Source organism: Paracoccus sp. J55, assembly GCF_000513975.1.
Classification (GTDB): domain Bacteria; phylum Pseudomonadota; class Alphaproteobacteria; order Rhodobacterales; family Rhodobacteraceae; genus Paracoccus.
In genome coordinates, this window is record NZ_AZVA01000015.1 from 1 (window position 1) to 57,671 (window position 57,671).

The following is a 57,671-nucleotide window of genomic DNA, read 5'->3' on the forward strand; positions in this document are numbered from 1 at the left end:
CCGACTGACCCACCACGTCAACATCATCGAGATGAACGGCGAAAGCTATCGCCTCGCCAACAGCACAGCCCGTAAACAGCGCTGATCACCATAAAATATCTACCCACGATTGGCCCTAAGGGGCCAGTGCGCCATGGCTCGCGCCAGCTATGTGGCCAGCGCGCGCGCCATGGCGCACCCCCCAACTGGCCGGACTTTACGCCGCCGCCCCGGCCGACTTTTGCTCCGCCGTTGACATCTATGAGCCGGCCTTCTATTCGACCGTCGTGCAGGACTGGGGCACCAGCCTGATGACCGCGCAGGAGCTGGGTCCGCAGGCGCAATGCCTGGTGGACCTGGGCCATCACGCCCCGAACGTCAATATCGAGATGATCGTGGCCCGGCTGGTGCGGGCCGGCAAGCTGGGCGGCTTCCATTTCAACGACAGCAAATATGGCGACGACGACCTGGACAGCGGCACCATCGAGCCCTTCCGCCTGTTCCTGGTCTTCAACGAACTGGTCGAGCTGGAGGACACGCCCGGCCTCGACCTGGCCCATATGATCGACCAGAGCCACAATGTCACCGATCCGATCGAAAGCCTGATCGTCTCGGCCGGCGAGATCCAGCGCGCCTTCGTGCAGGCTTCGCTGGTCGACCGCGCGGCGCTGGAGGGCTTCCGGGCGGAAAACGATGCGCTGATGGCGGCGGCGACGCTGCGCGCGGCCTTCCGCACCGATGTCGAGCCGATCCTGCAAATGGCACGGCTGCGCGCCGGCGCGGCCATCGATCCGGTCGCGACCTTCCGCGCCTCGCGCTATCGCGCCCGCGTCGCCGCCCAGAGACCCAAGGCCGTGTCCGGGGGCGGAGGCATCGTCTGACTTCACCTCGATCCGCCCACAAAGGACGAACGCGAGACCTCCCCCCAGGCTCAGCCAATAGACTGCCAGTATTCCGATATTCGGAACATCTGTTCACCGAAGCAGCTGTATATGCTTGCTTATTCCTCCAAACATTCGGGTAGCTGGGCCCGTCGCCGCCCTGTGGCAGGGTCCGGTGATTTTGGCGAACCTTCCGGCCTCGTTCTGCGCCGGCGCACCGGCGACCAGCAGGGCGCCGAGGATCAGCGCGACTGGTATGGTCCTGCGGATCGGACATCCCCCGCCCGACTCTGGCGCGAATCATCCGGCTCCGCGCGGCGGCGGAGACCCGGTTTCCATATAGCCGCGGGCTGTTTCCGCCATTCGTCCTCCCTGTATCCGTGTGTTTCCGGAAAAACCGAATTTGTAACGAAGCATTTCTCGTCGCCTTTCAGAAACAATTCCTTACAAAACTCTGCGTGCGTCCGGACGATTGATGGGCATCATGGTTTCGGGTGGCGGCAGGACGCCGCCCAAAGACAGGTGACAGGACGCGAAGATGGCCAGCAAGACCCTAGCCGAAGCCCGGCGGCGCATGACGCCTTGCGCGCCGCGCGGCGACGCGCAGGCCGATGCCGGCGCGGCGCGGATGGTGTCGTCCAGCCTGATCGGGTTCGGCGGCGAAAGCCTGGTCTTTCGGCTGGGCCATGTTCGCGGCGGCCTGCTGGACCTAGTGCCGAATCCGGCCGTCGCCGACGCCCTTTGCGACGGCCTTCCACTGGCCGGCGCGTCTCGGGAAGGGCGGGCCGGATGACGCTGGGCCACGACCACGACTGGCCGACAAGGCTGTTCGGCGCGCTCATCTGGTTCGCCATGACGCTGGCGCTCAGCGTCGAACTCGGCGCCCTTGTCGGCTGGGCCTTCGGCCATGCCGGGCGCGGCGCCGCCATCGGCGGGCTGCTGAACGGGCTGTTCTGGCTCTGGGTGCTCTGGGACAGCGCGGAGAACCGGCGATGAAACCGCCCCCTCCCGCCCCGGCGCAACCTGTGGCAGGCTGAACCGAACCAATCCGTTTTCGACCAGGGATTATCCGCATGAACTTTCGCTCGTTTCTTCTGGGCCTCGTCCTGGCCGCCCTTTCCGTTGCGGGGCAGGCCGAAGCCCAGCAGCCGCCGGCATCCGGCCCGAAGGAAGTCGGCGTCGTCGCGGTCAAGGCCGAATCCGTGCCGCTGGTCAGCACCCTGCCCGGCCGGGCCGTGGCGCGCGACGCGGTGGATATCCGCCCGCGGGTGGACGGTTTCGTGACCGAGGTGCTTTACAATCCCGGCCAGCCGATCAAGGCGGGCGATCCGATGTTCCGGATCGACCCGACCACCTACGAGGCCGCGGTCGAGGAGGCGCGCGCCAATCTCGCTTCCGCCAAGGCGGCCGTGCCGCAGGCCGAGGCCGCCTATGAACGGGCGCGCAGGCTGCAGGGCTCGGGCTCGACCCAGGCGGCGCTGGAACAGGCCCAGGCCACGATGGAGCAGGCGCAGGCCGCTGCCACTGCGGCCGAGGCCGCGCTGAAGCTGGCCGAAACGCAGCTGTCCTGGACCACGATCGCCAGCCCGCTGGACGGGCTGCCCTCGGTCGCCGCGGTCTCACCGGGCGACCTGGTGACCTCGGGGCAAAGCGACGCGCTGGCGACGGTGACACAGCTCGACCCGATCGACGTGGACATGTACGAACCCTCGGCCCGGCTGCAGCGCATCCGCGACCGCATCGAGTCGGGCCAGATCAAGATGAGCCAGACGCTGAAGGCGCAGCTGACGCTGGAGAACGGCGCGACCTATGCCGCCACCGGCGAGATGGTGGCGCCGGGCTATACCGTCTCGACCTCGACCGGGGCCATCGACTTCCGCTTCCGCTTCGACAACCCCGAGCGCCGCATCCTGCCCGGCATGTTCGTGCGCGGGACCATCGAGATCGGCCGGATCCAGGCGATTCTGGTGCCGCAGATGGCCGCGACGCGCAGCCGCGACGGCACGCTGTCGGCCTGGGTGGCCGAGGATGGCAAGGCCGCGAAGCGCGTGCTGACCGAGGAGGGCGTGCATCAGAACAGCTGGATCGTCACCGCCGGGCTGCAAGCCGGCGACGCGCTGATCGTGAACGGCATCACCGGCCTGGCCGAGGGCGCCGAGATCGCCGCCACCCCGGTCGAGATCGACGAGAACGGCGTGGTCCGCGACCTGCCGGCGACGCAGGCGGAGTAATCCGATGGCCCGTTTCTTCATCCACCGGCCGGTCTTTGCCTGGGTTCTGGCCATCATCACCATGCTGGCCGGCGTCTATGGCCTGTCCAGCCTGCCCATCGCGCAATATCCCGACATCGCGCCGACCACCGTGCGCATCAGCGCCACCTATACCGGCGCCTCGCCCGACATCGTCGAGAACTCGGTGACCTCGATCATCGAGGACGGCATGACCGGCCTTGACGGCTTGACCTACATGACCTCGACCTCGTCGCAGGGGTCGAGCTCGATCCAGCTGACCTTCGACGACAGCGTGGACCCGGACATCGCCCAGGTGCAGGTGCAGAACAAGCTGCAGCTGGTGACCTCGCAACTGCCCGACGCCGTGCAGAGCCGGGGGGTCTCGGTCACGCGCTCGACCTCGTCGATCCTGCTGGTGGGGGCGCTGACCTCGACCGACGGCAGCATGACCTCGCTGGAACTGGGCGATCTGGTCGCGCAGGTCATCGAGGACCCGGTCAAGCGCACCGCCGGCGTCGGCTCGATCAACAGCTTCGGCTCGGGCTATGCGATGCGGATCTGGCTCGATCCCGACCGGATGCTGCAATACCAGGTCACGCCCTCGGACGTGGTCTCGGCGGTCAGCGAACAAAACACCAACGTCACCGTGGGCAGCCTCGGCAGCCAGCCGACGATCAAGGGCCAGCAGCTGAACGTGCCGCTTTCGGCGCAGTCGCAGCTGACCTCGGTGCGCGAGTTCGAGCGCATCCTGCTGCGCACCGACAGCGACGGCGCCACGGTGTTCCTGGGCGACGTGGCCGATATCGAGATCGGGCAGGAGGATTACGGCTCGTCCTCGCGCTACAACGGCATGCCGGCGGCGGGGTTCGGCGTGAACCTGGCCACGGGCGCGAACGCCGTCGATACGGCCGCCGCCGTGCGCAACGTGCTGGACGGGCTGCAAGCCTCGCTGCCGGCCGGGGTGCAGATCGTCTATCCCTACGACACCTCGCCCTTCGTCGAGGAATCCATCAACCAAGTCTATCACACGCTGATCGAGGCGGTGGTGCTGGTCTTCCTGGTGATCCTGGTCTTCCTGCAAAGCTGGCGCGCGACGCTGATCCCGACGCTGGCGATCCCGGTGGTGCTGCTGGGCACCTTCGGGGTGCTGTCCTTCTTCGGCATGTCGATCAACACCCTGACCATGTTCGCCATGGTGCTGGCCATCGGCCTTCTGGTCGACGACGCCATCGTCGTGGTCGAGAATGTCGAGCGGGTGATGGAGGAGGAAGGCATCGGCCCGGTCGAGGCGACCGAGAAGAGCATGGACGAGATTTCCTCGGCGCTGATCGGCATCGTGCTGGTGCTGTCGGCGGTGTTCCTGCCGATGGCCTTCATGTCCGGCTCGACCGGGGTGATCTATCGGCAGTTCTCGGTCACGATCATCTCGGCCATGGTGCTGTCGCTGGGCGTCGCGCTGATCCTGACCCCGGCCATGTGCGCCACGCTGCTGAAGCCGCGCGGCCATGGCGGCGGCATCGCGCCCGCGCGCTGGTTCAACCGCAGCCTGGACCGCGCCACGAACGGCTATGCCGGGGTGGTGGGCGCCTTCGTGCGCCGGCCCTTCCGCTTCCTGGTCGTGCTGCTGGCCTTCGGCGCCGGGGCATACATGCTCTATCAGAAGCTGCCCGGCTCGTTCCTGCCGTCCGAGGACCAGGGCGTGCTGATGGTCATGGTCGAGACCCCCGAGGGCTCGACCGCCGAGCGCACAAGGGCGCTGGTCGAGGAGGTCGAGCAATATGTGCTGGGCGAGGAAAGCGACACCGCCGAAAGCGTCTTCGCGGCGCTCGGCTTCGGCTTCGGCGGCTCGGGCGCGCGCAACGCGATGATCTTCATCAAGCTCAGGGATTTCGACCAGCGCGAGGGTTTCGACGCCGCCTCGATGGCGACGCGGGGCAACATGAAGTTCATGTCGAACAAGAACGGACAGGTGTTCTTCATGCAGCCGCCGGCCATCCAGGGCATGGGCAATACCGCCGGCTTCACCATGCAACTGATCGACCAGGCGGGCAACGGGCAGGAGGCGCTGGCCGCGGCCGCCGACGAACTGGTCCGGCAGGCGACGCAGGACGGCCGCGTCACCAGCCTGCAGGGCAATGACGCGCCCTTCGAGACCTCGCGTCGCATCGACATCGACCAGCAGAAGGCCGCGGCCTATGGCCTGTCGATCTCGGACCTGAACACCACGCTGTCGGTGATCTTCGCCAGTGCGAACGTCAACGATTTCTCGCTGGGGGCCGAGCTGCGCCCGGTGATCGTCCAGGGCGCGGCGGGGGCGCGGATGCAGTCCGACGACATCGAGAAATGGTATGTCAGGAACAGCGACGGCGACATGGTGTCCTTCGCCGCCTTCACCGCGCAGGAATGGGACCAGCAGGCGCAGAGCCTGGCGCGCTATGGCGGCACCCGTTCGATGGAGATTTCCGGCGCCGCGGCGCAGGGCGTCTCCTCGGGCACCGCGATGGAGGTGATGGAGGAACTGGTCGCCGGCATGGATGGCGGCTACGGCACCGCCTGGACCGGGCTGTCCTATCAGGAGCGGCTGTCGGGCAACCAGGCGCCCATGCTGTTCGCGCTGTCGGCCCTGGTGGTGTTCCTTGCGCTGGCGGCGCTTTACGAAAGCTGGTCGGTGCCGCTTTCGGTGATGATGACCGTGCCCATCGGCATCGTCGGCGCCATGGCGGCGGCGCTGGCCTTCGGCCAGTCGAACGACGTCTATTTCAAGGTCGGCCTGCTGACCACCATCGGGCTTGCGGCGCGCAACGCCATCCTGATCGTGGAATTCGCCGAGATGCTGCACCGGCAGGGCAAGCCGCTGCTGGAGGCCGCGGTCGAGGCATCGCGCATGCGGCTGCGTCCGATCCTGATGACCACGCTGGCCTTCATGCTGGGCGTCCTGCCCCTGGCGCTGGCCAGCGGCGCGGGCGCGGCGGCGCAGCACTCCATCGGCATCGGCGTGCTGGGCGGGATCGCGGCCTCGGCGGTGATAGGCATCTTCCTCGTCGCCGTCTTCTACGTCGCGGTCCTCAGGACCGTGCAGCATTTCACCAGCAAGAGAGCCAAGACGTGATTTCCCCTTCCCGATTCCTCGGCCCGGCGCTGCTGCTTCTGGCGGCGGGCTGCACGGCCGTCGGCCCCGATCCCAACGACCGACCCGCAATCCCCGTGCCCGCGACCTTCGCCGAAGGCGCGACCGCATCCGCCGGCAAGGTCGCCAACCGCGCCTTCTGGGCCGAATATCGCGACCCGGTGCTGAACGAGCTGATCGCGCGCGGGCTGAAGCAGAACCTGGACGAGGCCGCCGCGCGCGAGCGCATCCGCGCCGCCGCCGCCGACCTGCGCGGCACCGGGGTGCTGGCGGCGCAGACATCCGGCTCGGCCGATGCGTCGCGCGAACGCGGCTCCACGGCGGGCGCGGCGGTGCAGAACGTTACCACCTCCAGCCTCGGCGCGAATTTCGTCTTCGACCTGTTCGGCGGCGCCCGGCGCCAAAGGCAGGGCGCGGCGGCCAGCCTCGAGGCCGCCAAGGCGGATCTGGGCACCGCCCGGCTGGCCTGGATCGCCGAGCTGATCGATGCCTATAGCGACGCGCGCTATTACCAGCAGGCCCTGGCGCTGACGCGGCAGACGGTTTCGAGCCGCGAGGAAACCGTCCGCATCACCCGCGAGCAGCGCGAATTCGGCGTGGTCAGCGAGTTCGACATGGCCCAGGCCGAGGCGCTGCTGGCTGCCGCGCGGGCCGAGATCCCCGGCTATCAGGCGCAGTTCGACGCGCAGGTGTTCAGCATCGCGACGCTGCTCAACGAACCGGCCAGCTCGGTTCAGGCGCAGATGCAGCGCGGCTCGGGCCAACTCCGCATTCCCGGCAGCGCCCACGCCGGCGTGCCGGCAGACCTCTTGCGCAACCGGCCCGATGTGCGCTCGGCCGAATACGACCTGGCCGCGGCGCTGGCGGCGGTGGGGGTGGCGACGGCCGACCTGCTGCCCTCGCTGACGCTGACGGGTTCGGTCAGCGAAAGCGGCGGGGCGAAGACCTGGGGCTTCGGCCCGGCGATCTCGTTTCCGGTGCTGAACCAGGGCGCGCTGCAGGCCACCCGCGCGCGGCGCATCGCCGAGGGGCGCGAGGCCGAGATCGCCTGGCGGGCCAGCGTGTCGCAGGCGGTCGAGGACGTGCAGGTCGCGCAATCGAACCTGCGCCGCTATCGCCAGCAGGCCGCGGCGCTGGAAGGCGCGGCAGCGGCCTATGACCGGGCCTATCGGCTGGCCCGGACCAGCTTTGCCGAGGGCGGGCTGGCGCTTCTGGACCTGCTCGATTCCGACCGCTCGACGGCCAGCGCCCGGCTCTCGGCCGCCTCGGCCCGCAACCAGGCCGCCAAGGAATGGGCGGCGCTGCAGATCGCCACGGGCGCCGGTGCCGGCGAGGTGGTGCTGGTCAGGCGCTAGCGCCGCCGCCGAATGGTGAGTTGATCTGCGCGTGATGCCATCGCTTTGCGAGTCTTCCGGACTGCGCTGCGCAAATGGCCTGATGGGATGCACGGTGCAGGTCTGCTGAACCCGCCGCCTGGGGCCCGGAGTCTGTTCGGTGACGGCCCTGGACAGCAGCCAGATGGCCACGGCCCGCCGGCGGAATGCCGGCGGAACGACCGCAAATGCCCGGCGCGACGGGCCCAAGCCGCCCTCTGATGGTCCTGACGCAGCTGAACCTGGCCGCGACCCCCGCCATGGCGGGACCCGCCGGGCGCTGCGGGCAGGCCGACCGGCGCTGTGCGGTCAAGACCGAGGCGGTGGGGCAGCCCGCCGTCCCCGACAGCAGTGAACAGACCCGCGAAGGCCCCAAGGTCGGCAATGTCGTGACGGCGGCCCGCACTGAAGGGTGCCAAGGCGCGCAAGCTGGCAAGGCCGGCGACCGGAGCGCCCGGTCGCCGCCTGTTTCGTTCAGCGCCCGGAATAGCGGGCCGGGACGGTCGAGAGGACGCGCCCCCGAGCCACCACCAGCAGGAAGGCGCCGGTTGCAGCTCCCTATGCTCGTCCGCCTCGGGTCTGGGCAGCGCGTGGTTGCGGTGGTCGACCACACCGCCACGCGCCGCGGGCTCGACAACCACCGGTGCCGTGCGCCGGGATAGCGGTCGATATGCGGACGGCACGATTGCTAGGCCAGCTGATAAGCTGTCTTCACCACCGTGTAGAACTCGGCAGCATAGCGGCCCTGTTCCCGCGGACCGAAGGACGAGCCCTTACGCCCTCCGAAGGGCACATGATAATCGACGCCTGCGGTCGGAAGATTCACCATGACCATCCCCGCCTCGACCCTGCGGCGGAATTCCGAGGCGTGTTTCAGGCTGCCCGTGCAGATGCCGGCCGAAAGGCCGAATTCCGTGTCGTTGGCCGCGGCCAGGGCCTCGTCGAAATCCTCGACCTTGATGACGGAAGCGCAGGGGCCGAAGATTTCCTCGCGGTTGATGCGGGCGCCGTTCGTCGTGTTCAGGAACAGGGCCGGGGCCTGGTAGAAGCCGGGCTTGTCCAGCTCCAGCCGCTCGCCGCCAAGTACCTCGGCGGCTTCGCTTCGGGCCAGGTCCACATAGGCAAGGTTGGAATCAAGCTGGCGCTGATCGACCACCGGCCCGATCTGGGTATCCGGCTGCAAGGCATCCCCGACGCGCAGGGCCCGCATTTCGCGGCCAAGCCTCTCGACAAAGGCATCGTGGATGCCTTTCTGCACGATCAGCCGCGAAGACGCCGTGCAACGCTGCCCGGTCGAGAAGAAGGCGCCATTCAGGCAGGCCTGAACCGCGGTCTGCAGATCGGCGTCGTCCATCACGACCATCGGATTCTTGCCGCCCATCTCAAGCTGGACCTTCCGGCGCAGGGTGCCGCATGTCGCGGCGATGCGCGAGCCGGTCGCCACCGAACCCGTGAAGGACACCGCATCGATTCCCGGATGCGACACCAGGGCATCGCCCAAGACCGATCCCTGCCCCATCACCAGGTTGAAGACGCCGGCCGGGCAGCCATGCTTGTGCAGAAGCTGCGCGATCACATGGGCGCAGCCCGGCGTCAGTTCGGCGGGCTTCAGCACCACGCAATTGCCATAGGCAAGCGCGGGCGCGATCTTCCAGGCCGGGATGGCGATTGGAAAGTTCCAGGGCGTGATCAGGGCGATGACGCCCAAAGGCTCTCTGGTGACGGCGACGTCGATGCCGGGGCGGACCGACTGCTGGGCATCGCCGGCAACGCGCAGCGCCTCTCCGGCAAAGAACTTGAAGACCTGGCCCGCGCGGACGGTCTCGCCCATCGCCTCGGGCAGGGTCTTGCCTTCTTCCCGTGCAAGAAGGTGCCCGATCTCTTCCTTGCGCGCCAGCAATTCGGTGCCGACGGCATCAAGCAGGTCGTGCCGGACCTGCGGACCGGCCGCCGCCCAAGCCGGAAAGGCCGACCGGGCAGCGTGGACGGCCTGATCGACCGCGGCGCGGTCCGCAGAGGCAAAGAACCCGATGATGTCGCGGGTATCGGAAGGGTTCACATCGGGGCGGCAGTCGCCGTCCGGCAGCCATTCGCCGCCGATCAGGTTGCCCTGGATTTCGTTCCTGTCTTTCATGATCTTCTCCTGCTGGGTTCAGGCTGCGACGCGCTCGGACGCCAGCCGATCCAGCGATGCGATGGCGGACGCGCCAAGGGCCGTGAAGGGCGGCAGCACGTTCTGCCATTCGGGGTTGGCGGTGCGGCGGGCCACCAGATACTTGACCGCGGGGATCAGAGGGCAGGCCGATATGGCGGCCCGCAACTCGGCCAAGCGGGGCGCCAGCCCCGTCTCTCCCCGCCAGAGGCGCGCGCAGATCGGGGCTGTGTGGTTCGCCGTGGCCGAGATGCAGCCTGCGAAGCCGTCCCTTCGTCCCTCGGCCAGCGTGGTTTCCGAACTGGGAAAGACCTTCAGGCCGGGGAGCCGGGAGACCAGGCCGCGGCAATAGGAAAGGTCGCCGGAACTGTCCTTGATGCCATCGAACCGCTGCGGCGCCACGGCGTGCAGATGCGCGATCACCGCCTCGGGGATCACGAAGCCGGTCATCTGCGGAAAATTGTAGAACCAGACCCGGATCGGCCGGTCGCCCAGCGCCGCGTGAAGCGCCAGGTACCAGGCGATCAGCCCCTCCTCGGACGGGGGCGTATAGTAATAGGGCGGCAGAACCAGGGCCACGGGATAGCCCAGGTCGTCGGCATGGCGGGTCAGGCCGATGGTTTCGTCAATCGACGGCGTGCCGGTCCCGACCATCAGGCGGCGGCGGTCCAGCGCCTCGGCGGCGTGGGTCATGACCATGCGGCGCGTCCCGGCGTCGAGGGAATTCGCCTCGCCGGTGGATCCCAGGACGTTCAATCCGTCGCAGCCGTTGGCCAGGGCCCAGCGCGCATGTTCCACAAAGGCGGCCCCGAGGAAGCGGCCCTGTGCATCGATCGGTGTCGGCACCGCAGCGACGATCCCTTTCATCCTGTTCTCCTTCAGATTGCCTGCATGACGGGACGGGGGCGGACCGGCAGATCCGGATGATCCGGCCGGGGCGCCATGCCACGGGACCAGCCGCCGGGTTCCTCCATCTCGCCGGCCTCGTTGACGAAGACCTCGCGGTTGATGCGTGCGAAGATGGCATTTTCGGGGTCCAGCTCGTCCTCGTATCGGATCGCATCGACGGGGCAGATGCTTTCGCACATGCCGCATTCGATGCATTCGGTCGGGTGGATGTAGAACATCCGCTCGCCCTCGTAGATGCAATCGACGGGACAGGAGGTGGTGCAGATCCCGTCCTTGACGTCGATGCAGCGGCCCTGGATGACAAGCGCCATGGCATTTACCGGCCGCGCCAGACGGGCGCGCGCTTCTCGCGGAATGCGGCGACGCCTTCGATCGAATCCTCGGATTTCAGGGCAGCGATCAGGGCCGGGCGGCGCAGGTCGCGCGCTTCATGCGGATTCAGATGGGCCGTCGAACGGATCGTGTCCTTGATCGCGGCCACCGACAAGGGCGCGCAGGACAGGATGTCCGCGACCCAGGCATCGACTTCGGCATCCAGCCGGTCGGGCGGCACGACCGCGTTGACCAGCCCGAACCGCGCGGCCTCTTGCGCGGACAGCATCCGGCCCGTCATCATCAGCCCGGCCGCGATGTTGCGGGGGATCAGGCGTTGCAGGGCGACCATGCCGCCGTCCAGGGGCAGGCGGCCGACCCGTGCCTCTGGCAGCCCGAACCGGGCCTCGGTCGAGGCGATGACGATATCGGCGCCCAGCACCATCTCGAACCCGCCGCCAAGGGCAAGGCCGTTGACCCGGGCGATGACGGGCACGGTCAGGCTTTGCCGCAGGGCGATGCCGCCGAAGCCGTTCGGATTGGCGGCGCCCCAGTATTCCAGCCCGCTGAGCCCGTTCGCGGCCTTCATGTCCGCGCCCGCGCTGAAGGCCCGGTCCCCCGCCCCGGTCAGGACCACGCAGCGGATATCGCTGCGCGTCTCGATTTCCGACCAGATGCGGTCAAGCCTGGCATCGGTCGCAGCATCGACGGCATTCATCCGGTCGGGACGGTCGATGGTGACGCGCGCGACCTGATCGACGACTTCGAAGCGGACGGTCATACCGCCTCCTTCCGCGCGACGGCGTTCAGGTTGAATTCGCGGATGATCTCGTCGGTATGCTCCCCCAGCCGCGGCGGCGCATGGCGGATCACCAGAGGGGCCTCGCTGAGATGAACGGGCGACCCGACCAGGGTGATCTTTCCCAGGATCGGGTGGTCCAGGTCCAGCAACATGCCATTGACCGCGGTCTGGGCGTCATCCAGCGCCTCGCCCAGGGAACGGACGGGGGCGCAGAGCAGGTCCTGATCCTCAAGCCGCTTGATCCAGTGGGCGGTCGTGTTGGTCGCAAAGGCGTCGCGGAATCGTCCCTGCAGATAGGGCTTGTTGGCCCGCTGCGACGCAAGGTTCGGATAATCGGCCGACAGATCCTCGATCTGCAAGGCCGCGCAGATGTCGCGCAGCGGATGCGGCTTGAAGGCACCGACCACCACCACCGCCCCGTCAGTCGTGTCGAAGACGCCGGTCAGCGGCATCGCGGCCCAGTTCAGCACCTCGCGGTGCTTCGACCATTGCGCGGCCTCTTGCATCTGCATGGCGATCATCGAGTCATAAAGCGAGACGCCGACCTTCTGCCCGCGCCCGGTCCTGGCCCGCGCCAGAAGCGCCGCAAGGATCCCCTGCACAAGATGCATCCCGGCCGTGTAGTCGCAAAGCGTGGTCGGATAGATCGACTTCGGAACCGCCGGGTCCTGGGTCTTTTCCATGACCCCGGTCATGGCCTGGGCCAGCACGTCCTGGCCGCCCTTGTGGGCATAGGGGCCGACCTCTCCGAAGCCGGTGCCCGAGGCGCAGATGATGGCGGGGTTGAGCTTCGACAGCGTGTCATAATCGAAGCCCAGGCGCCGCATCACCCCGGCGCGGAAATTGTCCACGACCACGTCCGACTGGGCGACCAGCTCATAGATCATCCGGCGGCCGGCCTCGGACTTGGTGTCGATCTCCACCGACCGCTTGTTGCGGTTGAGCGAGGCGAAGACCGCGTTGTTCATCGCCTCCTCGCTCGGCTCTCCGAAGAAGTTGCGCGACAGGTCGCCCTCGCCGGGGCGTTCGACCTTGATCACGTCCGCACCGAAATCGGCCAGCATCTGCGTGGCGCAGGGACCCATCATCACCTGGGTAAAGTCGAGGACGCGGATGCCCTCCAGCGGAAGGTGCTGTTTCGTCATGGTGGTTCCCTTTCTCAGGCGGCGGCGATTGGTTCGATCAGCGCATTGGCCGAGGGCACGTCGCCCGGATCGGCGCCCTGCGCCCGCATCTGCTTCTGGATGGCCCTGACATCGACGTCGCGCAGCGCGCAATTGGCCTGAAGCGCCTTGGCCACGGCCACGCCGGCAGCCTCGCCCTGGGCCATGCAGGGAGGGATTTCACGCGATTGCTTCTGCGCCTCGCTTTCGACCGAATAGTGCCGGCCGGCGACGATCAGGTTGTCGATCCCCCGGGGCAGCAGCGCCCGATAGGGGGTATAGTAGTCCCTGCCCCGGCAGACCGAGTCCGCGAAATGGCGCCGCTTCTTCACGTCGTCCTTGGTGACGATGTATTCGCCCTGCAACAGCCGCGTCTGCCGGATGCCCATCTGTTCCGCCGCTCCCAGCATCCTGGCATTCTCGAAGCCCGGCAGGTTGGCGCGGGCGAAGTCCAGCAGCGCCATCATCCGGCGGCGGCCTTCATATTCGGCCTCGACCATGTGTTCGGGCGACAGGCCGTCATAGCCCGGCATGTGCGGGCAGTTGCACCAGACCACGCCGGGCAGCGGCGTCTTCAGCCACCACATCCCCCAGGCCCCGCCGATGACGCGCCTGGCCTGGCGGTCGAGGGCCTTGAAGGCTTCGGGGTTTTCGTATTCGAACGCTTCCGCCCTGGTGGTGTCCACGTCCATCAGGCGGAAGACGGTCGTGACGATGAACTGCCCGGTCGCGAAGGACGCGCCCGCCGAGGCCGCCACGTCCAGGTCGCCCGAGGCATCCACCACCATCCGCGCACGGATCGCCTGCCGGCCCAGCTTGGTCTGCACGATCACGCCGGTGACACGGCCGTTCTCGACGATGGCTTCGGAAAACCAGCTATGGGTGCGCAGCTCGATCCCGGCCTCGGCGACCAGATCCAGGCTGACGCGCTTCCAGGCATCGGGGTCGAAGGCGACCGCGTGGATGATCGGCTGCGGCATGCCCTGCTTGTGAAAGTCGATGCAGCCCCAGCGCGCCCATTTCCGCCACATCTCCCAATTGGTCTGGCAATCTTCGGGCGGGGGAAAGACGGCGCCGTCCTGGCGCTGCATCCGGTCCACGAATTCGCTGACGATGCCGGTGGTGACGATCTCGGTTCCCTCGTTCACCATGTCGTCCAGCACGAGGACCATGCCGCCCGACGCCATGCCGCCCAGGTGGTGATAGCGTTCCACCAGCGTCACCCGCGCCCCGTTGCGGGCGGCCGACACGGCGGCGGACAGACCTGCCGGGCCCGCCCCGATCACCACCACGTCGGTGTTGCTGACGACCGGCACCTGCTCGGCCCTGGTGGTGAGAAAATCCCTGATGCGATCGGTCATTTTGGACAAGCTCCTCCTGTCACGCCGGGGCGGGTCAGGACCGCGGCGTCGATTTTCCGGTTGTTTCGAATGGTCTCAGGTTACCAGCGCACGATCCGGCGTTCGGCCAGCGTGACCAGGGCGAACATCAGCACCGACAGCCCCGAGGACATGAGCACCGTGGCGTAAAGCAGCGGCGAGTTGAAATTGAAGGTCGCGTCGATGATGAGCGCACCCAGGCCCAGATCCGCACCGACCCATTCGCCGACGATGGCACCGATGACCGAGGTGGTGGCCGAGATCTTCAGCGCCGAGAACAGGAACGGCAGCGACGACGGCAAGCGCATCTTCCAGAAGACCTCGGCCTTCGACGCCGACAGGATCCGCGCCAGTTCCAGCGTCTGCGGGCTGACCGACTGCAGGCCGCGCACCATGTTGACCAGCGTCGGGAAGAAGCAGATCAGCGCGGCGATCACCACCTTTGCCGTCATGCCCGGCCCGAAGATCAGCACAAGGATCGGCGCGATGGCCAGGATCGGGATGGTGTTGACGAAGACGGCGATGGGGAAGAACGCCCGCTCGACATTGCGGGAATGGACGAAGGCCACCGCGATCAGGATGGCGGCAAGATTGCCCACCACGAAGCCCGCCACGCTTTCAAAGAAGGTGGGCCAGAAGTTCTGCATCAGCAGGGGAAACTTCTCGACTAGGGTGACGGCGACGTCCGACGGCGCGGGGGCGATATAGGTCGGGACGCCCAGGGCCCTGACCCCCAGCTGCCACAACCCGACCAGCGCGACGGCTGTCCCGATGGGCACGATGGTCGAGACCAGCCTTTCCCTGCGCGCCGCGCTTCGGGCAAGGGCCTGGGGATCGGCGATGCCAAGGTTTTCGATGACGGCCATCAGCAGGTCTCCAGAAGTTCGCGCAGATAGCTGCAATAGCGGTTGAATTCGGGCGTATCGCGCAGCTTCATCTGCCGCGGCTCGGGCAGGTCGATATCGACGATTTCGCGCAGGCGTCCGGGATTGGCGCGCAGCATGATCACCTTCTGCCCCAGGAAAACCGCCTCGGAAATGGAGTGTGTCACGAACAGGATCGTCGTCCCCGTCTCCCGCCAGATGTCCAGCAGCTGAAGGTTCAGCCGGTCGCGGGTCATCTCGTCCAGCGCGCCAAAGGGCTCGTCCATCAGCAGCAGCTTGGGCTGGCACAGCAGCGCGCGCGCAATGGCGACCCGTTGGCGCATCCCGCCCGACAGTTCATGCGGAAGGGCGTTTTCGCGGCCCTTCAGGCCGACCAGCTCTAGCAATTCGCGGGGGCTGCGCGGCCCGGTCGGGATCACGGCCCCGCGCTTGCGCCCGATTTCCAGCGGCAGCTCGACATTCTTCAGGGCCGACCGCCACGGCAGCAGGGCGGCATCCTGAAAGACGAAGGCGAATTCCCGCGCCAGCCGTGCCTCTTCGGTCGTCTTGCCGAAGATCGAGACATCGCCCCCCGCGGCGGGGATCAGGTCCGAGACCAGCCGCAGCAGCGTGGACTTGCCGCATCCCGACGGGCCGAGGATGGTGTAGAACGCGCCGGCCTCGATCCGGAGGTCAAGCTTGTCGATGGCGGTATAGGATCCGAAGCGGACCGTTGCCGCGTCCAGCGTGGCCGCCGGAGCCTTCACCCGCGTCGTGTCAACCGGCTGCCCCACAAGGGTTTCCATGGGTTCCATCATGTCGTTCAACCGTATACCGGCCGCACCGCGGCGATTTCATCCAGCACCGAAAGGGTCATGACGTCGTCGACCGCAGGCGCCCCGCCTTCGAACTGGCCGAGGCGGTCGTAGATGTCGATCTGCGCCTGCCAGTTTTCGCGCGTCATCGTGCCCCAGCCGCGTTCGCGCGTCGCCTCGTCGAAGCTGTATTCGACGACAGCACCCACCGCCGCGAGTTCGGCATCCCGGTCAAGGTTGGGATAACGCGACACGAGGATGTCCACGGCGGCTTCGGGATTGTCATGCACCCAGCCCCAGCCGCGTGCGATCGCGCGCAGCATCCCGCGGACCTGCTCGGGGTTTTCGTTCAGCGACCTGTCGGTGACGTAATAGGGATTGGCGTAAAGCCTGATGCCCGCATCCCACAGGGTCATGTCGACCCGCTCCGGCCCCAGCACCGACAAGGCGCTGACATTGGTTTTCCAGCCGGTCACCACATCGGCCTGCCCGGTCAGCAGCGGCGACATGTCCGCGCCCATCACCCGCACCTCGACCTGATCCTCGGGGATGCCGTTGGCGGCCAGCAGCGCCTGCAACAGAATCCGCGCGGTGCCGTTGGTGGCCACGGTCTTGCCGATCAGATCCTTCGGCTCGCGCACCGGGTTCTTTTCGAGCGAGAAATAGGTGAAGGGATGCTGCTGATACCCTGCCGCGATGCACTTGACCGGCAGCCCCTGCGAGCGCGCCAGCATCAGCGACGGGCTGGAGCTGATCGAGCCGATCTCGGCCCGCCCCGACGCGACCGAGGCCACACCGTCCACGTTCGGACCTCCGGCGACGACTTCCAGCGCCAGCCCTTCCTCGGCGAAATAGCCGTTCTCATCGGCGGCCAGTTCCCCCAGGATGCCGTTCCCCGCCAGCCACCCGAGCTGCAGCTTGATCGTATGGATATCAGCGGCCCAGGCCCGTTCGATACCGATCCGGGTTCCGACAAAGGCGGCCCCAAGGGCCGTCATGCCCTGCAACAGACTGCGCCGGTCGAGCTTTGTTCTGTGTCGCATCTTTCCATCTCTCTGTTGGTGGTGGGGCGGCCCTTGTTTCGACCTTGTTGCACTGACTTTAGCGTTGCGGATGCAGTGCAGATAGAAGAAAGTTTTACCAACAGCGGTGCAGAAAACGCATCACCCCCCTGGCGTCGAGGCAGCATGCATACCAGCTTCCTGAAGTATTTCGACGAGGTCGCCCGGCAGCGGTCGATCCGCAAGGCGGCGCAGCTTCTCAACGTTTCGTCCACCTCGGTGAACCGCAAGATCCTCAACGTCGAGCAGCGGCTGGGCGTCTCGATCTTCGACCGCACCCCGGAGGGCGTGGAGCTGACGGCCGTGGGCGCGATCCTTCTGGAGCATTGCCGTACGGTGCTTCACGATTTCGAGCGCACCAAGATCCTGATCGACGACATGCGCGATCTGCGCACGGGGCATATCAACATCTGCACGATCGATTCGATTGCGATGGGCTGCCTGCCCCGGGCGATGAACGAATTCGGAAAGATCTATCCCGACATCTCGATCTCCGTCACGACCGCCCAACCCGAGGACGCAGTGCAGGCCGTGGCCAGCGGCGCGGCCGAGATCGGCATCGCCTTCACGTTCTCGGATCATCCCGGCGTCAGGCTGCTATCCGAAAAATCCGCGCCCTTTGGCGTTATCGTTCGTCCCGACCATCCGCTTGCCGGCCGGACCAGCGTCACACTCGACGACATTGCCGCCTACAGGCTGGTGCGCACCATCGATGCCCGCGGCGGGAACTCGATCATTGATCAGGCGATCACGACATTGGTCACGCCGCTGTCGACACATATCTTCACGAACACGTTGTTTCTTGCGAAGCAGATGATCCTGGGCGGTCATGGTATCGGGCTTTATACCAAGATTGGCTTCTACGACGACATCGAAGACGGCCAGCTCCGCTTCGTGCCGTTGATCCAGGAGATGCTTGCCAACATCCGGGTGGGGATCTTCGTCTCCACCTCAAGCCCCATCGACCCGGCCAAGCACCTGATGTGCAACGCGCTCGCAAGGGAAATGGCAGGCATGCGTCTGGATTCCTGAAGGGGTTGCTGCGCAAGCACGGCCGGAGGCGGCGGCCTTCCTGTCCTGCCATGGGTCCTTCATCCCGCGCGGGCAGGCCGGCTTGCGGGTATCTGAAGCTCACCTTCACAAACTGTAAAGAAAACATACAAGACTACGGGCCTGATTCGGCGCAAGCTTGCTCTCACGGCCCAAGCCGATGGGAGGAATTCATGACAGATCAAAGCCGCGTATCTGCGGCGTCCAACGTTTCGTTGGCGCTGCGGGCATGGAATATTCGCCGCAAGGCCCTGCTGATGGGCGAGGTGCAGGGACAGGGCTATATCGGCCAGGCGCTTGGCGTGGCCGATGTGCTGGCCGCATCCTATTTCCACGCCCTGAACTACGACCCCAGAAACCCGGAATGGGAAGGCCGCGACCGCTTCCTGCTGTCGATCGGGCATTACGCCATCGCGCTTTACGCCGTGCTGATGGAGGCCGGCATCCTGCCCGAGGAAGAGCTTGAGACCTACGGCATGGATGATTCCCGCATGCCGATGTCGGGCATGGCCTCCTATACTCCGGGGATGGAGATCACCGGCGGTTCGCTGGGTCATGGCCTCGGCATCGCCGTCGGCATGGCGATGGGGCTGAAGCGCAAGAACAGCCCGGCCTTCGTCTACAACCTGATGTCGGACGGCGAATTGGGCGAGGGATCGACCTGGGAAGCCGTGATGTCCGGCGTCCAGCACCGGCTGGACAACCTGATCTGCCTTGTCGATTTCAACGACCAGCAGGCCGACGGCAAATCGACCGCCGCGCTGGCCCAGGGCGACGAGCGTGCCAAATGGCAGGCCTTCGGCTGGCACGCGCAACGGGTCGACGGCAACGACCTTGCGGCCGTCGTCGCGGCGCTGGACGCCGCACGCGAAACCGACCACCGCGGTCCCCGCGTCATCATCTTCGACACCACCATGTGCAAGGGCGTCGATTTCCTGGAGAAACGCGAAATCACGCATTTCGTCCGCGTCGAGGCGGATGAATGGGCCAAGGCCCTGGCCGTCCTGGAGGAGGGGAAACCGCAATGACGCTGGCATCGATGAAGCGCAAATACGAACCGCGCAAGCTGCCCGAGGGGCCGCGCGTGGCGACCACGGCGATGATCGCCTCGCTAGCGGCCGAGGGCTATGACACCGTGGCTGCACCCTTCGGCCATGCGCTGGTCGAGGCGGCGCAGAAGGACGACAGGATCGTCGGCCTGTCCGCTGACCTGGCCAAATACACCGACCTGCACATCTTCGCGCAGGCGATGCCCGACCGTTTCTACCAGATGGGCATGGCCGAGCAGTTGCTGATGTCCGCCGCCGCCGGGCTGGCGCGCGAGGGCTTCAACCCGTTCGCGACGACCTATGCGGTCTTTGCCAGCCGCCGCGCCTATGACTTCATCGCCATGGCCATCGCCGAGGAAAACCTGCCGGTCAAGATCGTCTGCGCCCTGCCGGGCCTGACCACCGGCTACGGCCCCAGCCATCAGGCGACCGAGGATCTGGCGATCTTCCGCGGCCTGCCGAACATGACCGTGATCGATCCCTGCGACGCCGACGACATCATCGGCATGGTGCCGCAGATCGCCGCCCATGACGGCCCGGTCTACAGCCGCCTGCCGCGCGGCAAGGTGCCATCGGTGCTGACCCGCCACAAGCCGGATTACAGGTTCCAGCTGGGCAAGGCGCAGGTGATCCGCGAGGGCCGGGACGTGCTGATCGTCTCGACCGGGTTCATGACCATGCGTGCGCTGGACGCCGCCGAGGCGCTGGCCCGGGACGGGGTCGATGCGGCGGTGCTGCATGTGCCGACGATCAAGCCCCTGGATACCGAGACGATCCTGGCCGAGGCGCGCAAGGGCGGGCGGCTGGTGGTCACGGCCGAGAACCATACCGTCGTCGGCGGCCTGGGCGAGGCCGTCGCCACCACGTTGTTACGCAATGGCGTCACGCCGACATTCCGCATGATCGGCCTGCCGGACCAGTTCCTGGAGGCCGGAGCCCTGCCGACCCTGCACGAGATGTATGGGCTGACGGTGGGCAAGATCACCGAACGCATCAAGGGCTGGCTGTAAGCCGGCCCCCCAATTCAGACAATCAGGAGGAGAAGGCCATGGGCCTGCTGGACGGAAAATTCGCGGTGGTGACCGGCGCGGCCTCGCCGCGCGGCCTGGGCAAGGCCACGGCGCAACTCTTTGCCGAACATGGCGCCACCGTCGCCATTCTGGACCTCGACGCCGATCAGGCCAAGGCGGCTGCAGCGGATCTGGGCGAAGGCCATGTCGGGCTGGCCTGCGACGTGACCGACCTGGACGCCTGCAGACGCGCGGCGGACGCGTTGCTGCAACGCTGGGGCCGCATCGACGTGCTGGTCAACAATGCCGGCATCACGCAACCGCTGAAGGTGATGGATATCGCGCCCGGAAACTATGACGCGGTTCTGGACGTGAACCTGCGCGGCACGCTCTACATGAGCCAGGCGGTCATCCCCGCCATGCGCGAACGAAACGCGGGCAGCATCGTCAACCTGTCCTCGGTCTCGGCGCAGCGCGGGGGCGGAATCTTCGGCGGGCCGCATTATTCGGCGGCCAAGGCCGGCGTGCTGGGCCTGACCAAGGCCATGGCGCGCGAACTGGCGCCGCAGAACATCCGCGTGAACGCGGTCTGCCCCGGCTTCATCGCCACCGACATCACCGCCGGCAAGCTGACGCCCGAGATGATGGACGGCATTCTTGCCGGCATCCCGATGGGCCGCGCCGGCGAGGCGCGCGACGTGGCCGGCTGCTGCCTGTTCCTGGCCTCGGATCTGGCGTCCTATTGCACGGGAACCGAGGTCGACGTGAACGGCGGCTCGCTCATTCACTGAAAAAAGGCCTGCCGCGAGGAGGCGGCAGGCCCCATCATCTGCTCATTGGGAGGAAACACCATGAACCGCACCATCCTTGGGGCAATCCTGTCCGGCACCGTCTTTGCCGGTGCCGCCGCCGCCGATACCATCATCCTGGCCCATGCGCAGCCGCCGGGCAATCCGCGCTCGCTGGCGGCCGAGTTCTTCGCCGAAAAGCTGTCGGCCTGCACCCAGGGCCGCATCACCGTCAACGTGGCGGGCGCCGCGACGATGGGCGACGATGTCGAGGCGCTGACCTCGACCTCGGCCAATGTGATCCAGATCACCGCCAACAGCCAGGGCGCCACGGCGCAGATCGTCCCGGAACTGAACGTGATCGGCCTGCCCTTCCTGTTCGCGGATGCGCCGAGCGCCTGGAAGGCGATCGACGGCGAGATCAAGGCGCAGATCGACGAAAGGGCGCAGAATGCCGGGCTGAAGCTGCTGGGCTTCTGGGACAACGGCATCCGCCATGTCAGCCACCTGTCCCGGTCGATCACCACGCCGGCCGACCTCAAGGGCGTCAAGATCCGCACGCCGCCCGACGACATGACCATCGCGATCTTCAAGGCGCTTGGCGGCAACCCGGCGCCGCTGACCTTCGCGGAACTGCCGACCGCGCTGCAATCGGGGGTCTTCGAGGCGCAGGAGAACCCCCTGACGAACATCTATTCGTCCAAGCTGCACGAGATCACCAAGCATATCTCGCTGACCGGCCATAAATACGAGACCTCGCCGCTGCTGGCCAGCATGGCCTGGTGGGCGTCGCTGTCGCCCGAGGATCAGGCCTGCGTCCAGACCTCCGCCGACGAGGCGACGGCGTTCCAGAGGCAGACTGCCGAAGAGCAGGAGGTGGAGGTCCGCCAGAAGCTGGAGGCCGAGGGCGCCATCGTCACCGAGCTCGAAGATCGTCAGGCTTTCGTCGACGCGACGGCGGGGGTCTATGACGAATATCGCGCCCGCTTCCCGGAACTGGTCGATGCGATCATCGCCGAGGCCGCAAAATGACCGGCGCGCTTCATCCCGACACCGCCGGAAAGGAGGGGCGCCCGGCGCCCTCCGTCCTGCGCGGCATCGTCGCGGCGCTGGACATGTCGGGACGGCTGGTCTGCGTCGCGACCCTGATCGTGCTTTTCGTGGGGCTGATGGCCAATGTCGTCCTGCGCTATGTCTATGGCCAGGGGCTGGACTGGGCCTATGAGATCCATGCCATCCTGCTGCCCTGGATGATCGCCGGCGGGGTGGTGATCGCCACCGTCCACAGCCGCAACATCGCCATCACCATCCTGCCGGACCTGCTGTCCGACAGCGGCCGCAGGGTGCTGTTCATCCTCGTCTCGGTGCTGACGCTGCTGATCTCGGTCTTCGTGGTCTGGTCCGCGTTCCCGATCATCCGCGCGGCGCAATACCAGCGTCTCAGCGCCCTGGGCGGGATCAGCCAGCTTTGGGGCTATGCCAGCCTCGTCTACGGCTTCGGCGGCATCGCCGTGATCTGCGCCTGCGACCTGATCGCCGCGCTGATGGGCCGGACGCTGCGCAATGTCGAAACCGCTTCGAGCCTGAGCTGAGGAGGACCCGGAATGACCCCGATTCTCGTGATCGCATTCTTCGGCCTGATGGCGCTGTCCGTGCCGGTGGCCCATGCCATGCTGGGCGGCACCGCGCTGGCGCTGCTGGCAGACGGCAAGCCGCTGGCGGTGATCGCCCAGCGCCTCTATGCGCCGACGCAGGCATTCCCAATGCTGGCGATCCCCTATTTCATCCTGGCCGGCTCGCTGATGATGCACGGCAAGTTCGGCGAATACCTGGTCAATATCGCGCGGCTGATCGTCGGGCGCTATCGCGGCGGGCTGGGGCAGGTCAGCATCCTCGGCTCGGTGATGTTCGGCGGCGTCTCGGGCTCGGCGGTGGCCGATGCCTCGGCCATGGGCAATGCGCTGATCCCGGTGCAGGTGCGCGACGGCTATCCCGCGCCTTTCGCGGCGGCGATCAACGCCTCGTCCTCGACCATCTCGGTGCTGATCCCGCCCTCGATCCCGCTGATCCTCTACGGGCTGGTGGCGAATGTCTCGATCGTGGACCTGTTCGTCGCCGGCATCCTGCCGGGCCTGCTGCTGGCGGCCGGCCTGATGACCACGGTCTGGTTCGTCGCCAGGCGCCGCGGCCTGCCCGCCGCACCGCTGCCCGGCGGCTTCCGCGCCTTCAGAAGCCAGATCGTCTTCGCGCTGCCGGCGCTCTTGATGCCGATCTTCATCATCGGCACCCTGCGCTTCGGCATCGCCACGCCCACCGAGGTCAGCGTGCTGGCCGTCGCCTATGCGCTGCTGATCGGCATCTTCTTCTATCGCGACGTGACGCCGCGGCTGATCTGGAATGCCCTGGTCGATACCGGCATGATGACCGGCGCGGTGATGCTGATCATCATGGCCTCGGGCACGATCCAGTGGATCCTGACCGCCGAGCAGGTGCCGCAGAACCTGGCCGGCTTCGTCTCGACCCACCTGACGCAACCGTGGATGGTGCTGATCGCGCTGAACCTGGTGATGCTGGTCGTCGGCATGTTCCTGGACCTGCCCGCCGCGGTCCTGCTGCTGGCGCCGCTGTTCGTGACCATCGGCAACACGATCGGGCTCGATCCGGTGCAGCTGGGGCTGATGATGGTGATCAACCTCTCGATAGGGCTTTACACGCCGCCGGTCGGGACGACGCTGTTCATCTCGATGGCCATCGCGCGGACGGGGATCGGCCAGACCACCAAGGCGCTGCTGCCCTTCTATCTGGTGGCCCTGATACTGCTGCTGGCCTTCACCTTCATCCCGGCCCTGACGATCTACTGAGCGGCCGGAAACCGGGAATGCCGGGCGTCATCGCCCGGCATTCCTTCATCGCTCTTCGGACGTGACGAAGGCCGCCCGGCGCTCGAAGCGGGTCCGGTGCCCGCGTTCCTCCAGCCAGGCCCGCGCCTCGCGCATATGCTGCCGGCCCCTGTCCTTGACCCAGTCCGAGAACAGCCGCACCGCCCGGCGTCCCACATGGCGATGCGGGCAGACGATCCAGTATCCCGGAAACTCGATCACCTCGAACGCGGTCGAGAAGGGCACCAGATCGCCGCGCCGCAATTCCTCGAAGGCCAGCGTCATGCTGTCCAGGATCACGCCGCCACCGTCCATCGCCATCTGCACCGACATGCTCGACCGGTCGAAGCGGCAGGGATAGGACATCGAGGTGCCCTGCACGCCGTTGCGGGGCAGCCAGTAATCCCAGCGGTAATAGGCCTTGACGCTGTCGATCAGCCTTGCATGGCGCAGCTGCTCGCGCGGGTCGTCCGAGATCCTGCGCAACTCCTCGCGATAGGCGGGCGAGCACATGGGAAAGACGAAATCATGCACGACGCAATCGGTATGCAGCCCCTCCCAGTCGCCCTCGCCATAGCGCAGGTCCATGTCCACGACCTCGGTGTCGAATTCGGTGAAATTGGGCGTCGCATCGACCCGGACATCCCATTCCGGATGCCTGCGGCAGAAATCCGCAAGTCGAGGCGCCAGCCAGCGCACCCCGAAGGACGGGCTGACCCGGATCGACAGATTATGCGTTTCGCGCTGGCGGATGATGGCGGCGCGGACCTCGCGGATGGACTGGAAGGCCTGCGAGGTGGTCTGGAACAGCCGCTCGCCGTCGATGGTCAGGCGCAAATGGCGCTTTTCGCGATGGAACAGCTTCACGCCCAGGTTCTGCTCCAGCAGCTTGATCTGCTGGCTGACCGCCGAGGCCGAGACCTGCAATTCCTCGGCGGCGCGCATGACCCCGCCCAGCCGGGCGACGGCCTCGAAATGCGCCATGGACAGAAGATTGAGGTCGCGGGCCACAGCTTTGCTCTTCAGGTGGAATGCACAGACAGGTAAGTCTGGCTTATCTGCGGCCTGCAGCAAAGGGGTTTGCGCGGCCAGCGGACGCATGGACGCCCCGGGCCCGGATTTTCAGGCAGCCCCCGGCACCGGTAGCTGAAAAGCGCGCCGGAGGGGCCAGGGAAGCAGAAGACCGTCCCATCCGGCGCCTCGGCAGGAGCGAGGCGCCTTCCCGTTCAGAAGGCCAGCGGCGCGTTCATGGTCACTCGGCCGCCATGCGGCTGGGGGCGAGGCTGCGTTCCATCCATGCGGCATACCAGTCGATGAACTGGATCACGCCGCTTTCCCAGTCGGGCGAATAGGGGCCGGGAACATAGGCGGGCGAGAAGATGCCTTCCTGGTTGGTCTCGACGATCTCGCGATCCTCGTCATTGGTGGCGATCCAGACTTCGGTCAGGCGCTGAAGGTCGTAATCCACGCCCTCGACCGCATCCTTGTGTACGAGCCAGGTCGTCGTCACCTCGGTCTCGGTCGGGCTGATCGGGGTGACGCGGAAGGTCAGCGAGTGATCCGGCAGGAAATGGTTCCAGGTCGAGGGATAGTGAAAGACCAGCAGCGAGCCGGCGTCAGACTTGGCGACGCGGCCCAGCTGGCGCGCCACCGCCGCCTTGCCATCCATCGTATAGCTGACGGCGGTTTCCTGCAGCGGCATCCGCGCCAGCCGGAACTGGCCGCCGCCGCCCAGCAGGAACTGCGCCGGGGCGCCGGCCGCGGCACAGGCGTCGAAATGCGCCTGCAGCCGGGCCGAGATCGAGCCGTCGGCCGAAACCCCCGCCACCTCGGGGTCCAGCGGAAAGGACCGGCACAGCGCCGGATGGTTGCCGCTGCAATGATAGCATTCGCGGTTGTTTTCCCAGACCAGCTTCCAGTTGCCCTTCTCGATGATCGAGGAGCTGTAGGCAACCTTGGCGTCGGTCAGGTCGTGGACCGCCAGATAGGGCTCGGCAGCGCGGGCGAAAGCCTCGAAATCCGGCGGGTTGTCGGCCAGGCAGATATAGATCAGCCCCTTGAGGTTGCGCAGCGCCACCCCGCGCAGCCCGTGCTGGGTCGGGTCGAAATCGGGGCCCATGCTGTTGGCCCAGATCAGCTTGCCGTCCAGGTCGTAGGTCCATTGGTGATAGGGACAGACCAGCTTGGCCACCTGACCCTCGCGCGCCTTGCAGACGATCGAGCCGCGATGCCGGCAGGAATTGTGGAAGGCACGGATTTCCCCGTCGCGGCCCTTGACGATGACGATGTTGTAGGCGCCGACCCGCAGCGTCGCGTAGCTGCCGGGCTTGACCAGATGGCAGGCCGGGATGGCATAGAGCCATTCGCGGTAGAAGATATGCTCCAGATCCTGCTGATAGATCTCGGGCGAGGTATAGAAGGGCTGTTCCAGCGCGTGTCCGGGAATCCGGCGGGCAAGCAGGTCATGCAGATTCGTGTTGGTGGCGGACATGTTCGGCTTCCAGGGGATGAGGGTGAATCTGTCCTGACGTTCCCCCGGATGCGCCGCCTTGACAACGGCATTAAAATTCACCTTGGATTATTTCAGCTAATCCAAAAACGCAGGAGGCGCATGGCTCGGCCCTACGACTTCGCTTCGATGACCGCGCTGATCTGCTTCGAGGCCGCGGCGCGCAACGGCGGTTTCAAGGCGGCGGCGCGCGAGATGAACGTGACCCCCGCCGCCATCAGCCACCAGATCAAGGCGTTGGAGCAGGATCTGGGCTGCGCGCTGTTCCTCCGCCGGCATCGCGGGGTCGAGCTGACCGAGAAGGGCGCCTTCCTGCTGGTCGCCCTGCAGCGCGGCTTCGAGACGATCTCGGACACGGTCGGCCAGTTGCGGGCCCGCCCCGATGCGGTCGATGTCACCATCCGCGCCACGACCGCGGTCAGCGCCCTGTGGCTGACCCCGAAGATCACCGCGTTCTGGAAGGCCTATCCCGCGATCACCGTCTCGCAGATCGTCAGCGACGTGCCGCGGGCGGCCAGCCGGCACGACATCGGCATCGGCTATGTCCGGCCGGGCCAGGACGGCGGCGAGCGGCGCGAGATCTTCCGCGACCGCATCCGCGCCTATGGCACGCCGCGCTTTGCCGAAAACCACCGCATCGCCGGAATCGGCGACCTGCTGCGCGCCCCGCTGATCCACCTGAACGACGACGACAATGCCTGGCCCGGCTGGGCGGAATGGTTTTCCGAACTCGGCCAGCCGGCCCCGTCCGGCCGCAGCCTGTTCGTCAACAACCACATGATCGCCCTGCAGGCCGCCCAGGACGATGTCGGCGCGGTGCTGGGCTGGGAGGGGCTGATGGCCAGGCTGCTGGCCGAGGGGCGGCTGGTCGAACTGGTGCCGGAAAGCGTGCCCGCGCCGGCAGGGTTTTCCCTTGCCATCAGCCCCCGCGCCTCGGCCAAGGCCCGGCTGTTCGCCGACTGGCTGGTGCGGAACGCCTGAGGCAAGGGCGGCAAGGCCAACAAGTGGCAGGCGACGCGCGCCCCGGCATGGCGCAACTCCCCCGCCGCCGGGCCTCTGACCGGCCCCGCGCGACGCGCCGCCCTACAGCCCCGCATCGCGAGACCCGCGCCGCGCCGGAGCCCCCGCACCGGGCTCGACTCGGCGGGCTCGACTCGGCGGGGAAAATCCTGTATCAAGCGATTGATTGAATGCAGCGCGAGATCGGCATGGACCCGCATCCCACCCGCATGTCGCTGATCCGGGCCGCCCTGCAGCAATTCGGGCGCGGCGGATTCGAGGCCGCCTCGACGCGCGCCATCGCCGCGCAGGCCGGGACGAACATCTCGTCGATCGCTTATCACTTCGGCGGCAAGGACGGGCTGCGCATCGCCTGCGCCGACGCGGTGGCCGAGCAGGTGGCGCAGGTCGCCCGGCCCCTGCCCGGCTTGCAGGACCGGCCGGATCCCCGCCAGGCCCGGATGATCCTGCGGCGGCTGGTGCGCCGCATCGTCACCTTCATGATCGTCAGCCCCGGCGCCAGCGATGCCGTGGCCTTCGTCCTGCGCGAGCTGGCCGAGCCGGGCAGCCCGGTGCTGGACCGGCTTTATGCCACGCTGGTCGAGCCCCGGCACCGGGCGCTTTGCGCGCTGTGGTCCGCCGCGACCGGCGCGCCGGCAGAATCCGAAGAAGTGAAGCTGGCCGTGTTCTCGCTTGTCGGGCAGGCGGTCTATTTTCGCGTCGCCGCGCCCATCGTCCAGCGCCGCATGGGCTGGCGGCACTATGCGCGGCCCGAGGCGCGGGCGATCACGCGGCGGATGCTGACCAATCTGGACCGGATGACCGGGGGCGGGGATGGCTGATCTCATCTGCTCGCTTGCCTTTCTGGCGGCGCTGTTTGCGCAATGCGGCCCGCCGCCGCCCCTCGGCACCGGCTATGTCGAGGGCGAGTATGTGCAGATCGCCCCGGTGGCGACGGCGCGGGTCGAAACGCTGGCCGTGCAGCGCGGCGACCGCGTCCAGGCCGGGCAGGCCGTGGCAATGCTGGAGAGCCGCGACGCCGCGCTGGCGCTGGCCGCGGCAAGGGCCGCCGAGGCCCGCGCCGCCAGCGAGCTGGCCAATCTGGAAAAGGGCGGGCGCCAGCCCGAGATCGCCGCCGTCGAGGCGACGCTCGCCTCGGCCCGCGCCCAGGCCGAGCGCGCGGCGCGCGAGGCGGCGCGGCAGGAACGGCTGCTGGCGCAGCGCGTCAGCTCGCCCGCGCAGCGGGACGAGGCCCGCGCTGCCGCCGACATGGCCGAGGCGGCGGTGCGCGAGGCCGAGGCGCGGCTGGCCGTCGCCCGCCTGCCCGCCCGCCCCGATGCCATCGCCGCCGCCCGCGCCGCGCTGGCCCGGGCCCGGGCCGACCGGCAGGCGATGGAATGGCAGCTGCAGCAGCGCCGCCTGACCGCGCCCGCCTCCGGCACCGTCACCGACATCCTGCGGCATCGGGGCGAGCTTGCCGGGCCGTCGGCCCCGGTCCTGACCTTCCTGCCCGAGGGCGCAGTCACCCTGCGCTTCTATGTGGCCGAGGCCGATCTTGCCGCGCTGTCGCCGGGCACGCGGCTGCGGGTCGGCTGCGACGGCTGCACGTCCGGCAGCGCCACGGTTTCCTTCATCGCCGACCAGGCCGAGTTCACCCCGCCGGTCATCTATGCCCGCGACGCCCGGCAGAAGCTGGTCTATCTGGTCGAGGCCCGCCCCGATCCCGGCAGCGCGCTGAAGCCCGGCCAGATCGTCGATGTCTGGAAGGCGCCATGACCGGGGCGACGGCCATCGACGTGACCGGGCTGACGAAATCCTTCGGCGGCAGGCGGGTGGTGGACGACGTCGCGCTGCGGGTGGCCGAGGGCGAGATCGCCGGCTTCCTGGGGCCGAACGGCTCGGGCAAGACCACCTGCATCCGCATGATCTGCGGCCTGCTGACGCCCGATGCGGGCAGCGGCACCGTGCTGGGCCTGGACGTGCGCCGCCAGCAGCGCGCGATCCGGCGGCAGGTCGGCTACATGACGCAGAAATTCTCGTTCTACGAAGACCTGTCCATCCAGGAGAACCTGGCCTTCGTCGTCGGGCTCTACGGCCTGCCGCGGCAGGCGGTGCGCGACACGCTTGAGGATCTGGGCCTGACCTCGCGCAGGACGCAGCTGGCCGGCAGCCTCTCGGGCGGCTGGAAGCAGCGGCTGGCGCTGGCCGCCTGCATCATGCACCAGCCGCGCCTTCTGCTGCTGGACGAGCCGACCGCCGGCGTCGATCCCAAAGCCCGCCGCCAGTTCTGGGACGAGATCCACGCCCGGGCGCTGGGGGGCATGACGGTGCTGGTCTCGACCCATTACATGGACGAGGCGGAACGCTGCCACCGCATCAACTACATCGCCTATGGCCGGCTGGTGGTCTCGGGCACGGTGGCCGAGGTGATCGCGGGGGCGCGGCTGGTGACGCTGACCGTGCGATCGGCGCGGCCGGGCGAACTGGCCGAGCGCCTGCGCCGGGCCCCGGGCGTCGGGCAGATCGAGCCCTTCGGCACCGCGCTGCATGTGACCGGCACCGACCGCAAGCAGCTTGAAGCCGCGCTGGCCGCCGAAGGCGTGACGGGCCGGCCGGCCGAGACCAGCCTCGAGGACGTGTTCATCCGTCTGATGGAGCTCTCCGAGGACAACATGCGATGAGCTTTTCCCCGACACGGCTGCGGGCGCTTCTGCGCAAGGAGTTCATCCAGATGCGCCGCGACCGCGTGACCTTCGCCATGATGCTGGGCGTGCCGATCATGCAGCTTTTGCTGTTCGGCTATGCGATCAACAGCGACCCGCGGGACATGCCCGCGGCGCTGGTCGCCCCGGCGCAGGACCGCTTCGGCCGCAGCTTCGCCGCAGCGCTGGAGAACAGCGGCTATTACCGCATCACCCATCCCGCGGCCTCGGCCGGGGAAGCCGAGCGGCTGATCACCCGGGGCGAGGTTTCCTTTGTCGTGACGGTGCCCGCCGATTTCGGCCGGCGCATGCAGCAGGGCGACCGGCCGCAGATCCTGGTCGAGGCGGACGGCTCGGACCCTTCGGCGACCAGCGGCGCCATCGCCGCGCTGCCGCGCCTTGCGGACAGCGCCTTTCGCCGCGACCGGCCGGCCGAACCGGTCCAGGGCACGCCCGAAATCGTCGCGCCTCGCGCGCCGGAGATCATCGTGCATCGCCGCTACAACCCCGAGGGCGTCACGCAATACAATATCGTCCCCGGCCTGCTGGGGGTGATCCTGCAGATGACCATGGTGATGATGACCGCCATGGCGCTGACCCGCGAGATCGAGCGCGGCACCATGGAGAACCTGCTGGCCATGCCCGCCACCCCGGCCGAGATCATGCTGGGCAAGATCACCCCCTTCCTGGCCGTCGGCGCGGTGCAGGTCCTTGTCATCCTGGGCGCGGCCTGGGCGGTCTTCGACGTGCCTTTCGTCGGCTCGCTGGGGCTGCTGCTGGCGGGGGTGATGGTCTTCGTGCTGGCGCTGGTGCTGCTGGGCTATCTGATCTCGACCGTGGCGCGCACGCAGATGCAGGCGATGCAGGTCGCGATCTTCGTCTTCCTGCCCTCGGTCCTGCTGTCGGGCTTCATGTTCCCGTTCCGGGGCATGCCCGGCTGGGCGCAGGCCCTGGGCGAGGTGCTGCCGGTGACGCATCTGCTGCGGCTGGTGCGCGCCGTCATGCTGAAGGGCGCGGGCTTCGCCGATGTCGCGCCGCAATTCGCGGCGCTGGCGGCCATGGTGGCGGTGCTGGGGCTGCTGGCCCTGCTGCGGTTCCGCCGGACGCTGGACTGAGCGCCCGCCGGCACAAGAACCGGGGCGCCCGATCCCGCGGCCGCCGCAAGGACCCTTTCCACCCCGTGCGGTCCCGGCGGCGGGCGGCCGGAACCGGCAGGCCTGCTCAGGCGGCCAGGATCACCTTCATCGCCTTTTCCCGCGCGGCATTGCCGAAGACCTCATAGGCCTGCAGGATCTCGTCCAGCCGGAAGCGATGCGAGACCAGCTGCCCCGGATCGACCCGGCCCGATTGCAGGGTGCGAAGCAGCATCGGCGTGGTATTGGTGCAGACCAGCCCGGTCGAGATGGTGATGTTCTTGATCCAGAGCTCTTCCAGATGCAGCTCGACCGGCTGGCCATGCACGCCGACATTGGCGATGTTGCCGCCGGCCGAGACGATCTTCTGGCAGATGTCGAAGGTCGCGGGCACGCCCACCGCCTCGATCGCCACGTCGACGCCCTGCCCTTCGGTCAGCTCCATGATCCGGGCCACGGCGTCCTCGGCCCCGACCTGGATGGTGTCGGTGGCGCCGAAACGGCGCGCAAGCTCCAGCCGCGCGGGATCGGTGTCCAGCATGACGATCCGCCCCGGCGCGTAGAATTGCGCCGTCAGCAGCACCGACATGCCGACCGGCCCGGCACCCACCACGGCGACGGTATCGCCCGGCTTGACCCGGCCGGCCTGCACGCCGATCTCCAGCCCGGTCGGCATGATGTCCGACAGCATCACCAGCGCCTCTTCGTCCGCGCCGGCGGGGATCGGATAAAGCGAATTGTCGGCATGCGGGATGCGGACATATTCCGCCTGGGTGCCGTCGATCAGATGGCCGAGAATCCAGCCGCCATCCGCGCAATGTGCGTAAAGCTGGCGCTTGCAGTTCGGACAGGCCCCGCAAGAGGTGATGCAGGAGATCAGCACCGCGTCGCCGGGCCGGAAATTGCGCACGGCCTCGCCGACCTCCTCGACCACGCCGACGCCCTCATGGCCCAGGGTCCGCCCCGGCGTCACCGTGGGCACGTCGCCCTTCAGGATGTGCAGGTCGGTGCCGCAGATCGTCGTCCTGGTGATCCTGACGATCACGTCGGTCGGCTTCCGGATCGCCGGCCGGTTCTTTTCCACCCAGTCCTTCTGGCCCGGACCGTTATAGACCAATGCCTTCATGGCCTTTTCCTCCATTGGCATCCGCGCGTCCCTGCCGACTCTACCCTGCCGCGGCGGCCAAGGCCCGTCCGAATTTCGGACAAATCCGCGCATGGGCAAGGGCGGCCGGGGACGGCCGCCCAAGGCGCGGCGCGCTCAGGCGCGCTCGGGGACGGGCAGGTCCAGCCAGTCCTTGTAGAAGGTCTCGATATCCGGCTCGAAGTCGTGAATGACCGGATACCAGGGCGTCGGCGCCTCGACGTCCAGCAGATCGCCGGAAAGCGGGCAGAAATATTCGCGGATCACCTGCCATTCCGGCGAGGGCGCCATCAGGCGGGGATAAAGCTCCTCCATCTTTTCGGCGGTCTCGCGCACGCGGATGCGGGCGTGCAGCTTCCAGTTCTGGTCCCATTCGCAGAAATCGTGGCCGGCCTGGCTGCGGATCATCCATTTCCGGTCCGACTTGCGCTGCACGATGTAAAGCTTGGGTCCCAGCGGCAGGATGATCGGGTCGTCCCAGTCCACCTGTTCCTGCAGGATCTCCAGGTAGATCTGGAAGCGTTCGCGGTCCTTGGGCGTGGACAGCATGGTGTGCAGCGTGTCGCGGTCGATCTTGCCGTCCACCAGGTCTTTAATCTTGGCTTTGGTATAGGCCATCTTTTCCTCCATTGGATGGGCCTGAAAGAACGGCTGCGCCCGAGGGGGCGGGCGCAGCCCCGGGCGTCATTCCTCGACGAATTGCACGGTCCGGACGTCCGGCAGTTCCGAGATGTCCATCGAGTATTCGCGCCCGTAGGACGGGATCGGCAGGTCGGCCTCCATCAGCCGCCAGTCGACCGGCAGGTCCCAGAAGCTGCGGAACTGCTGTTCGAAGCGCGGGCCGAGCTTGAAGGAGGCGGCATACATCTGCTGGACATGCACGCCGGCCTCCTTGGCCAGGATGCGCTGGCGTTCACCCGCCATCCATTCCTGCGTCGGCACCGATTCCTCCAGCCGCTGCTTGCGGATGGCGCGGCGCCGGGCCTCGGTCGCGGCGGCGTCCACGCCCTTCATGCCGTCGCCGGCGCCCTTCAGCACCACGCCATAGACGCTGTCAGCAAAGCGGGGCAGCAGATAGCCGCCGTTCACGTCGTCGGCCACCTTCTGCGGCTCGCGGTCCAAGGGATCGCCGAAGCCCGGCCCGCCGCGCATGTAGTTCAGATAGAGGTCGTAATCCTTGAACATCGCCTCGGTGGTGATGGCCTGCTTGTCGCGCTTGATCCGCGCATCGGGCAGCATCGCCTCCCAAGTCGGGTTCTCGGGGTCGGTGTCGCCGCCATGCGGGATGGCGCCGCCCTCGGCGATGATCTCCTGAAGCCGGGTGTCATGCGCCTCGAAGCGATAGCCCGAGGCCGCCGGATAGCCGCCCATCAGCCCCCAGTCCGAGCTGATATGACCGTTGCCCATGAAGAACATCGTCCAGTCCTTGGCGTTCCAGACCATGCGCAGGCTTTCGAACCCGCAGCCGCCGCGATACTTGCCGGCGCCGCCGGAGCTGGCCTTGATCTGCCGGCCCAGATAGACCAGCGGCTCGGCCAGCTCCCAGATCTCCATGTCGCCCATGTCGCCTTCGGGGTTCCAGACCGCGGCGGCATGGCTGATGCCGTCCATATGCGCGCTGGCGCCGACGCCGTTCGCCGCACATTCGAACGAGTTGACGGCATGGATCTCGTCATACTGGTTGAAGCCGCCGCCCTGCAGCCAGTTCGAGGTATTGGCGTTGCCGGCGTTCACCTCTTCCAGGTAGCCGCGGCCGAAATAGGCCCGGCTGAGACCCCGCCACAGCGCCGTCCAGGAACTGACCAGGAAGTGCCAGGAATAGCTGAAGGCGACGCGCCGGTCGTCCGGGTTCATCCAGGTGCCCTTGGGCAGGCGGAACTCGGTCCCGTAGGCGGCGCCGTCATTGATCATCTCGGTCGGGATCAGCGATTGCGTCATCATCACCCAGATGCCGCTGGTGAAGCTGACCTGATGGGCGTTGTAGGTGTGCCAGCCCCAGCGGCTTGATCCCTCGAAATCCAGCCGCCAGGTGCCGTCGCCGCGGATGGTGATTTCCGACGGGGTATGCATGATCGTGTCGACCTTGGCGAAGTCGGAGGGCACCCGCACGTCCTCATGCGCATAAGGCACGTCCACGAAGCCCACTTGCCGGTATTTGCCGGGGATAGTCATCGCCTTGATGCGGGCCTGCAGGCCGATGCGGCCGTGTTCGACCGATTCATAGGCGAATTTCCAATAGGCCTCGATGCCCTCGTCGGCGATCACCTCCTGCACCAGGTCGCGGATCATGTGGCAGCCGGCGACGCGGGTGCGCTCGTCCAGCATCCAGTAGCGGGTGGTGCGCACCATGCGCTGGCTTTCATGCAGCCAGTCGCGCTTCAGCTCGTCGTTCTCGCCGATCTTGCGGCAGGTGATAGAATAGCCGTCGCCGAAACGCTGCACCTGGCCCGTGGACATCGAGCCGGGGCCGACCGAGCCGGTGTCGATCACATGGGTCACGCCGCCGACCCAGCCGATCAGCTCGCCCTCGTGAAAGATCGGCACGATGGTGTGGATGTCGCAGGGATGGACATTGCCGATCAGGCTGTCGTTGTTGCAGAAGATGTCCTTGTCCTTGATGCCGGGGTTCTGCTCCCAGCCGTTCTCGATCATGTATTTGATCGCCGCGCCCATGGTGCCGACATGGATGATGATGCCGGTCGAGGTCAGGATGCTGTCGCCCGCCGCGTTGTAGAGGGTGAAGCAAAGCTCGCCCTCCTGCTCGACGATGGGCGAGGCGGCGATCTTCTTGGCGGTCTCGCGCGCGTCCACCACCCCGGCCCGCAGGCGGGAAAACAGCTTATTGTACTTGATCGGGTCGCTGTCGCGCAGCTCCAGCCGGTCGAGGCCGGCGTAATGTTTCGTCCGCTTGGTGGCCTCCATCAGCCGGTCACGGTGCTGCTTCAGCGTCTCGCCGCCGCGGACGATGCCGCGCGTCTCGACTTTGGATTGCATGTTCATGATGTTTCCTCCCCGGGAAATCAGACTTCTTTCAGGTGGAACAGGCGGTGACCGTCCAGCCAGGTCTCGAACCCGCCCGGCACCACGAAGGTCGTCGCGTCGGATTCGATCACGGCGGGGCCGGTGATGCGGTTGCCGGGCTGCAGCGCCTCCATCCGGTAAAGCTGGGCATCCACCCATTTCTTGTGCCGGTAGAACTTGCGCGTGCCGAGCTTGGCCTCCTCGGGCGGGGTCGGGCCGGCCTCGGGCTCTTTCGGGATCTTCGGCTTCGGGATCGGCACCGTGCCGCGCATGATCGCGCCGGTCACCGAATAGCCCAGCTCGGGCGAGCGCGCCGAGGCGGCATACACCCGGCCATAGGTGTCGTTGAAGGCATCGACCAGCTTGTCCCAGTCCTCGGCGGAATGCGCCTCGGTGATCGGGCTTTCGATCTCCAGGTCGTTCAACTGGCCGCGATACTGCATGCGGAAGCCCGGTTGCAGCTTGACCCGGTCGGGGCTGTAGCCGTTGATCTCGAACTCTTCCAGCACCCGCTCGCGCAGCTCCTCCCAGGCGGCTTGCAGGGTCTTGGCCTGGTTGGCCTTCAGATCGGCGCTTGCGTCGCTGGCGATGTTGATGTCCAGCGACTTGTCATAGCGGTATTCGAAATCCGCCGCCGCGCAGCCGAAGGCGGAAAAGCCCGCCGCCCAGGCCGGCACGATCACGTCCTCGAAGCCCAGCCCCTCGGTATAGCCGTAGGTATGGACCGGACCGGCGCCGCCATAGCTGAAGCAGACGAAGTTGCCCGGCGTCGAGCCCTTGCCCGAGATCATCGAGCGCAGATAGTCGCGCAGGTCGCTGTCCAGAAGCTCGATCACGCCCGCCGCCGCATCCTCGACCGTCAGGCCCAGCGGGTCGGCGATCTGCTCTTTCATCGCGTTCCAGGCGCGCTCGCGGTCCAGCTTGACCTGCCCGCCCAGGAAATTGTCGGGGTTCAGATAGCCCAGGATGACGTGGCAATCCGAGATGGTCACGGTCTCGATCCCCGACTCGGCCCAGCAGACCCCGACCCGATAGCCGGCACTGTCCGGTCCCAGCTTGATCGCCTTGGTATAGGGATCCAGCCGGATGAACGAACCGGCGCCCGCGCCGACCGAATCCATCGCCACCAGCGGCAGCGACAGCACCAGCCGCGCCATGTCGGGGTCGTTGCGGATCGTCAGCTCGTTCTGGGTGATCAGCGCCACGTCGAAGGAGGTGCCGCCGATATCCGAACAGGCGATGTTGGAATAGCCCAGCACCTCGCCCAGGTATTTCGCCCCGATCACCCCGCCGATGGGGCCCGAGACGATGGTGCGCGCCAGTTCCTTGGCCTTCCAGCTGATGGTGCCGCCATGCGTCGCCATGACCCGGAAGTCGAATTTCGAGCCGTTCTCCTTGAAGGCCGAGGTGATCTTGTTCAGCGTCTGGCGCGAGGGCTCGGCGGCATAGGCTTCCAGGATCGTGGTGTTGGTGCGGTGGGTTTCCTTGCGCACCGGGTAATAGTCGGTCGAGGCGAAGACCGGGATCGCCTTGCCGGATTTCTGGATCTCCTCCAGCACGATGTCGCGCACCCGGCGTTCATGGCCGGGATTGCGATAGCTGTGCAGAAGCGAGATCACGATGCCCTCGACATCCTGGGCGATCAGGTCGCGGGCGGCCTGGCGGGCGGTGTCCTCGCGCAGCGGGATCACTACGGTGCCGGACATGTCCACCCGTTCCATCACGCCGCGCGTCAGGTGGCGCGGCACCAGCGGCTCGTCGTAGTAATGCGTGTTCAGGTGGATGCGGTCCTCGTAGGCGAAGCCCAGATAGGCCTGGATGGCGCGGCCCATGCGGTGGAAATCCTCCATCCCCGCATTGACGATCAGCCCGCAGCGCAAGCCCTTGCGCTGCACCACGCGGTTCAGCATGGCGGTGCCGGAATAGACGCCGGTCTGGATTTCGGACAGCGCCTCCTCCAGCGTCAGGCCCCAATGTTCCAGCCCCTCCCTGGAACTGGCGATCAGGCCGAGCGCCTCGTTCTGCGGCGTCGATTGCGCCTTGCCGACGACGAAGTCGCCCTCGGCATCGACGAAGAACGTGTCGGTCATGGTGCCGCCGGCATCGATGCCCAGCACCTGCACCTTGCGATTGTTGGATTTGTCCAATGGCACGGTTTTCTCCTCCCATTGCGCCACCCTCCCGTGGCGTAGGGTCAGGATGTCGTGCCGGGGGGCGGCCGTGTTGTCCGGTTTTCGGACGGTCCGTCGGACATGCTGCGGACGCCTTGCCGCGTCCGCGAAACCGGCGCCGGCTCAGTCGCGGCGCGGGCGCGGGATGCCGTATTGGTCCAGTTTCAGATACAGCGTCGAACGCGCGATTCCCAGCCGCCGCGCCACCTCGGTCATGTTGCCGCCCGCCTCGGCGACGGCGGCGGCGATCTCGGCCCGCTCGCGGTCGCGCAGCGTCTCTTCGCGGCGGGGACCGGCGGGCCGGGCCAGATGCGCGGGAAGATCGGACCGATCGACCAGCCCGCTGAGCGAGGTCGCACCCAGCGATTCCATGAGGTTGCGCAATTCGCGCAGATTGCCGGGCCAGTCATGCGCCTGCAGTTGCCGCATCGCCGCCGGGGTGAAGCGCAGCGCCTTGCCGCGGCGGCGCTGCGGATAGGCCTGGGCAAAGCGGCGGATCAGCCCGGGCAGGTCGTCGCGCCGCTCGGCCAGGCCCGGCAGGCGCAGGGTGGCGGCGGCCAGCCGGAAATACAGGTCGCCGCGCAGATCGCCCTGCGCCATCCGCTCGGCAAGGCCGACCGAGGACAGCGACAGGATCTGCGGCGGCACCGGCGCGGCGCGGGCCAGCCGGGCCAGCGCCTGCACCAGCAGCGGCTGCGCCTGGCGCGGCGTCTGGGCCGGCTCGTCCAGGCACAGCGTGCCGCCGGCCTCGGCCAGCCGCGCCAGCCGCGCATCGATCAGGTCGCCGCGCAGCGTCTCGGGGTCCAGCAGGCTGCAATCGAGGAACTCCAGCGGCTGGCCGGACAGCGGCCCGGCCAGATGCAGCGCCCGGGCCAGAGTCTCCTTGCCCGCGCCGACCGGCCCCTCGATCAGCAGCGGCACGCCGCTTTCCAGATATTTCCGCGCGGCGGCGCAGATCGGCGCCATGGCCGCGCCGCTTTGCGCGATCTGCGCCAGGCTCACCGCCGGGTCCGGGGCCGGCCGGCCCCGCGCACCGGGGCGCTGCAGCGTGACCATCACCCCCAGCATGTCGCCGCGCTCGACCAGCACGTCCACATCGGCATGGGGCAGGACCTGCCGCAGCCGCGCGGCCAGATTGCCCGGATCGCCCTGATGCGCGTCGGGCGGCAGCGGCAGGGCCGCTCCGGCCTCGTCGCCCCAGGCCCGGCCGGCGGCCGAGCGGAAATCGGCGCTGGACCAGACCGGCTGGCCGAAGCGGTCCAGCACCATGATCTCGTCGCCGCGCTGGCCGCGGCGTTCGGCCAGCAGCCGCTCGATCAGCCGGCGGTGTTCCTGCAGCCCGGCATTGCGGATCGCCTCCTCGATCTGCATGGCCAGCGTGACCGAGAAGGCCGCGACCTGCCCGAAGGACTGCCCCGAGGGCCCCGAGATGTCGATGGCGCCCAGAAGCGCGCCGTTGAACGGGTCGCGGATCGGCGCGGCGGCGCAGGACCAGCGCTGGATCGCCTCGCAGAAATGCTCGACGCCCGAGATGGTGACCGGCTTGGCCAGGTGCAGCGCCGTGCCGATGGCGTTGGTGCCGATGGCGTCCTCGTCCCAATGGCCGCCGGGATGCAGGTGGTTTTCCTGGCCGCGCGACAGGATGCGGGCATCGCCCTCGGCCTCCATCACCACGCCGCCGCGGTCGCAAAGCAGCAGCATCATCCCGGCATCGTTCAGCATGTAGCCGGCGCGGCGGATCGCGGTCTGCGCCGCCGAGCGCAGGCGCTGGTTGCGGTTGCGGATGACGCGCAATTCGTCCTGGGCGACGCTGGGCGCGCGCTTGAGGGTCTCGATCTCTTTCCGCCCCCTGGACCTGACCCAGGATCTGAGCACGACCTCCCGAATGCTGGGGGGCACGCTCCCCAGCGCGCGGAATCGCTCCCAGTCCTCCTTCTGGATGCTTTCCGGCATATGCTGCGCCCTGTGTTGAGGCTGGGCGATAGTAAGGGGCCGGCCCCAGCCGGTGTCAAGAAAAAGCCGGATCGGCCCCGGCCGGCGCGGGCCGCCGGCGCAATCCGCCGAAACCCTGCGAAGGATGAAGCGGCGGCAAAGCCCGGCCGCCGCCGTCGGGCGCGTGGCGCGGGGGCTTACAGCACGATGTCGTCCAGGCTCTGCAGTTCGATCACGCTGCGCGGCGGCCGGCCGGGGGCGCCGCCCCTTTCCACCAGCGCGGCCAACGGGTCGGCCGCCTTCAGCGCGCCGAAATCGAAACCGCTGATGCGCTCGAGGTCGCACAGGCGCAGCTGGAACGTGCGGTAGCTGGCGAAGTCGAAGCCCTCGACCGATTCGATCACCTTCTGCTCTTGCAGCAGCCGCTGGATCAGATCGGCCTGGCTGAGCAGATAGGCGCTGGCGCTGAGGCCCAGCTCGCCGCCGCTGCCCTCGATCTCGGCCAGCATGACGACGACCTTGAAGTAGCGCATGGGAATGCCTGCGGCCGCCCCCTCGGGCCGGGGATCGTCCTCGTGCAGGATCGGGCCGTGGAACAGGACGCAGCGGAAGCCATGCGTGCGCGGGCTGGTCAGGACGTGGTCCTCGATCCCGGTCCAAAGCGCGTTGTCCGGCCCCAGCCCCAGATGCCAGGGACAGGCGACGGGGCAATGGAAACCGTCGGCAAAGGCAAGGGCCGCGGTTTCCTCGTCATCGCCCCAGGCCATTGCCGCCGGCCGGACCAGGGGAACCGCGACGACCGCCGGATCGCCCTGGTCCGTGGCGCCGGCCTGCAGGTCGGCGGCGATGCGGCCGTCCCTGCGCCAGCCCTGCGGGTGGCGCTTTTGCGGGCGCCGCTTGCGGGCATCGATATTCGCCGCCGCCAGCAGCGGCAGCCGGCGCGCCACCGAGAACAGGATGCCGAAATTCTGGTATTTCAGCTCATGCGGGCGCTCGGCGCTGGCATCCGAGGGAACCGCCAGCGGCAGAGGAACCGGATGGGTCTGCAGGAAATCCGGGTCATACCCCGGCCGCCCGGCCAGAGAGGCCGCGGCGGGCGGCGGATCGAGCGGCGAAACGACCACGGTGGACGTGCGGCTCGTCCCCTGCGGGATGCTGTCGAGCACCGCCCGGATCGTCGAGGCGCGCACGGCGGAATTGCCGATGCCGAAGCGCCCGGCGAAATGCAGGCCGACCACCTTGCCGCTGCAGAGCGATATCACCGGGCTGCCGGAATTCCCGCCCAGGGTCGTGCAGTCGTGGCGCAGGATCTGCGGGCCCTCGGCCGCCATCAGATAGCCCGGCGAAAAGCGTTTCACGTCGTAGATGCCGGTAAAATACCGCTCCATCAGCGTCGGATCGTTGCGCAGGGAATCGCGGGCCGGATAGCCGACGACGGCGACCAGCTCGTCCTTGGCGATGTCCTCCTCGGCCAGCGTCAGCGGCTGTAGGGCCAGCGGTGATCCGGCCGGCGGGCAGGCAATGCGGCCGATGGCGATATCGGCGGCGATGTCGTCGGCAAGATAGACGAAGCGGTCGATGGCCAGCACCGTCCGGGGATCGGGGTCCAGGCCCAGCTCTTCGGCGAAATCCACGGCGGCGCCGTATTGGACATTGCCCGGGGCGAACATGTAGACGGCATCGCCGCGCGCGGTGCGCCGCGCCACCAGCCGGGCGACATGGCGGTTGGTGACGACCAGAAGGTGATCGTCGCGCCTCTGCACCACCCAGGCGGTGCCGCCCCAGCTCTGGTCGTGGTTCAGGAACTCGACCCTGCCGACCGAGCCCAGCAGCGGCTCGACCGCGGTGATCCGGCCGTCGATATCGGCGGGGAAATCCGCGCCCAGCTTGTGCTTGCCCTGGACGGCGCCCTGCACCACCATCAGCGGCGGCCGGCCGAGCGCGCGGACGATCGCCTCGAGCTGCGAGGGCTGCGAGCCGACCGATTCAAGCTGCGTCGGCTGCGTCGAAAGCAGCTCGCGCGCGCGATCCGGGGTCAGGCCCAGCTCGCGCAGGATCGGCGGATCGTCGTCCACCAGGACGCGGGCGCGGTCGATGGCGCCGCTGCCCGAGAGCCGTTCCAGCCGGCCCAGGCTTTCCTGTTCATGGTTCATCCTGCCTGCCCTCCTGATCGTAAAGCCTGGGTGATGATGCCGCCGCCCTGTTCCAGGACCGGCAGCCAGTGGCCGTCGCTGCCGTCGCGCCGGCTCAGCACCGCGAGCGGGGCTTGCTGGACCGGGATAATCCCGGCACGCTGCACCAGCGCCAGCCGCTCGTCCAGCCCGGCGCCGGGCGGCAGATCGGCCGCGATCCCGGCCAGCGCGGCGCGCAGCGGCGGCGAATCCGCCGGCGGCGGCCGGTCGGGCGACGCCTGCCAGATGTGAAAGGCGCGCCGCGCCGCCTCCGTGGCGTCGGGCCGGGCCAGAAGCCGCAGCGCGCGCTCTTGCGCCAGCGGGTCGATCCGCGCCTCGCAGGCCCAGCCGGCCGGGCGGTTCCGGCCATAACCCCACAGGCCCAGCGTCGCCTGCTGCCAGCGCGCCGCGGCGCGGGCCAGCACCAGCAGGTCGGGCGCCGGCACCAGGGACGACACCCCACCGGCGAATTCCGCGACCAGCCCCATGGCCTGGATCAGCGCCAGCGCCTCGCGCCCGCCCGAGGCCAGCCGCGCCTGCGCGGTATCCAGCCCGGACAGCCCCGGCATCAGCAGCGCCGACAATTCGCCCAGACGCGGGCCCAGGCCTTCGGCCGCCTGCGGAACCCGCGCCGCGCCGGCATCGGCCAGCGTGTCGATCAGGGCGCGGATCGGCTGGCCGTAGGGATTGACCGGCGCCATCGCCAGCGCCGCGCCGCAGGCATCCATCTCGCGCGGGTCCTGCCCGGCGGGGGCAAGTTCCAGGCCGAAACCGGCCCGCAGCGCCTGCGCCCGCGCATGCAGCGCCAGGGCGGCATGGGGCGGGGCCTCGGGCAGCCAGCGCGCGACGGCGCCGGCGGCCTCGTTCTCGCCGGAAAGCCCCGGGCCGCGCGCGCAGAGCATGGCGAATTCCAGCGCCGCCGCGCGCAGGCCGCCGCGCCCGATCTGCCCCAGCGCGCGGCCGGCCAGCGCCAGGAAATCGTCCTGCCGCAGCCGCGCGCAAAGCTCGTCAAAGCGGAACTCGGCCCAGATTTCCAGCAGCACCAGCCCGGTCAGCCCCACGTCGTCGTGCAGCGCCCCTTCCAGCGCCGCCATGTCGAGGCAGGGCTGAAGCCGGCGGACGATCCCCCATTGCCCGGTCCGCCACTGATGCGCCAGCAGCAGCAGCCCGGTCGGGCCGTCGGCGGGAAAGGGCCGGCGGAACCGCTGGCGGACCAGGAAGGAGGCCTCGCGCAGCGCCCCGGCTTCAAGCATGTTGCGCAGGTCGGTCAGGTCGCCGGCGTTTTCGGGCTGTCCCTCGGCCGGCGGGTCGACGCGCATCAGCCGGGCGCTGCCGGGCGCGACCTGCAGCCAGGCCATGCCGGCGCGGTCGGGGCGGCGGCGGGGACGGGCGGCGCCGGGCGGGCGCGGGGCCGGATCGGCGCGGCGGCGCGGCGGCGCGGTCCCGCGCGCCCGTTCGCCGCGCGCGCGCAGCACCGCGTCGCGCGCCGGGGGCGGCAGGTCGTCGAACAGCCGGCCGGTAAGGCGCAGCGCCAGCGCGGCATCGATCCCGGGCATGGGCTCCCCGGCCCGGGTCAGCTGCAGCAGGTGATACAGCCTCAGGGCCGGATCGCGCCCGTCGTGATGGGCGGCGGCACGGCGGTTGATCTCGGCCGCGCCTTGCGGGTTTTCGGCATAGGTCAGCTCAAGAAACTCGGCCCGCAGCTCGTCGCGATGCACCAGCCCGCCCGCTGGATCGCGCCGGACCAGCCAGGACTGCGCCGCCAGCGTCTCCAGCAGCGCCTCGGCCTCGGCCGGGCTCAGCACCTGATCCAGCGCGGGCGCCACGATGCCGGTCAGGGCCTCGGCATCCAGGCAGGGCAGGATCAGCCCTTCCGAGGCGATGCGGCGGATGTCGGCGGGCACGCGCGACAGGATGGCGCGATACAGATAGCCGTTGGTGGATTGCCGGATCTGCTCTTCCCCCAGCGAACCGCCGCTTTCCTGGACCGCGCGCGTGACCAGCAGCAGGCGCAGGGGGTTGCCCTGCGACAGCCGGGCGATGCGGCGGCGCAGCCCCGGCTGCACGCCGCGCCGTTCCAGGATCGCCTGGATCACCTGATTTTCCAGCCCCTCCAGCGGGATGAGCGCCCGGAGCCGCGGGTGATCCTCGCCGAAGATGCTGCCGCGCCCGGCCGAGACGAGGTTGATCGGGATGCTGCCCGGCGCGGCGAAGCGGTCCAGCTCTTCGAGCAGCCGCCCGACGAAGGTTTCGCCATGGCCGTGCAGCACCTCCAGCGTGTCCAGCAGGAACAGCAGCCGCCGGCCCCGGCCCGCGACCAGTTCGATCATCTGGTGCAGATGCTCGAAGGGCGCCACGGTTTCGGCAGTGTTGGCCCCGATCGAGGTGCGCCGCTCGGCCTCGCGCAGGCGCTGGTCCTGCAGGGCGGCGGCGGCTTCGGGAATGGCGGTGCCGATCTGGCGCGAGATTTCGTCGAAGACCGCCGCGGTGTCGCCGGTCTGCAGCGAGGAGCGGTCGAAATCCAGCCGGATCAGCACCATGTCCGGCAGGTCGCGGCATTCGCGGATCACCTGTTCGAGCAGGAAGGTCTTGCCCAGCCCCGGCAGCCCCTGGATATGGACGGTCCGCAGCGGAGGCGCCCGCTGCGGGGCGGCGAGCGCCGCGCGGATGCGGGCGATTTCTTCGGCCCGGCCCAGGATGCCCTGTTCCAGCAGCGCATCGGTCAGCGCCGCGCCGCGCAGGCGGTCCAGCAGGCTGCCAAGGCCCGCCAGAAGCGGATGGCCCGGCGCGCCCGGCCCCGCCTGTTCCAGAACAGCCACCAGCCCGGCCAGCTCCTCGGCGGCGACCGGCTCCAGCCCGTCGATCAGCCGGCGCAGCCGGTCGGGCGCGAAACCGTCCCGGCCTTGCAGCGCCCGGACGATGGGCGTGTCGGGCAGGTCGCCCGACCGGTCTGCGGCCGGATCTCGGGCCGGAGCAGCGGCCGCGAGCGACTTGTGCCGCGGCAAGAGCCGCATCCGCCACAGCGCGCCGCCCTTTTCCGGGGCGGCGCCGGCTTCCTCGGTGCAGGCCTCGCGCAGCGCCGACATCAGCTGGCCGCGCAGCTGCAAGTCGATGCGCTCCTCGCCCTGCAGCACCTGTTGCAGCAGCAGGCGCGGGGAAAAGCTGTCGCTCAGGGCAGCGCGGAGAAACAATCTGTCGCGCAGCTGGCGGTATCGGTCCGGCATCGCCATCAGCGCATCCCCATCCGTTTCCTGACGCAGCTCTGCAGGCGCCTGGTCGCCCGCCGCATGTGGTCGAAATCATAGATGCCGGGATGCAGCTGCGGCAGGCCATGCGTGACCTGCCGCACCATGTCCTCGGTCAGCATCGGGTCCAGCGCCTCCTCGCCCGTCAGATCGCGCAGCATCGCGGCCAGCGTCACGGCGATGTCGGCATCGGTAAAGCGGCCCAGCGGATCGACCAGCAGCCCCGGCCGCCGGGCGGTCAGCGCCTCTTCGGCGTTCTGGAAGCGCAGCGGGGCCAGGGCATATTGCTCGAACCCGGCCAGGATCAGGCGCAGGTTGCGATGGGCGACCAGCCATTCGACCAGATGCTCGAACTCGGCCAGCACCGGCTCGGCCAGCTCGCCGCCGGGGGGCGTTTCCAGGAAGAACCAGAAGATGCGGTCCTCGGCCTCGGCGCGGCGCTGCAGCTCCTGGGCCAGGCGCTGCGCGCGGTCGCGCTGTTCGGCGACGCGGCTGGTCTCATGGCCGCGCACCCCGGCATGGGCCTCGGCGGCGGGGCGGTCCAGCGCCATCCGCGCCAGCCCGTCCAGCAGGTTTTCGGTCGAAAGCGCGGTCGGGACGCGCCAGAGCACATCGCGCACCATGGCCTGCGCGGCGGGCCGCTGGCTGGCCAGAAAGGCGCGCAGCATGTCGAAGCTGAAGCCCAGCCCGGTCGCCCGGCTGGTGTCGAGCCGGCGGATCCACAGCCCGCGCAGCAGCGAATCCGGCTGTTCGACCATCGCCGCCAGCCCGGCGAAGAACTGCTGGCGGCCGATGATGATCGGCCCGTCCAGATTGCCGTCCAGCGACCACAGATAGCGCGGCGGGCAATCCTGCCGGATCGCGTCCAGAAAGGCCGGCTCGGCCGCGAACTGGCTGTGCGGCACCAGCCGGCCCCGGCCCCCGGCCCGGCCCTGATGCAGCCCGATGAAGCGCAGGTCGGTATCGAAGCCCGGGCCGCCGGAGGAACCCGGCTCGGTGGCGATGTCGTGCTGCAGGCGGATGTCGTCCTTGCGGCGCAGCACCCGGCCCGAGACGAAGCCCCGCGCCTTGCCGCGCGGATAATGCACCAGCGCCAGCATCCTGGGGCCGGTCCATTCGACGGGCTGCGGGGGCAGCTCGATATGGCCGTAGCTGTGCCCCAGCGGCAGCAGCACCCGCAGCAGCGCCACGTCGCGGTGGCTGGCCGCCTCGGCAGGCGGCGGCAGGCCGCCGTCGTGCTCGCAGGCATGGACCGGCGAATGCCAGACCAGCCGGGCGGGATAGCGCCTGCCATCCGAGGCGAGGATGCGGATCTGATGCAGGTGAGGGCCCGCCGCCGGCACGGCTGCCGGATCGGCGCCGGGAAGGGCCGGCTGCGGTTGCCGGGCGCAGATGAGCTCCTCGATCACATGGGCCGCGGTCAGCACCAGCCGGGCCGAGACGAAAGCGCCCGACCCCATCACCCGCCGGTCCAGCAGGATGCGGCAGCGGAATTGCCGGGCCCGGGTGGCAAAGGCCGCCAGCGGGTCGAAGGGAAAATCGTTTGGCTCCGGTTCGGGGATCGCGCTTTCGGCGCCCCGCCGGCGCCGCACCGCATCCCAGATCGGCGCATTGGGCTGCAGGGGGCGCAATTCGATGCCGCGCGCGCCCAGAAAGGCGATGAAGCTGCCGCTGGTGCCGCTGTCGTTCAGCACGGCGGCAAGGACATCGGCCAGGTCGTCGCCCTCTTCGGCGGCCTCGCGCAGCCCGTCCAGATTCACCGGCCGGTCGGGATCGGGGAACAGGAAGGCCAGCGCCTCTTCCACGGTGGCGGCATGGGCGCCCAGCACGGCGCGGATGCGGTTGGCCGTGACCGCCATCGCCGCCCCGTCACAGGCCGACCGCGGCGCGCAGGGCGGGGGCGTCGCGCAGGACCCGGGCCAGGGCCTCGGTGGGCTGGTCCGCGCCGGCCACGGCCGGAGGCATGGCTGCGGGGACACCGGGGGCTTCGGTCCCGGCCACGGCCTCGGCCAGCGTTTCCAGCGCCCTTTGCCGGGCCGCCGCGCGATAGCTCAGCCAGATCAGCTCGGGCGCCAGGTCCGCCATGGCGGGGTCGACCTCGCCCAGGATGCCTTCGTCGATGCCGGCAAGATGCATCTGCAGGATGTCGAGCGTCGGGGCCGCATCCGGCGGCGGCGCCGGCGGTGCCTCGGTCGCGGCCGGCAGCGCGGCGCCAAGCGCCCGGGCGGCGTTGATGACCCCCGCCCCCAGCCGCTGCGAACCGTTCCAGACCGGCGGCGGCGTCATGCCCTGCGTCGCGCAATGCACCCACATCGCCTGCACCGTGGTGCCGCGCTGCCGCGCCGCCTGCTGCAGCTTGGCCCGCCCGCCATGCCTTGCCACCCACAGCGCCGCCACCCCGGCGCTGGTCGAGGTCGCCAGCGTCGTGCCCTGGCTGGCGCGGATGCCGGCATCGCTGTCGCCGGCGCGGTTCTTCGCCGCCCCCCAGACATGCTCGCCGAAGGCCGAGAAGGTCACCTGCGGGCCCCTGCCGGTCTTGGCCCAGGGCCGCAGGTCGGGTTGCAGCGCCGCCACCGCGGTGCAGATGCCCAGCGGCGCATAGGCGGCCGGGAACACCACCAGAGGCCAGCAATTGCCCGCGGCGCAGACGATGACCACGCCCTGCGCCACGGCGCGGCGCAGGGCCGCCTCGGTGCTGGCGACGCGCGTCGGGCCGCCCAGGGCCATGGCGATGACGTCCGCCCCCTGCGCGACGGCATGGTCGATGGCCGCGGCGATCTGGCGCTGGCTGAAATCCACCACCGACCGGATGGTGCGCAGCGGCATGATCCTGGCCTCGGGCGCGGTGCCGGTGATGCCGCCGGGCTTCTGCGTCTCGCCCGCCGCATTGGCCGAGCCGCGCGAGGCGATCACCGACATGACCAGCGTGCCATGGCCCGGCTGCATCAGCGGCCCGGTCGAGAAACGGTCGCGGGCATCGGTGCCGCCCTCGACGAAATTGCGCTCGGCCCGCAGGTCCAGGACATCGGCCAGCTCGTTATGGCTGCTGTAGCCGGTATCGATGACCGCCACCGTCGCCCCCTGCCCCCGCGTCGTCTGCCAGGCGCCGATGGTGTCGATCAGCGGGTGATGCCAGCCCCAGGGGCGGCTGCTGTCGGGCCTGGTCGCGCAGAGCCCGGCCAGGCTTTCCTGTTCGGCGCCCAGATGGGCCGAGCCGTAAAGGCTGTCGGGCAGGACCGGATTGGCCTCGGCCGCGCCGACGGCGGCGCGCAGCTCGCGGGCGAAGGCGAAGATCTCGCGCTCTTGCCCATGCGGGTCGATCCGGGGGAAATCCACGAAGAAATAGCGGTCGGCCTCGGCGTCGAAGACCGGCTCGACCGACAGTTCGGCATCCGGCAGGGTGGCGGCCACCCGGGTCCGCACCGCCTCTGCCGGCTGCTCGGCGGCATAAACCAGTTCGACGGTCAGCGGGTCCACCCCCTCGACCGGAATGCCCTGACGCAGGGCCATGAAAGACGCCATCACCATGTCCACCTCCTCCTGCCGCCGCCCCGGCCTGCCGCGGGAATCGCGGGGCCGGTCCGGCGGCGGCGGCGTGCGCCCCGAATGCCGGATCGCCCGGCGCGGAAGGCCGATTGCGAATTGCCGCCGCGGTTGAAAGCGGCGCGAAAAACCAGCGCATTATCCGGGATACCGCCGATGCAGCGGCCTTGGCCGGGCATTTTCAATCCCGGCCGGACTTCGGTCCATGTCGGGCTGTCTGAAAAAACCCGGACATTCTGGCAATCGCGAAACGGTAATGCACACATCTCAGAGCTCATAAACGGGTGGGTCACTCTGATCTTCCTGAAAGTTAGCAGATTTTAATCACAGGTAAAGCGATTCGGCATGCAATGCGGCGAGGCGGGGATTCTGCGGCATCGGGTTTTCCCGGAGCCTGTGCATTTCTTGCCGGAATCCCCAGGCTGCGAAAGTTTTTGGAATGGGATTTTCCGAATCTTTTTGTTTTATTCGGGGCTGCGCGATGAATGCGCATCCGAAATTCCATTCGTTCGGGGTCGCCATGCCGGCCGGCGCGGTCTCGCGGGGTTGTGGCGGAGCCGGGCAGGATGAACGGCCCGCCGCAAAAGGTGGTCGTCAGAAACCCCGGGAAGCCCATCCGCTGGCAAAGGGGCGCTGGCTCCGGCCCGAGCGATTCCGGCTTGCCGGACTGGGGCAAGAGATGGCGCGCCCGGCCGGCATTGCGACGGATTGCGGCAAGATTGTGACGCTTCCTCTACCCAAGGATGTATCCGGCGGCGGATCTCGCACGGATGCAGATTTCCTCGGACCCGGCCGGTCAACGATTCGGCCTCCCGCGGCGGTGCGGTGCGCCGGCAAGCCGGGCGCCGCGCCGTCCTTCAGGCCCGCGCCCCGTCACGCGGCGGGCGCGCGGGGCGGCAGTCTTGCCGCATGATTTTGCTGGTCTTTCCCTCCCTGCCAGGCGGTGGCATCGCAGCGACAGGGCGGGCCGGGTTTCGCCGGGACGCCCGGCTGCCCGTAAATCGGGCAGGAACCTTTTTGACTCTTCACGGTTTTGTGGGAAGAATGAACCAAGGCGTCCACCGAAGCTTCCAGCGACGCGCCTGCACGCGAAGGTTGCCAGACCATGATCGATTCCGCCAAAGAAGCCGGTCATCCCCCGCAGCGCAAGCGGGACGAAATCCTTGCCTTCCTGATCCTCGCCGTGGTGATCTGGCCGATCCTGTCGGTGGCGATCGTCGGCGGCTACGGCTTCCTGGTCTGGATGTGGCAGATCATCTTCGGACCACCCGGACCCATACATTAGGGAAAGCCCATGCGCGAGCCAGACAGGACCCCCATCCAGCGACGCGACATTCTGACCGGAAAGCTGAAACAGGCAGAGCCGCGCTTCCTTCACATCTCCAGCGCCATCGTCACCACGCGGCCGGAACGGGCCCCTGACGTCGCCCGGCGCCTTGCCGCCCTGCCGGGGACCGAGGTGCACGCGGTCCAGGGCGCCAAGATCGTCCTGGTCCTTGAAGGCGGCTCGGTGGGCGAGATCGGCGGCCGGCTGGCCGAGATCTCGGTCATGGAGGACGTGTTCTCGGCCAATCTGGTTTTCGAACAGGTGCTGCCCGCCGATGAGAAGGAGGCGCTGGCATGAGCATTTCCAGACGCGACCTGCTCAAGGCGCAGGCGGCGGGGATCGCCGCGATGGCCGCCAATATCCCGCTTTCCGCCGATGCGCAGCCGGTGCCCGGCGGCGTCGAATCGCTGCAGATCACCTGGTCCAAGGCGCCCTGCCGCTTTTGCGGCACCGGCTGCGGCGTCATGGTCGGCGTCAAGGACGGCCGGGTGATCGCCACCCATGGCGACCTGCTGGCCGAGGTGAACCGGGGCCTGAACTGCGTCAAGGGCTATTTCCTGTCCAAAATCATGTATGGCCAGGACCGCCTGACCCAGCCGCTGCTGCGCAAGAAGGACGGCGTCTATGCCAAGGACGGCGAGCTCACCCCGGTCAGCTGGGAGGAAGCCTTCGACACCATGGCCGCCCAGGCGAAGCGGGTGCTGAAGGACAAGGGACCCACCGCCGTCGGCATGTTCGGTTCCGGCCAGTGGACCATCTTCGAGGGCTATGCCGCGACCAAGCTGATGCGGGCGGGGTTCCGGTCGAACAACCTCGACCCCAATGCGCGGCATTGCATGGCCTCGGCGGCCTATGCCTTCATGCGCACCTTCGGCATGGACGAGCCGATGGGCTGCTATGACGATTTCGAGGCGGCGGATGCCTTTGTCCTCTGGGGCTCGAACATGGCCGAGATGCATCCGATCCTGTGGACGCGGGTGGCGGACCGGCGGCTGGGCCATCCGCATGTGAAGGTGGCGGTGCTGTCCACCTTTACGCATCGCAGCTCGGACCTTGCGGACATTCCCATCGTCTTCAAGCCCGGCACCGACCTGGCGATCCTGAACTACATCGCCAATCACATCATCCAGACCGGCCGGGTGAACCGCGATTTCGTGGATCGCCACACCACCTTCGTCGCCGGCGCGACCGGCATCGGCTACGGGCTGCGCGACGACGACCCGCGCGAGATGGCCGCCCGCACGGCGGAAGATCCGGCGGCGACCACCCCCTCGACATTCGAGGAATTCGCCGAACTGGTCAGCGAATACACGCTGGAAAAGGTGTCCGAGCTGACCGGGGTCGAGCCGGGCTTCCTGGAGCAGCTGGCCGAGCTTTACGCCGATCCCGACCGCAAGGTCATGTCCTTGTGGACCATGGGCTTCAACCAGCATGTGCGGGGCGTCTGGGCCAACCAGATGGTCTATAACCTCCACCTGCTGACCGGAAAGATCTCGGAACCGGGCAACAGCCCGTTCTCGCTGACCGGCCAGCCCTCGGCCTGCGGCACGGCGCGCGAGGTGGGCACCTTCGCCCATCGCCTGCCCGCCGACATGACGGTGACCAATCCCGAACACCGCAAGCATGCCGAGGAGATCTGGCGCATCCCCGAAGGCGTGATCCCCGACAAGCCCGGGCTGCATGCGGTGGCCCAGGACCGGGCGCTGCATGACGGCACGCTGAACTTCTACTGGGTGCAGGTGAACAACAACCTGCAAGCTGCGCCCAACAACAGCGGCGAGACCTGGCCGGGCTATCGCAACCCGGAAAACTTCATCGTCGTCTCGGACGCCTATCCGACGGTGACGGCCATGGCCGCCGACCTGATCCTGCCCGCCGCCATGTGGGTCGAGAAGGAGGGCGCCTATGGCAATGCCGAGCGGCGCACCCATGTCTGGCACCAGCTGGTCGACGCGCCGGGCGAGGCGCGCTCGGACCTGTGGCAGATGATGGAGTTCTCGAAACGCTTCACCACCGACGAGGTCTGGCCCGAGGAGATCCTGGCCGCCAACCCGAACTATCGCGGCCAAAGCCTGTTCGACGTGCTGTTCCGCAACGGCAGCGTGGACCGCTTCGACATCTCGGAGCTGAATACCGATTACGCCAACCAGGAGGCCAACCATTTCGGCTTCTACGTCCAGAAGGGCCTATTCGAGGAATATGCCGCCTTCGGCCGCGGCCATGGTCACGACCTTGCCCCCTATGACACCTACCACGAGGTGCGGGGCCTGCGCTGGCCGGTGGTGGATGGCAAGGAAACGCTGTGGCGCTATCGCGAGGGGCTGGACCCCTATGTCGAGCCGGGCGCGGGCGTGCAGTTCTATGGCAACCCGGACGGCAAGGCCAAGATCATCGCCGTGCCCTACGAGCCGCCGGCCGAGCCGCCCGACGAGGAATACAACATCTGGCTGGTGACCGGCCGGGTGCTGGAGCATTGGCATTCCGGCTCGATGACCATGCGCGTGCCCGAGCTTTACCGGGCCTTTCCCGGCGCGCGCTGCTTCATGCATCCCGAAGACGCCCGCGACATGGGCTTCAACCAGGGGGCCGAGGTGCGCATCGTCTCGCGCCGGGGCGAGATCCGCTCGCGCGTCGAGACACGCGGCAGGAACCGGATGCCGCGCGGCGTGATCTTCGTGCCGTGGTTCGACGCCAGCCAGCTGATCAACAAGGTCACGCTGGACGCCACCGATCCCATTTCCAAGCAGACGGATTTCAAGAAATGCGCGGTCAAGATCCTTTCCGTCTGATCCGGCCCGCCGCCATGGCCGGCCTCGTGCTGTTCGCGCTGGTCAGCGCCGCCCTGCCGCAGGCCGAGCCGGCGGTGCAGATCGTGCCGCCGCTGACCGGCTGGGCCGAGCCGATGACCGAAGGCCAGATCCCGCCGCTGGGCCGGCCGATCACCGACGACGTGCGCCGGATGCGCAACTATCCCGAACAGCCGCCGGTAATCCCGCATTCCATCGACGGCTACCAGCTGACGGTGAACACCAACCGCTGCATGGACTGCCACAAGCCGCAATTCACCGAGGGTTCGGGCGCGCCGATGATCAGCGTCACGCATTTCATGGACCGCGACGGTCAGATCCTGACCGACGTGACGCCCCGGCGCTATTTCTGCACCGCCTGCCATGTCCAGCAGACCGACGTGAAACCGCTGGTGCCGAACGCGTTCCGCGACGGCTACCAGAATGCCGGGGGCCCGTGACATGGGCTGGATCAGCAGGGTCATCCGCTGGGTCTGGGGCCGGGTCACCTGGTTCTGGCGGGTCATCAGCCGGCCCAGCAGCTTTCTCAGCATCGGCTTCCTGACGCTGGGCGGCTTCATCTGCGGCGTGGTCTTCTGGGGCGGCTTCAACACCGCGCTGGAGATCACCAATACCGAGAAATTCTGCACCAGCTGCCACGAGATGCGCGACAACGTCTATCAGGAGCTGATGCCGACGGTGCATTTCTCGAACCGCTCGGGGGTCAGGGCCAGCTGCCCCGACTGCCATGTCCCGCATGAATGGACCGACAAGATCGCCCGCAAGATGCAGGCCTCGAAAGAGGTCTGGGGCAAGATCTTCGGCACCATCAGCACGCGCGAGAAATTCCTGGAAAAGCGGCTGGAGCTGGCGAAGCACGAATGGGCGCGGCTCAAGGCCAACGACTCGCTGGAATGCCGCAACTGCCACGCGGCGGTGGCGATGGACTTCACCAAGCAGACCCGCCGCGCGGCCGAGATCCACGAGCGCTATCTGATCCCGGGCGAAAAGACCTGCATCGACTGCCACAAGGGCATCGCGCACCAGTTGCCCGACATGACCGGCATCGAGCCCGGCTGGCTGGAGCCCCCTGCCCTGCGCGACGACGACCAAGCCTGGCTGCACCAGGACGGCGAGGCGGTGCGGCGCTATCTCGCCACCGTCGAAACCCGCTAGCCGGCCCCGCGCCGGGCCGGGCGCTATGGCCGGACCAGCCGGCGCCGGTGAAGCCACGCCAGCGTCGGTTCGGTCGGCCCTTCCGGCCGGTATTCGGCGCCAAGGGGCCGCGTCCAGCCCAGATCCTCCAACACCGCACAGACATGGCGGTAGTCAAGCTCGCCGTGATCCGGAGGGCCACGGTCGGGGACCGAAGCGATCTGCACATGGCCCAGGATGTCGCGATGCGCCCGCAGCCGGCGCGAGATGTCGCCCTCCATGATCTGCAGGTGGTAGCAGTCGAACATCAGCCGCAGGTTGTCGTGCCCGGCCGCCTCGATGATCCGCGCCGCCTGGTCCGAGCCGGTCAGGAAATAGCCGGGCGCGTCGCGGCGGTTCAGCGGCTCGATCAGGACGGTGATGCCCTGCCGCCGCGCCAGCCGGCAGGCATGGTCGAGATTGGCCAGGAAAACCTGCTGCGCCGCGTCGCCCTCGGCATTGCCCGCCATGACATGCACCGCGCCGCAGCCGATGGCGGCGGCATAGTCCAGCGTGCGCTCGATCTCGGCCCGGGCCTCGGCCTCGCGGCCCGGCAGGGCGGCAAGGCCGTTCTCGCCCGGGCGGCCGCGGCGGGTGTTCAGGCCCAGCATCGGCAGGCCGGTGTCGGCCAAAGCCGCGGCGACCTGTGCGGGCGGCACCTCCTGCGGCCAGTGGCATTCGACCGCGTCGAACCCGGCGCGATGCGCCGCACGGATCGCCTGCGGCAAGGGCAGGTCGGCCCAGAGAAGGCCCAGATTCGCCGAAAACCGTGTCATCCATTTCTCCTTGCGCCGCGCCTGCCCGGCGCAGCAATCCCTCGGCCGCGGCGGCTGTCAACAGCCCCGCGCCGGCAGGCTCGTTTCATGCCCCGGCCCCTGCCGCAGCGGGAGCGCCTTGCCCCGGCAGGCAGGGGCCCGGCACGACCGGATCGTCGCAGCGTTCGGTTTCGGCGCGCAAGCCCGGCAAGCCTCTGCCCGCGGGATTCAGGCGGCGGGGACGGGAATCCGGGGGATGCGCTCCAGCGCCTCGGCGTTCAGGGCGCGGGCGCGGTCCTCGGTCTCGGCCTCGGTATAGCAGCGCAGTTCCGGCGCATTGCCCGAGGGGCGCAGGTGGATGATCGCGCCGCTTGCGAATCCCATCCGCAGCCCGTCGGTCTGGTCGATCCGCTGCAACCGGCCGGCAAAGGGGAATTGCGCCTCGATCCGCGCGCTCCGCTCGGCCTCGTCGCCCGAGCTCAGCCAGGCCAGGATCGCCCTGGACCGGCTGGTCGGGAAATCCTTCAGCCGCTCGCTGAAGGTCGCCCGCTGCGGCAGCCCGGCGCAAAGCTCGGCCAGCGGCCGGGTGCGGGCCGCGGCCAGCACGGCGACCACCGGCAGCACCGCATCGCGCGTCGGCAGGGCGGCGAGCCGCCGCCCCTCGCGCCGGATCTCGCTGCCCAGCAGGAAGCCGCCATTCGCCTCGTAGCCGCAGACGGGACCGAGGGTCTCGCGCGCCGCCTCCTCCATGGCGGCGATGACATAGGGCGAGCCGATGCGGGTGCGGATGGTGCGGGCGAAGGCGCCGCTCAGCTCCAGCGCGGTGTTGCTGCTGACCGGCGTGACCACGCATTCGGCGCCCAGCTCGCGGGCGCAAAGCAGGCCCAGGATATCGCCGCGCAGCCATTCGCCCCGGTGATCGGCCAGAAGCGGCCGGTCGGAATCGCCGTCGGTCGAGATGATGGCGTCCAGCCGGTGCTCGGCCGCCCAGCCCCGCGCCAGTGCGACATCCTCGGGCCGCAGCGCCTCGGTATCGACGGGGATGAAGCGGTCCGAGCGGCCCAGCGGCAGCACCTCGGCGCCAAGCGCGCGCAGGATGCGGGCCAGCAGGTCGCGGCCGACCGCGGAATGCTGATAGAGCCCCAGCACCAGCCCCGAAAGCGCATCCGGACCGAAGAAGTCGAGATAGCGGCGCAGATAGTCCTGTTCGATGTCGCGCGGCTCGGGCAGCGGCGCGGCATCCGCCAGACCGCCGTCGCGGCCGAAACGGGCGGGGTCCAGCACCAGCGCCTGCCGGGCGATGCCGGCCTCGTCGGGCTTCAGCACCTCGGCCCGGGCGCGGTGGAACTTGATGCCGTTGCGGTCGTCGGGGATATGGCTGCCGGTGACCATCAGCGAGGGCATGTGCCGCGCGAAGGCATGATGCGCCAGCGCCGGGGTCGGCACATGCCCGCAGAACGCCACCTGCCCGCCCGCGTCGCGGATGGCCTGGGCGCAGGCCCGCAGGATGCGCGGGGTCGAGGGGCGCAGGTCGCCCGCCAGCGCGACCTCGGTCCCGGGGGCGAATTCGCCGATCTCGCGCAGGTAGCGCAGGAAGCCCTGCGTATAGCCATAGGCCACCCGGTCGGTCATGGCGGTGACCAGACCGCGCGCGCCGCTGGTGCCGAAGGCGACGCCGCTTTCCTCGATGAGATCGCTGACGGTGAAGGGTCCTGTCTCGGTCATGGTCGAAGCTCGCTGTTTGGAAAGGTGATCATGCAGGCGCGGCAAGGCATTCGTCCAGTGCCGGCGTGGCGAAATTCCCATGCCGCGCCGCGGCGATCATGCCGGTCCTTCGCGGCGCTGGCCAGCCGCCGAAGGCGGTGGCAGAATGCGGCGATGCAACAGGATCAGGTTCTTAGCCGTCTTGCCGTGTCGCTGGCCATCGGCCTGCTGGTCGGACTGGAACGCGGCTGGCGCACCCGCGCCGAGCGCGACCACCAGCGCGCCGCCGGCCTGCGGACCTTTGCGCTGGCCGGGCTGACCGGCGGCGCCACCGGCGTGCTGGCGCTGGAATTCGGCGGCCTGGTCATCGGCATCGTGTTCTGCGGCTTCGCGCTGGTCTTTGCCGCCTTCCAATGGCTGGAATCGCGGCTTGACCAGGATGTCAGCGCCACCTCGGCGGTGGCGGGGATGCTGGTGTTCCTGCTGGGGGCGCTGGCCGTGACCGGGCCGCTGATCCCCGCCATCGCCGCCGCCGTGGCGATGACGCTGCTGCTGGCGGCGCGCGAGCACCTGCACCGCTGGGTCGCGGCGCTGAGCTGGGCCGAGATCCGGGCGATCCTGACGCTGGCGGCGATGTCCTTCCTGCTGCTGCCGGTGATCCCCGACCGCAGCATCGACCCCTGGGATGCGGTGAACCTGCGCGAGATCTGGCTGCTGGCCATCCTGATCGCGGGGATCTCCTTTTCCGGCTATGTCGCGGTCAGGGCCTTCGGCGACCGGCTGGGAATCGTGGTGATGGCGGCGGCCGGAGGGCTGGCCTCATCCACCGCGACCACGCTGGCCTTCGCCCGGCTGGGCAGGGCCGAGCCGGGCGCCGCCCGGCTGCTGGGCGCGGGGGTGCTGATTTCCGGCATCGTGATGCTGCTCCGCGTCGGGGCGGTGGCCGTCGGGCTGAACCGGGCGCTGCTGCCGCATCTGGCCCTGCCGCTGGCCGCGGCGGCGCTGGTCATGGGCTTTGCCGCCGCGCTGCTGCTGCGGCAGAGCCGGGCGCAGCACGGCCCGGCGCTGCCGATCAACAATCCGCTGGCGGTGGGGACGGCGCTGAAGATCGCCGGTTTCATCGCCGCGGTGCTTCTGGCCGCCGAGATCCTGCGCCGGCAATACGGCGATGTCGGGGTGCTGATCGTCGCCGCGATCTCGGGCATCGGCGATGTGGATGCGGTGTCGATCTCGATGGCGCGGCTGGGCGGCGGCGATCTGGCCATCGCCACGGCGGCGCAGGCGATCCTGGTGGCGGTCGGGGTCAACACCGCCTCGAAGGCGACGATGGCCGCGCTGGTCGGCGGCCGGAGGATCGGCACCGTGGTGATCGTGGCCAGCGGGCTGGCCATCGCCGCCGGGCTGGCGGCGATCCGGCTTCAGGCGGCGCTGCAAGGGGCATGAGGCCCCTGCCCCGCATCGGGCTGCCTCGTCACCGCTGCCGAAATCGTGGTTGTCGAAGCTCCCGGCGAT

46 protein-coding genes and 1 pseudogene are annotated in these 57,671 nt (G+C 68.4%); 25 read left to right on the plus strand and 22 right to left on the minus strand.

The window, feature by feature from the left end:
- The 7 genes and pseudogenes from PARJ55_RS22135 to PARJ55_RS0113830 all read left to right on the plus strand — a co-directional run.
- A pseudogene (locus tag PARJ55_RS22135) lies at positions 1–85 on the plus strand (ATP-binding protein); the annotation flags it as partial.
- A gap of 64 nt (positions 86–149) precedes the next feature.
- A complete protein-coding gene (locus PARJ55_RS22140; protein WP_232215714.1) occupies positions 150–860 on the plus strand; it encodes a hypothetical protein in 711 nt (236 codons plus the stop codon).
- Positions 861–1,398: 538 nt separating this feature from the next.
- Positions 1,399–1,653: a hypothetical protein gene (locus tag PARJ55_RS0113810; RefSeq protein ID WP_028713576.1), complete on the plus strand. Its 255-nt coding sequence runs from the start codon at positions 1,399–1,401 to the stop codon at positions 1,651–1,653.
- The gene (locus PARJ55_RS0113815; protein ID WP_028713577.1) at positions 1,650–1,856 is read left to right on the plus strand and encodes a hypothetical protein; all 207 of its coding nucleotides are present in this window, start codon (positions 1,650–1,652) and stop codon (positions 1,854–1,856) included. The genes PARJ55_RS0113810 and PARJ55_RS0113815 overlap by 4 nt, the downstream gene beginning before the upstream one ends.
- A gap of 77 nt (positions 1,857–1,933) precedes the next feature.
- Positions 1,934–3,091: an efflux RND transporter periplasmic adaptor subunit gene (locus PARJ55_RS0113820; RefSeq protein ID WP_028713578.1), complete on the plus strand. Its 1,158-nt coding sequence runs from the start codon at positions 1,934–1,936 to the stop codon at positions 3,089–3,091.
- A 4-nt stretch (positions 3,092–3,095) separates the two neighbouring features.
- Positions 3,096–6,200: an efflux RND transporter permease subunit gene (locus PARJ55_RS0113825; protein ID WP_028713579.1), complete on the plus strand. Its 3,105-nt coding sequence runs from the start codon at positions 3,096–3,098 to the stop codon at positions 6,198–6,200.
- Positions 6,197–7,573 (plus strand): efflux transporter outer membrane subunit, encoded by a 1,377-nt coding sequence (locus tag PARJ55_RS0113830; RefSeq protein ID WP_051416277.1) that lies wholly within the window; start codon positions 6,197–6,199, stop codon positions 7,571–7,573. The genes PARJ55_RS0113825 and PARJ55_RS0113830 overlap by 4 nt, the downstream gene beginning before the upstream one ends.
- A 706-nt stretch (positions 7,574–8,279) precedes the next feature.
- Here PARJ55_RS0113830 and PARJ55_RS0113835 read toward each other — a convergent pair.
- The 9 genes from PARJ55_RS0113835 to PARJ55_RS0113875 form a co-directional block, all read right to left on the minus strand.
- Entirely contained in the window at positions 8,280–9,725 is a 1,446-nt protein-coding gene (locus tag PARJ55_RS0113835) for an aldehyde dehydrogenase family protein (protein ID WP_036698300.1), read from the minus strand.
- 18 nt (positions 9,726–9,743) lie between these two features.
- Complete coding sequence (locus PARJ55_RS0113840; protein WP_036714220.1) at positions 9,744–10,610, minus strand: dihydrodipicolinate synthase family protein; 867 nt, start codon at positions 10,608–10,610, stop codon at positions 9,744–9,746.
- 11 nt (positions 10,611–10,621) lie between these two features.
- Complete coding sequence (locus PARJ55_RS0113845; protein WP_028713583.1) at positions 10,622–10,963, minus strand: ferredoxin family protein; 342 nt, start codon at positions 10,961–10,963, stop codon at positions 10,622–10,624.
- Between the two features lie 5 nt (positions 10,964–10,968).
- The gene (locus PARJ55_RS0113850; protein ID WP_028713584.1) at positions 10,969–11,745 is read right to left on the minus strand and encodes an enoyl-CoA hydratase-related protein; all 777 of its coding nucleotides are present in this window, start codon (positions 11,743–11,745) and stop codon (positions 10,969–10,971) included.
- A complete protein-coding gene (locus PARJ55_RS0113855; RefSeq protein WP_028713585.1) occupies positions 11,742–12,911 on the minus strand; it encodes a CaiB/BaiF CoA-transferase family protein in 1,170 nt (389 codons plus the stop codon). Before PARJ55_RS0113855 ends, PARJ55_RS0113850 begins: the two co-directional genes overlap by 4 nt.
- Positions 12,912–12,925: 14 nt before the next feature.
- On the minus strand, positions 12,926–14,290 hold the full coding sequence (locus tag PARJ55_RS0113860; protein WP_028713586.1) for an FAD-dependent oxidoreductase: 1,365 nt from the start codon (positions 14,288–14,290) through the stop codon (positions 12,926–12,928).
- A gap of 80 nt (positions 14,291–14,370) precedes the next feature.
- Entirely contained in the window at positions 14,371–15,174 is an 804-nt protein-coding gene (locus tag PARJ55_RS0113865; protein ID WP_028713587.1) for an ABC transporter permease, read from the minus strand.
- On the minus strand, positions 15,174–15,977 hold the full coding sequence (locus PARJ55_RS0113870) for an ABC transporter ATP-binding protein (RefSeq protein ID WP_028713588.1): 804 nt from the start codon (positions 15,975–15,977) through the stop codon (positions 15,174–15,176). Before PARJ55_RS0113870 ends, PARJ55_RS0113865 begins: the two co-directional genes overlap by 1 nt.
- A gap of 17 nt (positions 15,978–15,994) precedes the next feature.
- Positions 15,995–17,029 (minus strand): ABC transporter substrate-binding protein, encoded by a 1,035-nt coding sequence (locus PARJ55_RS0113875; RefSeq protein WP_028713589.1) that lies wholly within the window; start codon positions 17,027–17,029, stop codon positions 15,995–15,997.
- A gap of 144 nt (positions 17,030–17,173) precedes the next feature.
- Here PARJ55_RS0113875 and PARJ55_RS0113880 point away from each other — a divergent pair, with 144 nt between their 5' ends.
- The 7 genes from PARJ55_RS0113880 to PARJ55_RS0113910 all read left to right on the plus strand — a co-directional run bounded on the left by PARJ55_RS0113880 (position 17,174) and on the right by PARJ55_RS0113910 (position 23,805).
- Entirely contained in the window at positions 17,174–18,079 is a 906-nt protein-coding gene (locus tag PARJ55_RS0113880) for a LysR family transcriptional regulator (RefSeq protein WP_028713590.1), read from the plus strand.
- Between the two features lie 191 nt (positions 18,080–18,270).
- Entirely contained in the window at positions 18,271–19,125 is an 855-nt protein-coding gene (locus PARJ55_RS0113885; protein WP_028713591.1) for a transketolase, read from the plus strand.
- Positions 19,122–20,156, plus strand: coding sequence for a transketolase family protein (locus PARJ55_RS0113890; protein ID WP_028713592.1), 1,035 nt, complete (start codon positions 19,122–19,124; stop codon positions 20,154–20,156). The genes PARJ55_RS0113885 and PARJ55_RS0113890 overlap by 4 nt, the downstream gene beginning before the upstream one ends.
- 38 nt (positions 20,157–20,194) lie before the next feature.
- A complete protein-coding gene (locus tag PARJ55_RS0113895) occupies positions 20,195–20,947 on the plus strand; it encodes an SDR family NAD(P)-dependent oxidoreductase (protein ID WP_028713593.1) in 753 nt (250 codons plus the stop codon).
- A gap of 60 nt (positions 20,948–21,007) precedes the next feature.
- Entirely contained in the window at positions 21,008–21,976 is a 969-nt protein-coding gene (locus tag PARJ55_RS0113900) for a TRAP transporter substrate-binding protein (protein WP_028713594.1), read from the plus strand.
- A complete protein-coding gene (locus PARJ55_RS0113905; protein WP_028713595.1) occupies positions 21,973–22,536 on the plus strand; it encodes a TRAP transporter small permease in 564 nt (187 codons plus the stop codon). Before PARJ55_RS0113900 ends, PARJ55_RS0113905 begins: the two co-directional genes overlap by 4 nt.
- Before the next feature lie 12 nt (positions 22,537–22,548).
- Positions 22,549–23,805: a TRAP transporter large permease gene (locus tag PARJ55_RS0113910; RefSeq protein WP_028713596.1), complete on the plus strand. Its 1,257-nt coding sequence runs from the start codon at positions 22,549–22,551 to the stop codon at positions 23,803–23,805.
- A 45-nt stretch (positions 23,806–23,850) separates the two neighbouring features.
- Here PARJ55_RS0113910 and PARJ55_RS0113915 read toward each other — a convergent pair whose 3' ends face one another.
- Both PARJ55_RS0113915 and PARJ55_RS0113920 read right to left on the minus strand, forming a co-directional pair.
- Positions 23,851–24,834, minus strand: a complete 984-nt coding sequence (locus PARJ55_RS0113915) for a LysR substrate-binding domain-containing protein (protein ID WP_028713597.1) — start codon at positions 24,832–24,834, stop codon at positions 23,851–23,853.
- Positions 24,835–25,075: 241 nt separating this feature from the next.
- On the minus strand, positions 25,076–26,314 hold the full coding sequence (locus PARJ55_RS0113920; protein WP_028713598.1) for an aromatic ring-hydroxylating dioxygenase subunit alpha: 1,239 nt from the start codon (positions 26,312–26,314) through the stop codon (positions 25,076–25,078).
- Between the two features lie 120 nt (positions 26,315–26,434).
- On the opposite strand from PARJ55_RS0113920, the gene PARJ55_RS0113925 reads away from it, so the two are divergent.
- The 5 genes from PARJ55_RS0113925 to PARJ55_RS0113945 all read left to right on the plus strand — a co-directional run bounded on the left by PARJ55_RS0113925 (position 26,435) and on the right by PARJ55_RS0113945 (position 31,148).
- On the plus strand, positions 26,435–27,313 hold the full coding sequence (locus tag PARJ55_RS0113925) for a LysR family transcriptional regulator (protein ID WP_028713599.1): 879 nt from the start codon (positions 26,435–26,437) through the stop codon (positions 27,311–27,313).
- Positions 27,314–27,522: 209 nt separating this feature from the next.
- Positions 27,523–28,173 (plus strand): CerR family C-terminal domain-containing protein, encoded by a 651-nt coding sequence (locus PARJ55_RS22145; RefSeq protein WP_036698307.1) that lies wholly within the window; start codon positions 27,523–27,525, stop codon positions 28,171–28,173.
- A complete protein-coding gene (locus tag PARJ55_RS0113935; protein WP_028713600.1) occupies positions 28,166–29,107 on the plus strand; it encodes an HlyD family secretion protein in 942 nt (313 codons plus the stop codon). Before PARJ55_RS22145 ends, PARJ55_RS0113935 begins: the two co-directional genes overlap by 8 nt.
- Complete coding sequence (locus tag PARJ55_RS0113940; protein ID WP_028713601.1) at positions 29,104–30,012, plus strand: ABC transporter ATP-binding protein; 909 nt, start codon at positions 29,104–29,106, stop codon at positions 30,010–30,012. Before PARJ55_RS0113935 ends, PARJ55_RS0113940 begins: the two co-directional genes overlap by 4 nt.
- A complete protein-coding gene (locus tag PARJ55_RS0113945) occupies positions 30,009–31,148 on the plus strand; it encodes an ABC transporter permease (protein WP_028713602.1) in 1,140 nt (379 codons plus the stop codon). Before PARJ55_RS0113940 ends, PARJ55_RS0113945 begins: the two co-directional genes overlap by 4 nt.
- Positions 31,149–31,254: 106 nt before the next feature.
- On the opposite strand, the gene PARJ55_RS0113950 is transcribed toward PARJ55_RS0113945, so the two are convergent.
- From PARJ55_RS0113950 to PARJ55_RS0113990, 9 genes are all read right to left on the minus strand, one after another.
- On the minus strand, positions 31,255–32,292 hold the full coding sequence (locus tag PARJ55_RS0113950) for a zinc-dependent alcohol dehydrogenase family protein (RefSeq protein WP_028713603.1): 1,038 nt from the start codon (positions 32,290–32,292) through the stop codon (positions 31,255–31,257).
- Between the two features lie 135 nt (positions 32,293–32,427).
- On the minus strand, positions 32,428–32,928 hold the full coding sequence (locus tag PARJ55_RS0113955) for an acetone carboxylase subunit gamma (RefSeq protein ID WP_028713604.1): 501 nt from the start codon (positions 32,926–32,928) through the stop codon (positions 32,428–32,430).
- A 66-nt stretch (positions 32,929–32,994) separates the two neighbouring features.
- The gene (locus tag PARJ55_RS0113960; protein ID WP_028713605.1) at positions 32,995–35,310 is read right to left on the minus strand and encodes a hydantoinase B/oxoprolinase family protein; all 2,316 of its coding nucleotides are present in this window, start codon (positions 35,308–35,310) and stop codon (positions 32,995–32,997) included.
- A 20-nt stretch (positions 35,311–35,330) separates the two neighbouring features.
- On the minus strand, positions 35,331–37,478 hold the full coding sequence (locus PARJ55_RS0113965) for a hydantoinase/oxoprolinase family protein (protein WP_028713606.1): 2,148 nt from the start codon (positions 37,476–37,478) through the stop codon (positions 35,331–35,333).
- Positions 37,479–37,625: 147 nt separating this feature from the next.
- Positions 37,626–39,455 (minus strand): sigma-54-dependent Fis family transcriptional regulator, encoded by a 1,830-nt coding sequence (locus PARJ55_RS0113970; RefSeq protein WP_028713607.1) that lies wholly within the window; start codon positions 39,453–39,455, stop codon positions 37,626–37,628.
- A gap of 176 nt (positions 39,456–39,631) precedes the next feature.
- Positions 39,632–41,587 carry a trypsin-like peptidase domain-containing protein gene (locus tag PARJ55_RS24020; protein WP_051416278.1) on the minus strand — a complete coding sequence of 652 codons (1,956 nt, stop codon included), beginning with the start codon at positions 41,585–41,587 and terminating at the stop codon, positions 39,632–39,634.
- Positions 41,584–44,835 carry an AAA family ATPase gene (locus PARJ55_RS0113980; RefSeq protein ID WP_028713608.1) on the minus strand — a complete coding sequence of 1,084 codons (3,252 nt, stop codon included), beginning with the start codon at positions 44,833–44,835 and terminating at the stop codon, positions 41,584–41,586. Before PARJ55_RS0113980 ends, PARJ55_RS24020 begins: the two co-directional genes overlap by 4 nt.
- Positions 44,835–46,709: a serine protease gene (locus PARJ55_RS0113985; RefSeq protein ID WP_028713609.1), complete on the minus strand. Its 1,875-nt coding sequence runs from the start codon at positions 46,707–46,709 to the stop codon at positions 44,835–44,837. The genes PARJ55_RS0113980 and PARJ55_RS0113985 overlap by 1 nt, the downstream gene beginning before the upstream one ends.
- 10 nt (positions 46,710–46,719) lie before the next feature.
- A complete protein-coding gene (locus tag PARJ55_RS0113990) occupies positions 46,720–48,378 on the minus strand; it encodes a S8 family serine peptidase (protein WP_028713610.1) in 1,659 nt (552 codons plus the stop codon).
- 1,120 nt (positions 48,379–49,498) lie between these two features.
- Here PARJ55_RS0113990 and napE point away from each other — a divergent pair.
- The 5 genes from napE to PARJ55_RS0114015 are packed head-to-tail and all read left to right on the plus strand — an operon-like array spanning position 49,499 to position 53,682.
- Complete coding sequence (gene napE / locus PARJ55_RS0113995; protein WP_028713611.1) at positions 49,499–49,678, plus strand: periplasmic nitrate reductase, NapE protein; 180 nt, start codon at positions 49,499–49,501, stop codon at positions 49,676–49,678.
- Positions 49,679–49,687: 9 nt separating this feature from the next.
- Entirely contained in the window at positions 49,688–50,017 is a 330-nt protein-coding gene (locus tag PARJ55_RS0114000; RefSeq protein ID WP_028713612.1) for a chaperone NapD, read from the plus strand.
- Positions 50,014–52,509: a periplasmic nitrate reductase subunit alpha gene (gene napA, locus PARJ55_RS0114005; RefSeq protein ID WP_028713613.1), complete on the plus strand. Its 2,496-nt coding sequence runs from the start codon at positions 50,014–50,016 to the stop codon at positions 52,507–52,509. Before PARJ55_RS0114000 ends, napA begins: the two co-directional genes overlap by 4 nt.
- Positions 52,482–52,967 carry a nitrate reductase cytochrome c-type subunit gene (locus tag PARJ55_RS0114010; RefSeq protein WP_028713614.1) on the plus strand — a complete coding sequence of 162 codons (486 nt, stop codon included), beginning with the start codon at positions 52,482–52,484 and terminating at the stop codon, positions 52,965–52,967. Before napA ends, PARJ55_RS0114010 begins: the two co-directional genes overlap by 28 nt.
- Position 52,968: 1 nt before the next feature.
- The gene (locus tag PARJ55_RS0114015; protein WP_028713615.1) at positions 52,969–53,682 is read left to right on the plus strand and encodes a cytochrome c3 family protein; all 714 of its coding nucleotides are present in this window, start codon (positions 52,969–52,971) and stop codon (positions 53,680–53,682) included.
- Positions 53,683–53,705: 23 nt separating this feature from the next.
- Here PARJ55_RS0114015 and PARJ55_RS0114020 read toward each other — a convergent pair whose 3' ends face one another.
- The gene (locus PARJ55_RS0114020) at positions 53,706–54,476 is read right to left on the minus strand and encodes a hydroxypyruvate isomerase family protein (RefSeq protein WP_028713616.1); all 771 of its coding nucleotides are present in this window, start codon (positions 54,474–54,476) and stop codon (positions 53,706–53,708) included.
- Positions 54,477–54,683: 207 nt separating this feature from the next.
- Entirely contained in the window at positions 54,684–56,180 is a 1,497-nt protein-coding gene (locus tag PARJ55_RS0114025; protein WP_028713617.1) for a phosphomannomutase, read from the minus strand.
- A 153-nt stretch (positions 56,181–56,333) separates the two neighbouring features.
- On the opposite strand from PARJ55_RS0114025, the gene PARJ55_RS0114030 reads away from it, so the two are divergent.
- Positions 56,334–57,602 (plus strand): MgtC/SapB family protein, encoded by a 1,269-nt coding sequence (locus tag PARJ55_RS0114030; RefSeq protein WP_036714225.1) that lies wholly within the window; start codon positions 56,334–56,336, stop codon positions 57,600–57,602.
- The last annotated feature ends 69 nt before the right edge of the window (positions 57,603–57,671 follow it).

Bases quoted from the DNA above. Each gene is read 5' to 3' on its own strand.
- PARJ55_RS0113875 (WP_028713589.1), bottom strand. From the start codon at position 17,029: ATGCGACACAGAACAAAGCTCGACCGGCGCAGTCTGTTGCAGGGCATG.
- PARJ55_RS0113850 (WP_028713584.1), bottom strand. From the start codon at position 11,745: ATGACCGTCCGCTTCGAAGTCGTCGATCAGGTCGCGCGCGTCACCATC.
- PARJ55_RS0113810 (WP_028713576.1), top strand. From the start codon at position 1,399: ATGGCCAGCAAGACCCTAGCCGAAGCCCGGCGGCGCATGACGCCTTGC.
- PARJ55_RS0114015 (WP_028713615.1), top strand. From the start codon at position 52,969: ATGGGCTGGATCAGCAGGGTCATCCGCTGGGTCTGGGGCCGGGTCACC.
- PARJ55_RS0113970 (WP_028713607.1), bottom strand. From the start codon at position 39,455: ATGCCGGAAAGCATCCAGAAGGAGGACTGGGAGCGATTCCGCGCGCTG.
- PARJ55_RS0114010 (WP_028713614.1), top strand. From the start codon at position 52,482: ATGCGCGGTCAAGATCCTTTCCGTCTGATCCGGCCCGCCGCCATGGCC.
- PARJ55_RS0113980 (WP_028713608.1), bottom strand. From the start codon at position 44,835: ATGGCGATGCCGGACCGATACCGCCAGCTGCGCGACAGATTGTTTCTC.
- napE (WP_028713611.1), top strand. From the start codon at position 49,499: ATGATCGATTCCGCCAAAGAAGCCGGTCATCCCCCGCAGCGCAAGCGG.
- PARJ55_RS0113950 (WP_028713603.1), bottom strand. From the start codon at position 32,292: ATGAAGGCATTGGTCTATAACGGTCCGGGCCAGAAGGACTGGGTGGAA.
- PARJ55_RS0113955 (WP_028713604.1), bottom strand. From the start codon at position 32,928: ATGGCCTATACCAAAGCCAAGATTAAAGACCTGGTGGACGGCAAGATC.
- PARJ55_RS0114030 (WP_036714225.1), top strand. From the start codon at position 56,334: ATGCAACAGGATCAGGTTCTTAGCCGTCTTGCCGTGTCGCTGGCCATC.
- PARJ55_RS22145 (WP_036698307.1), top strand. From the start codon at position 27,523: ATGCAGCGCGAGATCGGCATGGACCCGCATCCCACCCGCATGTCGCTG.
- PARJ55_RS0113905 (WP_028713595.1), top strand. From the start codon at position 21,973: ATGACCGGCGCGCTTCATCCCGACACCGCCGGAAAGGAGGGGCGCCCG.
- PARJ55_RS0113940 (WP_028713601.1), top strand. From the start codon at position 29,104: ATGACCGGGGCGACGGCCATCGACGTGACCGGGCTGACGAAATCCTTC.
- PARJ55_RS0113885 (WP_028713591.1), top strand. From the start codon at position 18,271: ATGACAGATCAAAGCCGCGTATCTGCGGCGTCCAACGTTTCGTTGGCG.
- PARJ55_RS0113880 (WP_028713590.1), top strand. From the start codon at position 17,174: ATGCATACCAGCTTCCTGAAGTATTTCGACGAGGTCGCCCGGCAGCGG.
- PARJ55_RS0113920 (WP_028713598.1), bottom strand. From the start codon at position 26,314: ATGTCCGCCACCAACACGAATCTGCATGACCTGCTTGCCCGCCGGATT.
- PARJ55_RS0113900 (WP_028713594.1), top strand. From the start codon at position 21,008: ATGAACCGCACCATCCTTGGGGCAATCCTGTCCGGCACCGTCTTTGCC.
- PARJ55_RS0113895 (WP_028713593.1), top strand. From the start codon at position 20,195: ATGGGCCTGCTGGACGGAAAATTCGCGGTGGTGACCGGCGCGGCCTCG.
- PARJ55_RS0113945 (WP_028713602.1), top strand. From the start codon at position 30,009: ATGAGCTTTTCCCCGACACGGCTGCGGGCGCTTCTGCGCAAGGAGTTC.
- PARJ55_RS0113990 (WP_028713610.1), bottom strand. From the start codon at position 48,378: ATGGTGATGGCGTCTTTCATGGCCCTGCGTCAGGGCATTCCGGTCGAG.
- PARJ55_RS0114025 (WP_028713617.1), bottom strand. From the start codon at position 56,180: ATGACCGAGACAGGACCCTTCACCGTCAGCGATCTCATCGAGGAAAGC.
- PARJ55_RS0114000 (WP_028713612.1), top strand. From the start codon at position 49,688: ATGCGCGAGCCAGACAGGACCCCCATCCAGCGACGCGACATTCTGACC.
- PARJ55_RS0113855 (WP_028713585.1), bottom strand. From the start codon at position 12,911: ATGACGAAACAGCACCTTCCGCTGGAGGGCATCCGCGTCCTCGACTTT.
- PARJ55_RS0113925 (WP_028713599.1), top strand. From the start codon at position 26,435: ATGGCTCGGCCCTACGACTTCGCTTCGATGACCGCGCTGATCTGCTTC.
- PARJ55_RS0113835 (WP_036698300.1), bottom strand. From the start codon at position 9,725: ATGAAAGACAGGAACGAAATCCAGGGCAACCTGATCGGCGGCGAATGG.
- PARJ55_RS0113820 (WP_028713578.1), top strand. From the start codon at position 1,934: ATGAACTTTCGCTCGTTTCTTCTGGGCCTCGTCCTGGCCGCCCTTTCC.
- PARJ55_RS0113960 (WP_028713605.1), bottom strand. From the start codon at position 35,310: ATGAACATGCAATCCAAAGTCGAGACGCGCGGCATCGTCCGCGGCGGC.
- PARJ55_RS0113985 (WP_028713609.1), bottom strand. From the start codon at position 46,709: ATGGCGGTCACGGCCAACCGCATCCGCGCCGTGCTGGGCGCCCATGCC.
- PARJ55_RS0114020 (WP_028713616.1), bottom strand. From the start codon at position 54,476: ATGACACGGTTTTCGGCGAATCTGGGCCTTCTCTGGGCCGACCTGCCC.
- PARJ55_RS0113890 (WP_028713592.1), top strand. From the start codon at position 19,122: ATGACGCTGGCATCGATGAAGCGCAAATACGAACCGCGCAAGCTGCCC.
- PARJ55_RS0113910 (WP_028713596.1), top strand. From the start codon at position 22,549: ATGACCCCGATTCTCGTGATCGCATTCTTCGGCCTGATGGCGCTGTCC.
- PARJ55_RS0113825 (WP_028713579.1), top strand. From the start codon at position 3,096: ATGGCCCGTTTCTTCATCCACCGGCCGGTCTTTGCCTGGGTTCTGGCC.
- PARJ55_RS0113840 (WP_036714220.1), bottom strand. From the start codon at position 10,610: ATGAAAGGGATCGTCGCTGCGGTGCCGACACCGATCGATGCACAGGGC.
- napA (WP_028713613.1), top strand. From the start codon at position 50,014: ATGAGCATTTCCAGACGCGACCTGCTCAAGGCGCAGGCGGCGGGGATC.
- PARJ55_RS0113845 (WP_028713583.1), bottom strand. From the start codon at position 10,963: ATGGCGCTTGTCATCCAGGGCCGCTGCATCGACGTCAAGGACGGGATC.
- PARJ55_RS0113860 (WP_028713586.1), bottom strand. From the start codon at position 14,290: ATGACCGATCGCATCAGGGATTTTCTCACCACCAGGGCCGAGCAGGTG.
- PARJ55_RS0113870 (WP_028713588.1), bottom strand. From the start codon at position 15,977: ATGGAAACCCTTGTGGGGCAGCCGGTTGACACGACGCGGGTGAAGGCT.
- PARJ55_RS0113935 (WP_028713600.1), top strand. From the start codon at position 28,166: ATGGCTGATCTCATCTGCTCGCTTGCCTTTCTGGCGGCGCTGTTTGCG.
- PARJ55_RS0113815 (WP_028713577.1), top strand. From the start codon at position 1,650: ATGACGCTGGGCCACGACCACGACTGGCCGACAAGGCTGTTCGGCGCG.
- PARJ55_RS0113865 (WP_028713587.1), bottom strand. From the start codon at position 15,174: ATGGCCGTCATCGAAAACCTTGGCATCGCCGATCCCCAGGCCCTTGCC.
- PARJ55_RS24020 (WP_051416278.1), bottom strand. From the start codon at position 41,587: ATGAACCATGAACAGGAAAGCCTGGGCCGGCTGGAACGGCTCTCGGGC.
- PARJ55_RS22140 (WP_232215714.1), top strand. From the start codon at position 150: ATGTGGCCAGCGCGCGCGCCATGGCGCACCCCCCAACTGGCCGGACTT.